Source organism: Saccharothrix isguenensis, from assembly GCF_052936305.1.
In genome coordinates, this window is sequence record NZ_CP193626.1 from 3,716,531 (window position 1) to 3,774,201 (window position 57,671).

A 57,671-nucleotide genomic window follows, 5' to 3' on the forward strand; every position below is an offset into this window, starting at 1 on the left:
CCGCCGCCGCCTGCGCGCACACCACGTCGAGCACGATCCGGCCCTGCTCGCCCGCGTCCGCCGCGCGGAGCCGGTCCAGCAGCGGCGAGGTCGAGGCCGCGGCCCGGCGTTCCGGCGCACGGACCAGACCGCGCAGCACGTGGGGGACCGCCCCCGCTCGGATGGCCGGCAGGTCCAGCCGCACCGGCGCGAGCACGGCCCGCCCGTCCCGCAGGGCGGCGTCGAACAGGACGAGCCCTTCCGCCGACGACATCGCCGCGATGCCGGACCGGCCCAGGCGGCGGAGGTCGACCTCGCCCAGGTCCGCCGTCAGGTTGCTCTCGCCGGCCCACAGGCCCCAGGCCAGCGACTGGGCGGGCAGGCCGGTGGCCCGCCGGTGCTCGGCCAGCGCGTCGAGGAACGCGTTCGCCGCCGCGTAGTTCGCCTGGCCCGCGCCGCCGACCGTGCCCGCCACCGACGAGAACAGCACGAACGCCGCCAGGTCCAGGCCGGTGGTCAGCTCGTGCAGGTGCCAGGCCGCGTCGACCTTGGGCAGCATCACCCGGTCCACCCGCTCCGGGGTGAGCGCTTGGACGACACCGTCGTCGAGGACACCCGCCGTGTGCACGACGGCGGCGAGGGGGTGCTGAGCGGGGATGGCGCCGAGCAGTTCGGCGACCGCCTCCCGGTCGGCCATGTCGCAGGCCGCCAGCGTCACCTCCGCGCCCAGCGCGGTCAGCTCCGCGACCAAGTCCTCCGCTCCCGGCGCGGTGACGCCCCGGCGGCTCGTCAGCAGCAGGCGTCGGACGCCGTGCTCGACCACGAGGTGCCGGGCGACCAGGGAACCGAGGCCGCCGGTCGCGCCGGTGACCAGCACCGTGCCATCGGCGTCGAGGGCGGGCGGGGTCCGCTCCACCGGGGCGCGGCGCGCCAGCCGGGGCACCCGCGAAGCTCCACCGCGCAGCACGACCTGCGGTTCGCCGACTGCCACCGCCTCCGGCAGCGCCGACGCGTCGTCGGCGTCCACCAGCACCAGCCGGTCGGGGTGCTCGGCCTGCGCGGCCCGCACCAGTCCCCACACCGGGGCGGTGGCCACGCCGCGCAGGTCCGCCACGTCGACCGCGCCGCTGGTGAGCACCACCAACCGCGACTCGGCGAAGCGCTCGTCCGCCAGCCACTCCTGCACCACGGCCAAGACCCGGTTGACCACCTCGCGGGTCACCGCGGCCGGGTCGCCTCCGGTCGCGACGACCGGCAGGACCACGACGTCGGCCGGGTCGTCGGACAACCCCGACCAGGTCACGACCGGTTCACCGCGCGCGTCCAGCGCGGCGGCCACGCCGAGGCTGTCCTCACCCAGCACGGCCCAGCGCAGCGGTGACGACGCGGGAGCCCGCACCGGCGTCCAGTCCACCGCGTACAGCGAGTCCTGCCTGGCGGCGCCGATCCGGGTCGACCGCAGCCCCACCGCGTCGACCGCCAGGACCGGCTGCCCGGACGCGTCGAACGCGTGCAGGGAGAACGTGTCGTCCCCGACCGGGCGCATCCGCACCCGCAACCGCTCCGCCCCGGACGCGCCGAGCGCCACGCCCCGCCACGACCACGGCGACAGCCCGGCGCCCGCGCCCTCGACGGCGTGCGCGGCGACCGCGAGCAACGCCGGGTGCAGGGCGAAGTCCGACGCCCCCGGCGCGGACACCTCCGCGAACGTCTCGTCACCGCGCCGCCACACCGCGCCCAAGCCCTGGAAGGCCGGTCCGTAGTCGACACCACCGAGTCGCCGGTAGACCTCGGCGACGTCCACGGACACCGCGTTCGCGGGCGGCCACTCGCCGAGGTCGTGCGTGCAGGGGTTCTCCTCGTCGGTCAGGACGCCGGTGGCGTGCCGCGTCCACGGGCCGTCCCCGGCCCGCGAGTACACCCCGACTTCCCGGCGTCCGCCCTCGCTTCCCGCCACCGCGACGCAGAGGTGCACGGCCCCCTGCTCGGGGATCACCAGCGGGGTGTGGACGGTGAGGTCTTCCACCCGGTCGTGCCCGGTGCCCGCGCGGACGTGCAGCACGAGGTCGAGGAAGGCCGTGCCTGGCAGGAGAACGGTGCCGTCGACCGTGTGGTCCGCCAGCCACGGGTGGGTGGCCTGCGACAGCCTGCCGGTGAACAGGACGCCGTCGCTGTCGACCAGATCGACAACGGCACCCAGCAGCGGGTGTCCGGCGTCACGCAGACCGGCGGAGTCCAAGTCCACCGAGGACGTCTCCGATGGCAGCCAGAAGTCCTGCCGCTGGAAGGGGTAGGTGGGCAGGTCGAGCGTTGTGGTGGATGGGGTGAACAGGTTTGTCCAGTTGACGGGTACGCCTGCGGTGAAGAGGTGTCCGGCTGAGGTGAGGAGTCTGTGGAGTCCGCCTTCGTCGCGTCGGAGGCTGCCGGTGATGGTGAGGTCGGTGTTGCTGGTTTCGGCGGTTTGTTCGATGGCCATGGTGAGGACGGGGTGGGGGCTGATCTCGACGAACGTGGTGTGGCCCTGGGCGATCAGCGCCTCGGTGGCCTCGGCGAAGCGGACGGTCTGGCGCAGGTTCCGGTACCAGTAGTCGGCGTTCATGTCGGTGGTGTCGGCCCAGGTGTTCGACACGGTGGAGTAGAACGGGATCGCCGAGTGCCGCGGCGTGATGCCGTGGGCGGCGGCGAGGACGTGGTCGCGGATGTTTTCGACGGCGGGGGAGTGGGAGGCGTAGTCGACGGCGATGCGGCGGACTCGGATGTCCTGTGTGGACAGTTGTTCGCCCCAGGAGTCGAGCGCCGCGCCGTCGCCGGAGACGATGACGGTGGCGGGTCCGTTAATGGCGGCGATGGAGAGTTCGACGTTGTCCCGTGCGATCCACTCCGAGACGTGGGTGGGTGAGGCGGCGACGGACATCATGCCGCCGGGTCCGGCCAGGTGTTGCGCGATGGCCTGGGATCGTCGGGCGACGACCTGTGCGCCATCGGCGAGGGACAGTGCTCCGGCGACGACGGCGGCGGCGATCTCGCCTTGGGAGTGCCCCACGACGGCGGCGGGTTCCACGCCGAGCGACCGCCAGACGGCGGCCAGCGACACCATCACCGCGAACAACGCGGGCTGCACCACGTCCACCCGGTCCAACGCCTCCGGCGCGGGGGAGGTGACCGCCTCTCGCAGCGACCACGACACCCACGGCTCCAGCGCCCGCTCGCACTCGGCGAACCGCTCGGCGAAGACAGGGGAGCTCTCCAGCAGCTCCCGCGCCATGCCAGCCCACTGCGAACCCTGCCCCGGGAACACCCACACCGCGCTCGGCTGCCCGGCGCTCCCCGGGACCACGCCGCCGGCCACCGAGTCCAGCCCGTCCGACAGTTCGTCGCGGGTCTCACCCAGGACGACAGCGCGGTAGTCGTGCAGCGCGCGGGTCGTCACCAGCGCATGCCCGATCTCCGCGGGCTCCACCTCGGGGTGCCGGCGCACGAACGACCGCAGCCGGATCGCCTGATCCCGCAGTGCGGCCCCGTCCCGCGCCGAGAGGACCCACGGCACCACACCGCCCCGGACGGTCGAGCCCGGCTCGTCGGCGACCGGCTCCGCGTCGGCTTGTTCGAGGATGACGTGCGCGTTCGTCCCGCTGATCCCGAACGACGACACCGCCGCCCGGCGCGGCCTGCCCGCGTCGGGCCAGTCCCGGTTGTCGGTCAGCAGGGACACCGAGCCCGTGGACCAGTCCACGTGTGGTGTCGGTTCGTCGACGTGGAGCGTGCGGGGCAGCACCCCGTGGCGCATCGCCATGACCATCTTGATCACACCGGCGACGCCCGCGGCGGCCTGCGTGTGGCCGATGTTGGACTTGACCGAGCCGAGCCACAACGGCTCGTCGCGGTCCTGGCCGTAGGTGGCCAGCAGGGCCTGAGCCTCGATCGGATCGCCGAGCCGAGTCCCCGTCCCGTGCGCTTCTACGACGTCCACGTCCTGCGGCGTCAATCGCGCGTTGGCCAGGGCGGCTCGGATCACCCGCTGCTGCGACGGCCCGTTCGGCGCGGTCAGGCCGTTGGAGGCGCCGTCCTGGTTCACCGCCGAACCGCGGACCACCCCCAGCACCCGGTGCCCGTTGCGCCGCGCGTCCGACAGCTTCTCCAGCAGCAGCACCCCCGCGCCCTCCGACCAGCCGGTGCCGTCGGCCGCCCCGGCGAAGGACTTGCACCGGCCGTCCGGGGACAGCCCGCGCTGACGGGAGAACTCCACGAAGGTCCCCGGCGTCGACATCACCGTCACACCACCGGCCAGCGCCAGCGAGCACTCACCCGAGCGCAGCGCCTGCGCCGCCAGGTGCAGGGTCACCAGCGACGACGAGCACGCCGTGTCGACGGTGACGGCCGGACCCTCCAGTCCGAACACGTACGACACCCGGCCCGACAGCACGCTGCCGGTGCCACCGGTCAGCAGGTGGCCGTCGACCAGGCCGTTCGGCACGTGCAGGGGCGGGCCGTAGTCGTGGTACATCAGGCCGGTGAACACCCCGGTCCTGCTGCCGCGCAACGAAGTTGGGTCGATGCCCGCGCGCTCGAACACCTCCCACGACACTTCGAGCACCAGCCGCTGCTGCGGGTCCATCGCCAGCGCCTCGCGCGGGGAGATCCCGAAGAACGCCGGGTCGAACGCGGGCGCGTCGTGCAGGAACCCGCCTTCCCGGGTGGTGGAGGTGCCGGTCCGCGCGTCGTCGGCGTCGAACAGGGAGTCCAGGTCCCAGCCCCGGTTCTCCGGGAAGCCGGACACCGCGTCCCTCCCGGACACGGCCAGCTCCCACAGCTGCTCCGGTGAGGTCACCCCGCCCGGGTAGCGGCAGGCCATCCCGACGACGGCGATCGGCTCGCCCGCCGACTCGACCAGGTCCCGGTTCTGCTTGCGCAGTCGGACGACCTCCTTGAGGGTGTCGCGCAGGACGCCGACGACGTCATCGGAGGAATTGTCAGGCATGTGGTCCCGGGTCCTTATCAGCCGAGGCTCTCGCGAGCCAGCCGGACGAGGTCAGCGACATCCAGTTCGTCGATCGAGTCGACGTCATCCATCTCCACCGGGCTCATCCGCACTGGGGGTTCCGGGTCTTCCCGCACCTCGGGCTCCGGCGGGAACAGCTCGGCGACCACGTGGCGCGCCAGCAGCTCCGGGGTGGGGAAGTCGAACACCGCGGTCGGCGACAGCAGCAACCCGGTCGCCTGGTTGAGCCGGTTGCGCAGCTCCACACCGGTCAGCGAGTCGACCCCCAGCTTCCGGAACCCCGCCCGGACGTCGACCCGGCCCGCCTGCCCGTAGTCGAGCACCCCGGCCACCTCGGCCCGCAGCAGGTCGAGCGCGGCGCGGTCGCGCTCCGCCCCGGACATGCCCGCCAGCACCGACCGGAACGACGCCGACGGCCCCCGTTCCACCGTGGGCTTGGGTGCGCGCACCACACCGCGCAGCAGCGGGGGCGGAAGCTCGCCGGGGCCGATCCGCAGTGCGGGCACGTCGATCCGCAGCGGCACGACCAGCGGTTCGGCCACCCCCAGGGCGGCGTCGAACAGGGCCAGGCCGTCCTCATCGGACAGCGCGGCCATGCCGATGCGCGCGAGCCTTGCCCGGCTGACGGCGTCCAGCTCACCCGCCATGCCGGAGGAGGCCCACGGCGCCCACGCCAACGACGTCGCGGGCAGCCCCTTGGCGCTGCGGTGCCACGCCAGCGCGTCGAGGAAGCTGTTGGCCGCCGCGTAGTTCGCCTGTCCCGCCGCGCCGAACACGCCGGACGCCGAGGAGAACAGCACGAACGCGGCCAGGTTCTCGGTGAGGTCGTGCAGGTGCCACGCCCCGTCCACCTTCGGCCGCAGGACGGTGTCGACCCGTTCGGGCGTCAGCGACCCGACCACGCCGTCGTCCAGCACGCCCGCGACGTGCACGACCGCGGTCACCGGGTGCTCGGCGGGGACGGCGGCCAGCATCGCCGCCACGTCGTCCCGCTCGGCCGTGTCGCACGCCGCCCAGGTGACCTCCGCGCCGTGCCCGGCCAGGTCCGCGGCCAGCTCGGCGGCCCCCGGTGCCGTCGCCCCGCGCCTGCCGGCCAGCAGCAGGTGCCGGACGCCGTGCTTCGCGACCAGCCGGCGGGCGACCAACCCGCCGAGCGCGCCGGACGCCCCGGTGACCACCACGGTGCCTTCCAGGTCGATCGCGGTGACGCCGTCCCCGGTCCGCTCGATGCCGGCCAGGCGCGGCGCCAGCACCTCGCCCTCTCGGATGGCCCACTGCGGCTCGTCCAGCAGGGCCGTCCGCACCACTCGCGCCGAGGACCGCTCGTCCTCGTCCACGTCGATCAGCACGATCCGGTCGGGGTGTTCGCGCTGCGCGGAGCGGACCAGGCCCCACACCGCGGCGTGCGCCAGGTCGACCTGGTGACCGGCGACCGCGCGACGGGTCAGGACGACGAGCCGGGACGAGGCGAACCGCTCGTCGCCCACCCACTCCTGCACCAGCGCCAGCACCTGGTGGCAGGCCGCGGCGACCGCCTCGGGCACCGTCCCCCCGCCGCCGGTCACCGGCGCGAGCACCAGGTCCGGCACGGAATCGAGGGCTGCAAGATCGGTCGCGGTCGTGGTCGGGTCGAGTCCGAAGTGGTCGACGCCGAGCAGCGCCCAGGTCGGCTCGGGTCGGCGCGGGGTGTCGGCGACCGGCACCCACGTGAGCCGCCACAGCGAATCGTGCGCACGGCCGCCGCCCAGTCCTCCGGCGGGAAGCGCCCGCACGGTGAGCGAAGCGACCTCCGCCAGCGGCCTGCCCGCCTGGTCGGCGATCCGCACCGAGACGGAGTCCTCGCCCACGGGGGAGAGGCGGACCCGTGCCGCCGCGGCACCGCGCGAGTGCACGCGCACACCGGACCAGGCGAAGGGGAGCCGCACCCGCTGCCCGTCCGCGGTGGCGAAGAACCCGGTCGCGCCGCCGCCGTGCAGCGCGCCGTCGAACAGCGCCGGGTGCACGGCGTAGTCCCCGGCCCCGCCCGCGAGGGAATCGGGGAGCGCGATCTCGGTGAGCACGTCCTGGTCGACCCGCCACGCGCGGTGCACGCCCCGGAACAGCGGTCCGTACGCCAGTCCCGCCGCGGCCAGGTCCGCGTACAGCTCTTCGACGTCGATCTCCCGCGCACCGGCGGGCGGCCAGGCGGCCAGGTCGAACGGCTCGGCCGGCCCGGTGCCCCCGACCTGCCCGGCCGCGTGCTGGACCCACACCGCGTCCTCGCCCTCGGACCGCGAGTGCACGCTGACCTGGCGCCGGTCCAGCTCGTCCGGCGCCTGGACCGTGACCCGCAGCCGCGCGCTGCCACCCGGGTCGAGCACCAACGGACTGGTGATCACCAAGTCCGCGATCACCAGGTCGGCGATCGTCGAGTCCGTGCCGGCCGAGTCCGTGTTCGCCGACTGCGCGACGTGCGCGACCAGCTCGACGAACACGGTGGCGGGCACCACGACCAGTCCACCCACCACGTGGTCCGCCAGCCACGGCTGAGCCGCCGACGACAGCGCGGCCGTGCCGACGACGGACCCGTCCGGGAGGTCGACGGTCGCGCCCAGCACGCCGTGCCCGGACTCGCGCAGGCCCAGCGCGGTGGCGGCGGCGCGGGGGCGTGCCGGCGCGAGCCAGTACCGGCGGTCCTGGAAGGGGTAGGTCGGCAGCTCCACCCGCCGCGCGGGCACGCCGTCGACCACGCGGGCGAGGTCCACCGGCACACCCAGGACGTGCAGGCGGGACACCGCCGAGAGCAGGGTGGTGACCTGCGGACGCCCTTGCCGCTGGCAGGCGGCCACCGCCACCGCGGTCCCGGCTGACTCCTGCGCCAGGGCCGCCAACGCGCTGTCCGGACCCACTTCGAGGAACGCCGTCACGCCGTTGTCGACCAGGCACCGCACGCCGTCGTGGAAGCGGACCGCCTCCCGGACGTGCCGGGTCCAGTAGTCCGGGTCGGCCAGCTCGGCGCGGGTCGCCACCCGGCCGGTGAGCGTCGACACGAGCGGCACCACCGGCTCCCGGACGGCCACCGCGGCGGCCACCGCGCGGAACCCGTCGAGCATCCCGTCCATGTGCGGCGAGTGGAACGCGTGGCTGACCCGCAGCCGCCGCGTCCGGCGCCCTCGGCCCGCCCAGTCCTCGGCCACCGCCTGCACGGCGTCCGCGTCACCCGAGACGACGACGGAGCGCGACCCGTTCACCGCCGCGATCGACACCCCCTCGGGGAGCGAACCCTCCACCTCGGCCTCGGACGCCTCGACCGCCGCCATCGCCCCGAGGGCGGGCAGGGCCTGCATCAACCGGCCACGGGCCGCCACGAGCGCGCAGGCGTCCGCCAACGACAGCACCCCGGCCACGTGGGCCGCCGCGAGTTCACCGACGGAGTGCCCGGCGACGAAGTCGGGCCGCAGCCCCCAGTGCTCCAGGAGCCGGAACAGCGCGACCCCGACGGCGAACAGCGCGGGCTGCGTGTACTCGGTCCGGTCGAGAAGTCCACCCTCCGGGGAGGAGATGACCGTCCGCAGTGGATGGTCGAGGTGCTGGTCCAGCAGGTCGCACACCGCGTCGAAACCCTTGGCGTACACCGGGAACCGCTCGTGCAGCTCGTCGCCCATGCCTTGGAACTGGCTGCCCTGACCGGTGAACAGGAACGCGAGCCCACCCCGTGGCCCGGCGGTGCCCCGCACGGTGCCCGGCGCCGAACCGCCTTCGACGAGCGCGCGCAGCCCGTCGGCGAAGTCCTCGCGGTCCCCGCCGACGACCACCGCGCGGTGGTCGAACACCGGTGTCCGGGTGGCCAGGCTGAACGCCACGTCCGCCGGGTCGTGCTCGGCCACGACGGACAGCAGTTGCTCCGCCGCCGCCCGCAACGCCGCGTCGGTCTTGGCCGACAGCGCCAGCGGGACCGGCTGCGGGTGCCGCTCGACCGGGTCGGGGCTGTCGCCGCCCTCCAGGATCACGTGCGCGTTCGTGCCGCTGATGCCGAACGACGACACCGCCGCGCGGCGCGGACCCCCGGTCTCCGGCCACGGCCGGGCAGCGGTCAGCAGCGCCATGCCGCTGCCGGCCCAGTCGACCTGCGTGGACGGCTCGTCGGCGTGCAGGGTCCGGGGCGCGACGCCGTGCCGCATGGCCAGCACCATCTTGATCACACCGGCGACGCCCGCCGCCGCCTGCGCGTGCCCGATGTTGGACTTCAGCGAGCCGACCAGCAGCGGTGCGCCCTCTGCCCGGTGGCTGCCGTAGGCGCCCGCCAGCGCCTGCGCCTCGATCGCGTCGCCGAGGGTCGTGCCGGTCCCGTGCGCCTCCACCACGTCGATCTCGGCGGGCGTCAGCCCGGCGTCGGCCAGCGCCCGCGCGATGACCCGCTGCTGGGCCAGGCCGCTCGGCGCGGTCAGACCGTTGGACCGCCCGTCGTTGTTGATCGCCGTCGCCCGGAGCACGGCCAGCACCGGGTGCCCGTGGCGCCGGGCGTCCGAGAGCCGCTCCAGGAGCAGCACACCCGCGCCCTCCGCCCAACCGGTGCCGTCGGCGTCGGCGGAGAACGCCTTGCAGCGCCCGTCCCGCGCCAGGCCGCCCTGCTTGGCGAACTCCACGAACATCCCCGGCGAGGCCATCACCGACGCCCCGCCCGCCACGGCCAGCGCGCAGTCGCCCTGCCGCAGCGAGCGGGCCGCGAGGTGCACCGCGACCAGCGACGACGAGCACGCCGTGTCGACCGTGACCGCCGGACCGGAGAACCCGAACGTGTAAGCGATCCGTCCCGACGCGATGCTCGGCGAGGTCCCGGTGAGGAGGTGCCCCTCGACCTCGGCCGCCGACTCGTGCAGCCGGGGGCCGTACTCCTGGGCGGTGGCCCCGACGAACACGCCGACCTCGTCCGTGGCATCGGGGTCGATCCCGGCGCGCTCGAACGACTCCCACGCGGTCTCCAGCAGCAGTCGCTGCTGCGGGTCCATCGCCAGTGCTTCGCGCGGGGAGATCCCGAAGAACTCCGCGTCGAACCGGCCCGCGTCGGCGAGGAACCCGCCTGCCCTGGCGTAAGTCGTGCCCGGCCGGTCGGGGTCGTCGCCGAACAACCGGTCCAGGTCCCAGCCTCGGTCCTCGGGGAACGCGGAGACGGCGTCGCGACCCTCGGCGACCAGGTCCCACAGTTGCGCGGGGGTCCGCACACCGCCGGGGAAGCGGCACGCCATGCCCACGATCGCGATCGGCTCGTCGGCTCGGTCCTGCTCCAGCCCGTCCAGCCCGTCCGGTGTGGCCTCGTGGCCGCCGTCGACCAACGACCGCAGGTGCTCGGCCAGCGCGGACGCCGTGGTGTGGTCGTACAGCGTGGTGGTCCCGACCTCCGTGCCCAGCACCCGGTTGACGCGGTCGCACAACTCCACCGCGTCCAACGAGCCCAGCCCCAGGTCGCGGAAGCCGCGGTGCGGGTCGACGGCGTCTGGGTCCGAGTGGCCGAGCACCACGGCGATCTGCGTCCGGACCACCTGTTCCAGGTCCACCGGGACGCTCGCCCCGTGCTCGCCGTGCTGAGGCTCGCCGCGCTCGGTCCTGCCGTGCTGGTGCTCGCCGTGCTCGTGTCCGCCGCGTGTCGGCTCAGCCGATGCCCCCGGCGAGGGAAGGTCCGCGGTGCCGTCCTGGATCCAGTGCCGCTCGCGCTGGAAGGCGTAGGTGGGCAGCGGAACGCGCCGGACCGGGAGGTCGGCGAAGAAGCCGCCCCAGTCGACGTCGTACCCGTGCACGTGCAGCTCCGCCACGGCCGAGGTGACCGCACGGGCCTCGTCGTGCCCGGCGCGCACCGCGGGCACCAAGAGCACGTCCTCCCCGGCCAGGCACTCCCGCCCCGCCGCCGTCAGCACACCGTCCGGCCCCAGTTCGAGGAACGCCCGCACACCGCCCTCGTCGTGCAGCCAGCGCACGCCGTCGAGGAACCGCACCGTCCCCCGCACCTGCCGGACCCAGTAGTCCGCGTCCGGCTCCACCGGGCCGCCGTCCAGGGTGGACACGATCGGGATGCGCGGCGGGTGGAAGGCGACCGCCTCCGCGACCCGGCGGAAGTCGGCGAGCATCCCGTCCATCCGGGGCGAGTGGAAGGCGTGGCTCACCTCCAGCCGCTTGGTCCGGTGCCCGGCGGAGGAGAAGAGGTCCGCGACCGCCAGGACCGCCTCCTCGTCGCCGGAGACGACAGTGGCCGCGGGTCCGTTCACCGCCGCGATGTCCAGCTGCCCCGGCACCCCGTCGAGCGCCCGCCGCACCTCGGCGACCGCCGCCCCGACCGCGACCATGGCACCGCCCGGGGGCAAGGCCTGCATGAGCCGACCCCGCGCGGCCACCAACCGGCACGCGTCGGCCAGCGACACCACGTCCGCGACGTGCGCGGCGGCGATCTCGCCGACCGAGTGCCCGAGCAGGAAGTCCGGCACCGCGCCCCAGCTCTCCACGAGCCGGAACAGCGCCACCTCCAGCGCGAACACCGCGCACTGCGTGTAGACCGTCTGGTGGATGAGGTCCGCGTCGGCCGATCCGGGCTCCGCCGCGAGGACGTCGCCGATCGGGCGGTCGAGTTCACCGTCGAGGTGCGAGCACACCTCGTCCCACGCCGAGGCGAAGACCGGGAAGGCCGCGCGGAGGCCGCTGCCCATCGCCAACCGCTGGCTGCCCTGCCCGGTGAACAGGAACGCCACGTCGCCCGCCCGTCGCCCGTCACCCAACACGACCGGGGACGGCAACTGCCGCGCCAAGTCCTCCAGGCCGCGGGCCACCACCACCGCCCGGTGCGGGAACGACGCCCGTGCCGTGGCCAGCGTGTGAGCCACGTCGGCCCGGTCCTGCCCGGGGTCGTCCGCGAGGTGCGCGGCCAGTGCCGCGGCCTGGGCGCGCAACGCCTGCTCAGACTTGCCGGACAGCACGTAGGGGAGGGCGTCCGGGACCCGGCCCCCTGGACGGGGCGGCCGGGCGGGGACCCGGTCCGAGAGCACGAGGTGGCAGTTCGTGCCGCCCATGCCGAACGAGCTGACCCCCGCGACCAGGGGGCGGTCGTCGTCGGCCCACGGCCCCGTTTCGGCTTGCACCCGCAGGTTGAGCGCGTCCAGCGGGATGTCCGGGTTCGGTGTGTCGAAGTGCAGGCTGCGCGGCACCCGCCGGTGCCGGATCGCCAACGCCGCCTTGATCAGCCCGGCGATCCCCGCCGCCCCTTCCAGGTGCCCGATGTTGGTCTTCACCGACCCCACCGGCACCGGACGCCCGGCCTCGCGCGCGGTCCCCAGCACTGCCCCGAGGGCGGCGGCCTCCACCGGGTCCCCGACTCTGGTCCCGGTTCCGTGCAACTCGACGTACTGGACCTCGCCCGGGTCCACGCCGGCATCGAGGTAGGCGGCGCGCAGCAGTCGTTCCTGGGCCCGCGCGTCCGGGGTTGTCAGGTGGAGGCCGCCGCCGTCGTTGTTGACCGCGCCGCCGTGGATGACGCAGTACACCTCGTCCCCGTCGGCGAGGGCGTTCTCCAGGGGTTTCAGCACCACCAGGCCGCCGCCCTCGCCCCGGACGTACCCGTTGGCGCGCGCGTCGAAGGTGTGGCACCGCCCGTCCGGCGAGAGCGCCCCGAACTCCGCGGCTGCGAGAGCGCTCTCAATCGCGAGGTTGAGGGAGATCCCGCCGGCCAGTGCGACCCCGACCTCGCCGTGCCGCAGGCTCTCGCAGGCCATCCGCACGGCGACCAGCGACGACGACTGCCCGGTGTCCACGACCAGGCTCGGCCCTTCGAACCCCAGCGCGTACGACAGCCGGTTCGCGACCATGGCCCGGTTCAGGCCGGTGAGGGAGAACCGGTCGACCACCCCGGCCCGCTGCCGCAGCACCGCGTAGTCGCCCGCGCCGACCCCGACGAACACCCCGCCGTCGACGTGGCCGGGCACGATCCCGGCGTCTTCCGCCGCCTCCCACGCCAGTTCCAGCGCCAGGCGCTGCTGCGGATCGGTCGCCGCGGCCTCCCTCGGCGACAGCGAGAAGAAGTCCGCGTCGAACCGGTCCACCCCGTCGAGGAAGCCGCCCCGGCCGATCCCGTCGCGCGCGGCCCAGCGATCCGCCGGCACGTCGCCGACGAGGTCGGACCCGTCGTGCAACAACCGCCAGAATTGCGCGGGATCTACGGCACCGGGAAACCGGCAGGACATTCCGACAACAGCGATCAAGCCATTCACGTCAGGCCACTTCTCCCCGCGAAAATCAACCCAGGAAAGCCGGGAGTTCACACCTCGAATCAGGTGATCGTTCCGACGTGCATGACTGGACCGTAGCATAACTCAGAGCGGCCTCACGGTGAGAGATCTGGCACAACCCTGTCAGTTGGCGCATCCCCTGTGGCGCGCGATGGCCTGATCGGGTAAGGACGCCCAGGTGAAATGCGGTATTTCCTCCGGTGAAACAATGATGCGTGTCAATAGGCCATCCGGACTCCGGCTGTGCGCCGATTCCGGAATCCGCGCTTCACCGTTCGTCCGACTGCCGCGACTTCGGCGGACCGATCCGGCTCGGCCTGTGCTACCCCTGTCCACGGAGTGGGAGGTGGACAGGTCTTCGGTACTGCGCAGTCGTTGTCGGCGACCGGGGGTGTAGTGCGTGCGTGGCCGGACTGGAGCGGCTCGGCCCGGTGTCGGCGATGCGGCGAGGACGGTTGTTGGTCGCGGCCATTCGTCCGCCGCTTCGGTGTCCGATCACGGCGGCACCGGGACGAGGAATCGGCATTGTGCGGGAAAATCGGACGACGAATTCCTGTGGCCGCGTGGCTGCCCGATCGAGAGGAATGCGCAGCGTTCGTTCGCCGGCTCGGCGCGTCATGCGATTCTGACCAGCGCGTACGTGTAGTAGTCGGCTTTGTGAACGCCTCCGGCGAAGGTGTCTTCGTAGTCCCATGCGGGGGTCAAGAAGGCTGGGCCGCCAGGTATGCCATCGGCCCGGATCCGCACGGTCTCGCGGTTCGCGATGCCGTGCTCGACGGCCAATTCCAGTTCCACCGGTAGGAGGCGGCGGACGCCATCGCGGTGAGTCGGCGAACCCTCCCTCAAGCGGAAGTCCGCTGTGGACGGTTCCTGCCCTGCGAAGCAGGTCGTCGTCCCAGGCGAGGTCGGACGTGTGATCCTTGCGCGATGACCGATGTCGTGCACTGGCGGGACGAGCCCGGACTGGCCGCACTGCTCACGGCGTACCACTTGCGGACCGAGGCGGAGAAGGGCTCCGCGGTGGCCGACGCGGACGCGCTGCCGCAGCGCTACCGGGCCGAGATCGCGGATCCGCGCGGCGCGTTCGCCGATGACGTCGTGCTGCTGGCCCGCGCCGACGGTGCGGCGGTGGGCTGCCTGGTCGTGACCGCCCCCGTCGACGGCGTCGCCGAGGTGAAGCGCCTGTGGACCGAGCCGCCCGCCCGAGGTCGCGGCGTCGCCACCGTGCTGATCACCGAGGCCCTCGACCACCTCGCGCGCACGGGCGTGGCCTCCGTCCGCCTGTCCGTGTGGAACTGGCGCACCGGTGCGATCGCCTTGTACGAACGGCTCGGCTTCACCGTCACCAGTTCGTGGGACCCCCGGCCCGACCTGGTCTGCATGCACCGCACCGTATGAGACCGCCCGGCACGTGATCGACGACCCACGGGGCGGTGGCTATCCGTATACGTGCGCATGCGCTGAGTAGCACCGAGCGATATCACGCTCCCGTATGGACGAAGCGGCTGCCCGGTGCCCGTGCGCCACCCGCCCCTGCTGGGAGCAGACATCACCGTTGCCCAGCGCATCGGCGGAGAGCGGAGAAGAACATGACCATGGAAGACCACGGAGAGGCCGTTCCCCGGCACGGGTGGATGACGCAGCCGCGCTCCCGCGCGGACATCGAGTTCAACGGCGGCCGGCCGTCCAGCGGACTGGGAGCGGGCAAGTTCTTCCCGGCAACCCAGGTCGGGTTGAGCGACCCGGACGTGCCGACGGACAGCCCCGGCGGACCCGAGCCGGTACCGCCGGACGGTCAGATCGCCAGCGGCGGAAGCGAACCGGCGGCGGTCAAGCTCGACGAGGTGCGCGACTGGCCGAAGGTCGTCTGCGGTAGGGCGCCGAGATCCCGGTCCAGTGGAACATCACGATGAAGCACCGGACGCGCCGCTACAACTACTTCGTGACCAAGGAAGGCTGGGACCCCGAGGCGCCGCTGAGCCGCGCCCAGTTCGAGCCCGCGCCGTTCGCGACGTACAAGCCGTACGGCGACATCCCGCACTGGGAAATGCCGGAGGCCTCCCACGACCCGAACCACGACAAGCCGCACGCGGTCAGGCTGCCCGAGCGTTCCGGCCACCACGTGGTTCTCGGTGTGTGGGAGGTGGCCGACACCGGCCACGCCTTCTACGAGGTCATCGACGTCAATTTCACCCAGTAGGCACGCCTGGAGCACCTGCCCGTTGCCCGCGGAGGAGAGGGCAGAGGGCAGAGGCAGAACGAGGACGGGGCGGCGGCGTGCGATGCGCGGTGGGTTCGCGTGCCGCCGCCCCGTCCTCGGTCAGTTCAGCGACACCTCGACGTCGTGCACGCCCGGACCGAGCGCGACGACGTCCGACTGCCCGCTGACGTTGCGGTGGAGCACCCGCACGGTCCACTTGCCCGGTGCGGCGAAGAACCGGAAGTCGCCCTCCGGCGAGGACACGACCTCGGCCGTGAACTCACCGGACGCGTCGAGCAGGCGCACGTACGCGCCGCCGACCGGCGTGCCCTCGGTGAGCACCTTGCCGCTCACCACCACCTCGTTGGACCCGACTTCGACGTGGCCGCCCTGTGGAGGGGCGCCGCAACCGTCCAGGCTCATGTCAGGCCTCCTTGCCGCTGCCGAGCTCGACCGGCACGCCGACGAGCGAGCCGTACTCGGTCCAGGAACCGTCGTAGTTCTTCACGTCCTCGTGGCCGAGCAGCTCGTGCAGCGCGAACCACGTGTGCGACGAGCGCTCGCCGATGCGGCAGTAGGCGATCGTCTTGCGCGAGCCGTCGAACCCGGCTTCGCCGTAGATCCGGGCCAGCTCCTCGTCCGACTTGAACGTGCCGTCCTCGTTGGCCGCCTTGCTCCACGGCACGTTGATCGCGCTCGGGATGTGGCCGCCGCGCTGCGCCTGCTCCTGCGGCAGGTGCGCGGGCGCCAGCAGCTTGCCGGAGAACTCGTCGGGCGAGCGCACGTCGACCAGGTTCTTCTTGCCGATCGCGTCGACGACCTCGTCGCGGAACGCGCGGATCGCCAGGTCCTGCTCCTGGGCGGTGTAGGCTGTTTCCGTGCGGACGACGACCTCCTTGTCCATCGGACGGCCGTCCAGCTCCCACTTCTTCCGGCCGCCGTCGAGCAGCTTCACGCTGTCGTGGCCGTACAGCTTGAAGTACCAGTACGCGTACGCGGCGAACCAGTTGTTGTTGCCGCCGTACAGGATCACGTTGTCGCCGTTGGAGATTCCCTTGGCGGACAGCAGCTTCTCGAAACCCGCGCGGTCCACGAAGTCGCGGCGCACCGGGTCCTGCAACTCGGTCTTCCAGTCGATCCTCACCGCGCCCGGGATGTGGCCCCCGTCGTAGGCGGAGGTGTCCTCGTCCACCTCGACGAACACCACGCCGGGCGTGGCGAGGTTCTCCTCGGCCCAAGCGGCCGAGACCAGGACGTCTTCACGGCTCATCGAAGCTGCTCCATTGTTGTTGTTCCAGCACGGCCTTGTCCGGCAGTGCCGCGATCCGGTGCGTGTCGTCGTTCCGCGGGGCGTGTCGTCGTCAGCCGACGGTGGCCAACGCGCAGGTGGGTGCGAAGGTCGCCGGGTCGGCGAGCGGGTCGGACAGGACTTCGACGGCGTGGCGCACCACGGCCGTGAGGGTCGGGGCGTTCGTCATCTCGGCGCGCCAGATCGCGCGGGCGTGCACGTGCGCGCTCGGGAAGTGCGAGACGATGGCCAGCTCACCGCGATCGATCTTCTCCTTGACCGCGACGTGCGGCACGAACGCGACGTTCGTTGTGTCGCGCAGGTTGTCCACGGCGCTCGCGATGGAGCCGACTTCCAGGCTGGGCAGCGGCCGGCCGAAGCGGCGGCGGAACTCGCGCGCCATCACCTGCTGCGCCACGCACTCGGGGTCGTCCACGAGCACGACGTCGTCCACCCGGGCTCCCGCCTTGGTGGTGGACACGGCGACGAAGTCGACCGCGCACAGGGTTCGCCAGTGCAGCGGGCCTTCGCACAACTGGTCGTCGCCGCAGTCCTCGGTCAGCACGAAGCCGAGGTCGACCTCGCCCGTGCGCACCGTCTTCTCGATGTCGGAGGGGCGCAGGGTGCGGGTGCTCAGCCGCAACTGGGGGTAGACCTGGTGGCACTTGCGCAGCAGCGGGCCGAGGTAGTAGCTGGTCAGCACTGCGGGGCCGCCGATGGCGACACGACCGCGGACCGGTTCGGACGAGCCGACGGACCGCACCATGTCTTCGATGACCTCGAACAGCCGCGAAGCGTGGCCGATGACCGATTCGCCCTCGTCCGTGAGCCGGACACCCTGCGAGTGGCGGTGGAACAAGCGAACGCCCAGCCTGCGTTCGAGGGTGCGGATGTGCACCGTGACGCTGGACTGGGCGTAACCGAGGCGGTTGGCCGCCTTGGTGAGATTGCCGGTTCTCGCGACCTCCAGGAAGGTCCGTAATTGGTGGATCGACAAGTCGTACACGGTGGCGCTCACTAGTCTTCCCCCCAGGCACACTAATGCTATTTGCTAGTCGAGAGTATTAGCAGAAGCATGGCTGTTGCATCGGACTGCGACAAGCGCCCAAACCGCCGCACTCCGTACCGGCCGAAAGGGGCTTCGGCTTGCCGCAAGGGCATCCGGTCCGTGTGCTACCCGCCTCGGGACCGGACCGCCGAGCGTGTGCGCACACGCTCGGTCGGGCCACCCCGTGTCCACTCAGCTCAGCGGCTGCGCCTCGGGGAAGTCGATCGGCGTGTCCGACACCTTGTTGACGAAGTTCGTCAACACGTTCAGCGCCGTGTAGGCGACCAGCTCCAGCACCTCGCCGTCGGTGAAGCCGGCTGCGCGGACCTCCGCCAGCTCCTCGTCCGACACGGTGCCGCGGGTCTCCAGGATGCGGAGTGCGAACGCGATCGCGGCGGCCTGCTTCGGGTCGGACGAGGTGCCGCGGCGGGCCGCGATGATCTCGTCCTCGCTCAGGCCGGCCTTGGCGCCCAGCGTGGTGTGCGCGGACAGGCAGAGGGTGCAGCCGTTGGCCTCGCCGACGGCGAGGGCCACCCGCTCCCCGGTCAGCCGCCCGACCGAGCTGGTGGCCAGCGCGCCGTTGAGCCCGAGGTACCCCTTGAGCACGGCGGGGGAGTTGGCCATGACCTGGGTCATGTTGATCACGCGCCCGAGCCGGTCCTTGATCGCGGTGAACATCTCCGCTACTTCGCCCTGGGCCGAGTCCGGCTCGACCAGCGGGATGCGAGACATCCAGGCTCCTCATGGTTAGAAAGTCTTGTAAGTGTTAGTAGCAACATGATTGTCGAGTGGTTGGACACATGCCGTCAAGGCCCTGCTAGCGTTAATCAAGGCGGTCGAGGAACGGGAGTCACGCCGTGGACACTCAACTGGCCCTCACCCTGGTGAACACGGTTCGAGTCATCCGGCGGACGCGCGGTCGGGTGCGGGATGTCCTGCGCAGCCCGGAGGGTCTGCGCGACTGGCTCGATCAGGTCCACGAGCGCTGGCCGATGTTCCCGACCGACGCGGTGCCCGCGGACGCGGCCACCGCGGACCGGCTGGTCGAGGTGCGCCAGGCGTTGCGCGCGCTGTTCGCCCACGCCGTCGCGCCGGACCCGCCCAGCGCCCCGGACGCGCACGAACTGCCCGACCTCGACGTCGCCCTCGCGACGGTGAACCAGGTGCTGCGCGAGGCGGAGGTGACGCCGCACCTGGTCTGGCCCGGTGACGGCGAACCGGACCTGCACTGGTCCGTGCCGGTCGACCTGGACGACCGGTCGCGCGCGATCGCCTCCCTGACGTGGGTCGCGACCCGGTTCCTGGCCGGCCCCACGCGCGAGCAGCTGCGCGCCTGCCCGGCGCCGCTGTGCGTCCTGTACTTCGTCAAGGAGCACCACCGGCAGCAGTGGTGCTCCTCGGCGTGCGGCAACCGCGCGCGCGTGAGCCGCTACTACTACGGGCGGCGCGAGAGCGACACCGTCGAGGAATCCGTCCTGTAGACCACGCCCACGCCGGCGGTGCGCAGCCGCGCCCGCTGGACCTTGCCGGACGCCGTGCGCGGCAGGACGTCCACGAACTCGATCTCCGCCACCGCCTTCTCCGGCGGCAGTTCCAGTGCCATGTGGTCGAACACGCCCATCGCCACGTCCGCGTCGGAGGTCGTCGAGGGCTTGCGCACCAGGAACGCCTTCGGCACCCACATGCCGATCGGGTGCGGCACCGGCACCACGGCCGCGTCCACCACGTCGGTGTGCAGGCACAGCACGCGTTCCAGCTCGTGCGGCGAGATCCGGTGGTCGAACGACTTGAACACGTCGTCCACCCGGCCGAGACAGGTGATCGTCCCGTTCGCGTGCCGCACGCCGAGGTCGCCGGTGCGGTAGTGGCCGACACCGGTGGGAATGCCCGCCGGCCGGTTGGCCAGGTCCACGCTGATCTCGCCCTCGTCGCCGGGCACGCCGTCCGGTCCCAGCAGCACGATGTCGTAGCCGGGCAGGGGCCGGCCGAGCACTCCGGGCCGGGCGCGGTCGCCGGGCGTGGTGCCGATCATGCCGGTGGCTTCCGTCTGCCCGTAGCCGTCGCGCAGCGCGATGCCCCACCGGTCCCGGATCGCGTGGAACAGGTCCGGGTTCAGGGGTTCGCCCGCCGTGGTGGCCTCGCGCAGCGCGGCGGGCCGGTCGCCCAGGCCGTGCCGGATCAGACCGCGCCACACCGTCGGCGGCGCGCAGACCGACGTGGCGCGGTGCGCGTGCAGGGCGTCCAGCACCGCGGCCGGGTTCGGTGTCGGCACGGCGAGGACGGTCGCCTCCGCCGTCCACGGCACGAACAGCGAGCTCCACGGGTGCTTCGCCCAGCCCGGCGCCGCCAGGTTCAGGTGCACGTCGCCGGGCAGCAGGCCGTTCCAGTACAGGCTGCTGAGGTGGCCGACCGGGTAGCTGGCGTGGGTGTGCCGGATCAGCTTGGGCTGGGAGGTGGTGCCCGAGGTGAAGTAGGTGAACAGGGGGTCGTCGCGGTGGGTCGGACCGTCCGGTGTGAACTCCGCCGGCGCGTCCGCCGAGTCCGAGTAGGACGTCCAGCCGCCGACGTCGCCGAGCGATACCCGGATGCCGGGCACCCGGACGTCGGCGAACCGCTCGACCAGCCCCGCCTCGGCCACCACGTGCCGCACGTCCGCGCGGGCGATCCGGTCGGCGATCTCGACGGGCGTCGCGGTGGGGTAGGTGGGCGTCAGGACCGCGCCCAGCTTCATCGCGGCCAGCGTCACCTCCCACAGCTCGGGGCGCGTGCCGCACATCAGCAGCACCACGTCGCCGCGCCGCACGCCGAGGTCGCGCAGCCAGCAGGCCACCTGGCTCGACCGGCGGGACAGCTCCGCGTAGGTGAGCGCGGCGACGCCCACCACGCGCAGCGCCTCGCGGTCGCCGTCCCGCGCCACCACGTCGAACCAGTCCAACGCCCAGTTGAACTCGGGCGCACGGGGCCAGCGGAACTCCGCCCGTGCCCGCTCCAGGTCCTCGCGGTGGGTCAGCAGCACGTCCCGGGCCGCGCGGAACTCCTCGGTCGCGTCGGTCATCTGGGCTCCTGTCGGTGGATACCCGGCGTTCACGCCGGGGAGGAAACCAATGCTTTCGCCCGCATCGGCAAGGCTCACTTGCTGGGGTGTCGATGTGTGAGAAATGTCGTCGGGGTCGGTGGTGAAGCGGGCGTTCCGGTACCGCTTCTACCCGTCTGCGGCGCAGGAAGTGGAGTTGTTGCGCACGTTCGGGTGTGTGCGGGTGGTGTACAACCGGGCGTTGGAGGCCCGCACGGCGGCGTGGTACGGCGAGCACCGTCGGCTGAACTACGTGCAGACCTCGGCGCTGCTCACGGAGTGGAAGCGCACGGAGGGGCTGGGGTTTCTCAACGAGGTGTCGTCGGTGCCGTTGCAGCAGTCGTTGCGGCACTTGCAGTCGGCGTTCACCGCGTTCTGGGAGAAGCGGTCCCGCTACCCGCGGTTCAAGTCGCGCAAGCGGGGCAAGGCGTCGGCGGAGTACACCCGGTCGGCGTTCCGCTGGCGTGACGGCCGGTTGACGTTGGCGAAGATGGCCGAGCCGCTGGACGTCGTGTGGTCCCGGCCGCTGCCCGAGGGTGCCGAGCCGTCCACCGTGACCGTCTCGCGTGACCCGGCCGGCCGGTGGCTGCCCAGCTCGAAGACGTGCTCGGCCTGCGGGCTTCTGCTGGACGCGCTGCCGCTGCGGGTGGGGGAGTGGACGTGCCCCGGCTGCGGGGCTTCGCACGACCGCGACGTTGACGCCGCGCGCAACACCCTGGCCGCCGGGCAGGCGGTCACAGCCTGTCGAGCCGGAGTGGGACCGACCCGACGCTAGTCGGCGAGGCATCCGGCGAAACCTCCCTTCCGGGGAGAAGAAGCAGGAACTGCCGGGCGCGAGCCCGGCGGGGAATCCCACCCTTCAGGGAGGGGAGGTTGCCAACCGGTCCGGAGTCACCTGGGCGCGAGCACGGGGGACGGGACGAGCAGCCGTTCGGCGATGGAGTCGGCGTCGCGCAGGAACAGCGTGCGCATACCGGGCCGGCTGCTGCCGACCTGCGTGAACCAGCGCGTGTGCTCGGTCGGCAGGCCGAGCGCGTACACGCCGGGCACCTCCGCGCCGTGCCGGTCCAGCAGGGCGAACGGCGCGGGCGTGACGTCGACCCCGCCGGTCTCGAACACCTCGCCGGTCACCGGGTCGCGCTCGACGAACTGCGCCACCAGGCCGCGCGCGACCAGGTCCTCGTACAGCTGCGAGGTGTCCCGGCGCAGGTCGGGCTGGGGGATGCGGGCGTCGACCAGCGCCGCCACCTCGGTGCGCGAGTCGGTGACGTCGGCCGAGGACACCACGAACGTGTCGCGTGCCGGGTCGCACTCGTAGCGGACGCGCGGACCGACCACGGTCACGACGCCGATCTCGATCAACGCCAGCAGTTGCTCCACCCGTTCCACCGGCGGCCCCGCGGACAGCAGGGCGTTCATCGGCACGTACCAGCCGAGGAAGTCGTCCCGGTGGGACCGGGCGGTCAGGCCGCCGAAGTCCACCGCGACGCGGATGGTGTTGCGGATGTCGCGCAGGACGTCGAGCGCCGCCTTGACGGGGCCGTCGACGTTGCCGCGCTTGGCCTCGTCGATGTCCTTGGCCATCAGGTCGAGCACCTTCGCCCGGAACACGGCCGGGTGCGCGAACCGCTTGCCCGCGAACGGCCGCGCGACCCGTTCGAGGTCCAGCCCGGCGTCCGGGGCCAGACCGTACTCGGAGAGGAGCGCGGCCTTGGGCTCACCGTGGCGCAGGACGCGGGCGTGCCGTTCGGCGAACCGGGCCGCGACCGCGTCGCCCTGCCGGGAACGCACCAGGGTGGTGAGGTAGACGTGGTCCACCTCCTGCTGGATCAGCGGCATGACCTGGCCGGTGAAGTCCAGCCCGGTCGCGCCGGCCCGCGCCTTCGCCTCCCGCACCGCGTCCGCGGTGAACACGACCGGCTGGTGCACGTGGTCCGGTCGCTTCTGGTTCGCGCCGCGCGCGAGGATCGGCATCCCGCTGCGCGACCCGGCGAAGATCAGCGGTTCACGACCGCTGGGCGCGTACCGCATGGCGCCGGAGACGTCCCGCCGGAACACCCCGCCGCGCCCCACGGTCAGCGACAGCAGGATGTCGTAGAACCCGAGTCCCATGCCGATCACGCCCACGGGTGTGCCGGGCGCGATGGCGTCGAGCGGCAGGTCCGCGGCGGAGTCCCCGCTCAGGTAGGTCAGCCCGGGCCGGGTGGCGGCGAAGTCGGCCAGCGCCTGGTCGGACGTGCCGGGTCGGGACACGGGGTGGCCGGTGGCCAGCACCACCCGGTCGACCACCAGCGGCTCGGGGCGGTCCGTCAGCGTCAGCGCGAACCCGCCGTCGGGCAGCGGCGTCATCGTGGTGACCCGCGCGGTGACCGGTTGGACGACCATCCCATCGGGCAGGTGGTCGACCACGCTGCGGTACACGTGGCGCAGGTAGTGCCCGTAGGTGACGCGCGGCGCGTAGCCGTCCGGGCCGATCGACGCCTGCTCCGGGTCGGGGGAGCGGGCCAGCCACTGCGCCAGGCTGGGACCGGCGCCCGCGCGGTCAGGTCCGCCGTCTGGCTCGCCGGAGTACATGGTCACCTGGCCCGCGACCGTGTTCATGGTGAACCACGGCTGCTGGTCGGTGCGCCAGATACGGCCGCAGCCCACCTGGACCGCGTCGATCGCGAAGACCTCCGGCGCGTGGTGGTCGTCGGCGCGGAGGGCGAGGCGTTCGAGCACGGAGATGCCACGGGGGCCCATCCCGATGATGGCGATCCTGGGCCCGTGCGACACCGGGTCGTCGGCTGAGGACACGATCACTCCCGTCAGTCGGTCAGGTGCGGGCGTGCGGGTGTGCGGTCGAGCACGTCGTCGTAGCGGTGCTCGACGTGCGTGAGCATCGCCAGCAGGGAACGGGCGGTGAGCGTCTCGGGCGGCAGGGTGCGCGCCAGGCCCGCGATCGGCATCGAGCCGGTCGACACCCAGCACAGCCGGCCCCGCTCGTCCAGCGCGGCCCGCGTCCGGCCCGCGTTGTCCGGGTGCAGGCAGTACGGGACGTCGAGCCAACCGCGCTGGAACGCCAGTTCCAGCGCGCGGCCGAGGTCATCGTCCAGGTCGAGCACGGCCTCCACGAGGGCGCGCGCCTCCGCGAGCACCCCGGTGTGCGCGGGCCGCAGCCCGTCGGTCGGTGGCCGCGCGGCGTCGAGGGCGTGGCGCAGCGCGGCGACGTTCTCCGCGGGCGTCGGGATGCGGTGCGCCTCGACCTCCGTCTTGACGATCACCCGCTCCGCACCCGAGCGGACCGCCAGCTCGACGCTGTCGCGCAGCAGCGTGGTCGCGCCGGTCGTGCTGCGCGGGTACACGCCCATGTAGGTGTAGAGCACCACATGCCACCGCACGTCCGGCAGCAGTTCGCCGGCCAGCGTGCGCAACGCCGCGATGGCTTCCAGGTCCTGTGCCGCGTTGGTCTGCTGCGCGTAGCTGAGCGACACGCTCCGCAGGCCGTGCGCGCGGAAGAACAGCGCCTCCAGCACGGACAGCGCCACGAGGAGGCTGGGCGGGCACAGCTGGCCGAGCATGCACCCGCCGAACGTCTCCAGGTGCGCGTCCGGGCCGTGGCCGGCCATCAGCTCGCAGGTGCGCCGCCACTCCCGCACCGAGTCGCCCAGCGGCGTCCGGCTGTAGGGCAGGCAGTAGGACACGGGCCCGCCCTCGGTGGCGTCGAGCCCGGCGTCGAGCAGGGTGCGCACGATGTCGTACGGCGCGGGGCTGCCGTGCCGCACCTGGACCGGGAAGTCCGCCGCCACCACGCCGTCGAGCATCCGGCGGGTGACGTCCGGGCCGTGCACGACAAGGGGGAACCCGTTGAGGGGAGCCCCGTCGCGCAATGCTCGTCGCGCGGCGTCGTGCACGCCCACTCTGGTGTAGCTGTCCAGGGTGATCGTGCCGACGGTGCGCCCCGGCACGGCGCGCACCGCCAGCAGACCTGCCCGCATCTGCGCGGGTTCGGCGAAGCCCATTCGCGGCTGCACCACCAGCTCGCCCCTGGCCGCGGAGTCGGCGACGAACGCGGAGAACGACGTCACGAGGTGGTCCTGCCGCTGGGCAGGGCCGGTCTGAGCAGCCCTTCGACGTAGCCGACCAGCCGCTGCGGATCGCTGTCCTCGACCACCATGTCGAACCCGGCGTCGATCAGCTCGTGCCGCGACTCCGCCCCGCCGCCCACGCCGAGCTTGCCGCCGATGACCAACCGCAGGCGGGCCGTGTCCGGGTCGGCGCGCAGCAGGCGGGCCAGCCGCACTCCGTCCAGGTGGCCGTGGCCGTTCACGGTGCTGATCACGACGAGGTCCGGGCAGGTGTCACGGCAGTGCTCCAGGAGCAGTTCCTCGGGCACGCAGGCGCCGAGGTTCGTCACCTGGCACCCGTGTTCCTCCAGCAGCAGCTGGAGGAACACGAGGTTCCAGGTGTGCGCGTCGGAGAAGACGCTCGACAGCACGACCCGGACCGGTCGGACGGCGAGCGCGGTCGGGGAGGCGCTCACGGGGCTTCGGCGGGGCGGGCCTCGACGGGCCGGGTCCGGATGGCCAGCACGGTGCACCCGGAGGCGCTGGACATCTGGTGCTTGCTGCCGGGGCCCTCGACCACGAGAGCGCCCTTCTTGAACGAGTGGCCGTCGCTGTGGTCCAGCGAGCCGTCCAGGACGAGCATCAGCTCCCAGCCGAGGTGCTCGTGGAAGTCGCCGTGCGCGCCGGGAGGGAAGCGCAGCAGCAGGCCGACGGAGTGGTCACCGGTCTCCGGGTCGGGTGCCCAGAGCACGTGGTGCTCGACGGCCTCGCGGCCCGGCTCGACCCACTTGGTCCACTCGATGTCCGTGAGGTCGAAGCCGTTCCGAATCACGTCTTCGATGATTTTCATGTCAGACACGGTCGCGCTCCCGGTAATAGTCTCCGCTGTTGTCCTATCGGTGCACCGTGGTGGCGAAGTGTTGCGGTGCAAAGGTTCCAGCGGTTTCACGCTATCCACCGGACGGGAAGCCCGCGCTGTAGTCCTGACGATGCGAGACCATCGGAAAATTCGATGTGGTGGGGCTCCAGCGACACGCGGGTACGGGAATTCGAATTCTCACACGTGCGCGGAAAGGTGCAGTTCGTGTACTGCGGCCACCACCGACGGGTGGGCGCCGAGCGGCGCGGCCACCACGACCTCGGGGTGCGCCCGCCGTGCCGCGCTCGCGACCCGGTCGGGCAGCCGTCCGGGGGCGAGGAACCAGGACGCCACGGCGATGCGGCGCGCGCCGAGGTCCTTCAGCTCGGAGATCGCGTCGGGGACGTCCGGGGCGCAGGTCGCGAACGCCGGCCGGACACCGGCCCAACCGTGCTCGCGCGCCCACCGCTCGGCGAGGTCCGCGACCGCCGCGTTGGCCGCCGCGTGCGACGAACCAGCGCCGGCGAGCACCACGCCCAGCCGGTCGTCACCCGGCCGCACACCGACCTCGGCGAGCCGGGCGAGCGCCGCGTCGGCGACCCGGGGGTCCGTCCCGATCACATCGGTGACCCGTACCGACAGCCCCGGCGACCGCGTGGTCGCCGCGCCGACCATCTCCGGGATGTCGACCAGGGCGTGGTAGGCGCTGCCCAGCAGCAACGGCACCACCACTGCCTCGTCGTGACCCACGTCCGCGAGGACGTCGGCGAGCAGCGGTTCGGACAGGTCGAGGAAGGCCGGCCGGGCGCCGGGCAGGGCGGCGACCAGCTGCCGGACAGCCGCCGCGGAACGCGGGTCACGGCTGCCGTGCGCGACGGCGATGAGCACTTACAGCCCTCCGCTGAGGCCGCGTGCCCGCAGCACGGACCGCTCCAGCGGGCGGAACAGCGCCAACTCGATGCCGACACCCACGAAGAAGATCAACACGATGGCGGCCATCACCATCGACATGTCCGACAGCGACATGCCGTTGTGCAGCACCTGGCCGAGGCCGACGCCCAGCTGCGGCGACGTGGCGATCAGCTCGGCGGCCATCAGCGACCGCCACGAGAACGCCCAGCCCTGCTTGAGCCCGGCCAGGAAACCGGGCAGCGCGGCGGGCAGCAGCACGTGCCGGATCGCGGCCAGCCGCGTCGCGCCGAGCACCACCCCGACCCGGTGGAAGATGGGCGGGATCTGGTCCACGCCCGACACCAGGCCGTTCGCGATGGACGGGACCGCTCCCAGAAGCATCACGAAGTAGATCGCGGAGTCCGTCAGGCCGAACCACAGCACGCCCGCCGGCACCCACGCCACCGACGGCAGGCTCTGCAATCCCGAGATCAGCGGCCCGATGGCCCGCCGCACCGGCGTCACGTTGGCGATCAGCAGGCCGAGCGGCACGGCGACCACCACCGCCACCGCGAACCCGATCACCGCGCGGTGCACGGACACCCACAGGAAGCCGACGATCTCACCGCTGCGGACCTGCTGCGCGATCTGGTCCAACACCGTGACGGGCGCGGGAAGCTGGTACTCCGGCCAGATCGCCGACGCCCACAGCGCCTGCCACACGCAGCCGATCACGAACAGCGCGATCACCGGGGGTAGCACGCGACCCACGAACCGCGCCCGCCCGTTCGACGGCGCGGAAGGAGGCGACGTCAGCGCGTCCAGCCCCGCCTCGACCGCCTCGTCGTCCTCCCGCTCGACGGCGCTACGCGAAGACATGGCTGCTGATCACCTCTCTGAGCCTGGCGTTGATCTCGTCGACGACGTCGTCCTCGCCGGAAACGGACCACTCCTGGACGACCCGGCCGGGCCGGGACGACAGCAGCACGACCCGCTGCCCGAGCCGCACGGCCTCGCGCACGTCGTGCGTGACGAACACGACCGCCGTGCCCGTCTCCCGCCACACCCGCAGCAATTCCGCCTGGAGCACGTCCCGCGTGATGGCGTCGAGCGCGGAGAACGGCTCGTCCATGAGCAGCAGTGCGTTGTCGTCACCGGTGCACGCCAGCGCGCGGGCCAGCGCGACCCGCTGCCGCATCCCGCCGGACAGCTCGTGCGGGCGCTTGCCACCCGTCCCGGCCAGCCGGACCAGGCCCAGCAACTGCTCGGTGCGGGCCCGCCGGGACCGCCGGTCCAGCCCCGCCAGCCGCAACGGCAGCTCGACGTTCTGCGCCGCGGTCAGCCACGGCAGCAACGCCGCCTCCTGGAACATCACCGCGGGCCGACCCGTGGTCAGCTGCACCCGTCCCGAGGTGGGGGCCTCCAGGTCGCCGATCAGGTTGAGCAGGGTGCTCTTGCCGCAGCCGGAGGCTCCGAGCAGGCAGACGAACTCACCCGGTCGCACGGTGAGGTCGACGCGGTCGACGGCCGTGACGGCGGACGCGCCGTGGCCGAACGTCTTGCTGACCGACGTCAGCCGGACCGCGTACTCGGTCGCGGTGGACAGCGGTTCGAGGGTGCTGGTCATGGGATCCCCTGTGGGCTGGTGGGCAGGCCGAGTTCGGACAGCACCGCGGCCAACGGGCCTGGCTCGACGAACCCGGCGAGGTCGATCGGTGCCTTGAGCACACCCGCGGCGAGGGCGTCACGAGCCAACTGGTCGAACGCCGCCGCGTTCGGATCGGTGGTGAGTCGGATGGTGGCGAAGGCGCGCTCGGTCGTGGCCTCGGGCAGGGCTCGGCCCGTCACCTCGCGCAGGTGGGCGTTCATGTCCTGCTTGGCCCGCGCCGGGTCCAGGGTGGCGGACTGCTCCGCCCGCACCAGCCCGCGCAGCACCGCCCGAACGGTCTCCGGGTGCGCTTCGAGGAACGGGGTGCGCACCACGACCACCGTGGACGGGAACTCGCCGTCCGGCCACAGGCTCGCCTCATCGACGAGGACGTGTCCGCCCGCTTCCAGCACGAGCCGCGACGACCACGGCTCGGGCAGCCAGGCGCCGTCCAACCGGCCCTGGACGAACCCGTCGAGCGCCCGCGCGCTCTCGACGTTGGTCACGTCCACCGCGTCGGTGAGCCGCGAGGCGGCGAGCCACTTCTTCAACGCGATGTCCTGGGTGTTGCCCAGGGCGGGGCTGGCGATCGTGCGGCCGATCAGCTGCTGCGGCCGGTCGATCCCCGGCTTGACCACGAGCTGCGCGCCGCCCGACGTGGCGCCGGAGACCAGCCGGATCGCCTCGCCGTCGGACTTGGCGTAGGCGTTGATCGCCGGGCCGGGACCGAGGAACGCCATGTCCAGCGACCCGCCGAGCAACGCGTTCACCGCCGCGCCGCCGTCGTTGAAGGTGACCGGGACGAACCCGGTCCTGTCCAGCTCGGCGGTGAAGAGGCCGCGCTCCACGCCCAGCAGCGCCGACGCGTGGGTGATGTTGGGGGAGTAGCCGAGGCGGACCTCGGCGGCCGGACCCTGTTCGGCCACCGGGATCCGTTCCCCACGATCCGCCCGGGTGCAGCCGACCAGGATCAGGAGGAGCGCGAGCAGCACTCGGATCACGGCACGCCAGCCAGCGCGACGGCCCGCGTGATGGTGCTGAGGGGGTCGCCGACCAGTCCGGCGGCGAGCGTGCTGCCGTCAGCCTGGTCGATGACGAGGAAGCTGCCCATGCGGCGGCTGTTCGTGTAGTCGTCGAGCGGGACGGCGGAGGTGGTGCGGACCGTCACCTGGCCGATCTCGTTGAGCGTCAACGTGCCCGGGTCTTCGACCGTGGTCAGGTTCTGCTCGTCGAAGCGGGTGTGGAGCTGGGTGACGATGGCTTGGACGGTGCGTGTGCCGTGTTTGACCAGGACGCGGGCGCCGGGGGTCAGTGCCTTCTCCGAGAGCCAGCAGACGGTGGCGTCGAATTCGTCGGTGACCTTGGGTGGGACGGCGGCGGCGGCGATGAGGTCGCCGCGGGAGATGTCCAGGTCGTGCGCGAGGAGGAGTGTCACGGACTGGCCGGATGCGGCTTGTTCCAGTGGGCCGTCGGCGGTGTCGATGCCGGTGACGGTGGAGCGCAGCCCGTCGGGCAGGACGGTGATCTCGTCGCCGACGCGGACGGTGCCGGCGGCGACCTGGCCCGCGTAGCCGCGGTAGTCGGGGTGTTCGGCGGTGCGGGGGCGGATGACGTACTGGACGGGGAAGCGGAACGGCGCGTCGTGCGGGTCCACGTCGACCGGCACGGTCTCCAGGTGTTGCAGCAGGGTGGGGCCGTCGTACCAGGGTGTCCGGTCGGAGCGCTCCACCACGTTGTCGCCGGCGAGTGCGGAGACGGGGATCGTCACCACGGCGTCCTCGGGGTAGCCCAGGGCGGTGGCGTGGGCGGTGAACTCCTTGGCGATGCGGGAGAACGTGGCCTCGTCGTGGTCGACCAGGTCGATCTTGTTGACCGCCAGCACCAGGCGCGGCACGCCCAGCAGGGCGAGCACGGCCGCGTGGCGGCGGGTCTGCTCGATGACGCCCTTGCGGGCGTCGACCAGCAGCACGCCGAGCTGCGCGGTGGAGGCGCCGGTGACGGTGTTGCGGGTGTACTGGACGTGGCCGGGGGTGTCGGCGAGCACGAACGAGCGTTTCGGGGTGGCGAAGTAGCGGTAGGCCACGTCGATGGTGATGCCCTGCTCGCGTTCCGACCGCAGCCCGTCCACCAGCAGCGACAGGTCGGGGGTGGTCAGGCCGCGGTCGGCGCTGGCGCGGTGCACCGCGTCGAGGGTGTCGGCCAGCACGGACTTGGTGTCGTAGAGCAACCTGCCGACCAGGGTGGACTTCCCGTCGTCCACGCTGCCCGCCGTCGCCAGCCTCAACAGGTCGCTCATCTAGAAGTACCCCTCCCGCTTGCGGTCTTCCATGGCGGCCTCGGACAGCCGGTCGTCCGCGCGGGTCGCGCCGCGCTCGGTGAGCCTGCTCGCGGCGACCTCGGCGATGACGGTGGCGATGTCGGCGGCGTCGGACTCGACCGCGCCGGTGCACGACCCGTCGCCCACGGTCCGGTAGCGGACGGTCTTCTCGACCATCGTCTCGTCCGCGCGCGGACCGCCCCACGGGCCCTGCGCGAGCCACATGCCGTCGCGCAGGTACACCTGCCGACGGTGGGCGTAGTAGATGTCGGGCAGCTCGATGTTCTCGCGGGCGATGTAGTGCCACACGTCCAGCTCGGTCCAGTTGGACAGCGGGAACACCCGCACGTGCTCGCCGGGGCGGTGCCGGCCGTTGTAGAGGTTCCACAGCTCCGGGCGCTGGCGGCGGGGTTCCCACTGGCCGAAGGAGTTGCGCAGGCTGAAGATCCGTTCCTTGGCCCGGGCGCGTTCCTCGTCGCGGCGGCCGCCGCCGAACACGGCGTCGAAGCGGTGGCCGGTGATCGCGTCGAGCAGCGGCACGGTCTGCAACGGGTTGCGGGTGCCGTCGGGGCGCTCGGCCAGCCGCCCGTCGTCGATGTAGTCCTGCACCCTCGCCACCTCCAGGCGCAGCCCGTGCCGCGCGACGACCTTGTCGCGGAAGGCGATGACCTCGTCGAAGTTGTGCCCGGTGTCCACGTGCAGCAGCGGGAACGGCACCGGCGCGGGCCAGAACGCCTTCACCGCCAGGTGCAGCAGCAGCGTGGAGTCCTTGCCGCCGGAGAACAGGATCACCGGCCGGTCGAACTCGCCGGCCACCTCGCGGAAGATGTGGATCGCCTCGGATTCGAGGCGCCCCAACGTGTCCAGAGCTGTCGTGGTCATCCGTGCAACCCGCATTCGGTCTTGGCCCGCCCCGCCCACCGGCCGCTGCGCGGGTCGGCGCCCGGCAGCGGCTTCACGGTGCACGGCGCGCAGCCGATGGAGGGGTAACCGTCCTGCACCAACGGGTTCTCCAGGATCCCGTGCCGGGCGATGTAGTCGTGGAACTCGTCGTCCGACCACGCCGCGATCGGGTTGACCTTCACCAGCCCGTTGCGGTCGTCCCACGCCACGACCGGCGTGCCCGCCCGCGTCGGCGCGTCCACCCGACGCACCCCCGTCACCCACGCGTCGTAGTTGTCCAGGGTGCGCTGCAACGGCACGACCTTGCGCAGCCGACAGCACTCGGTGGGGTTCGTCCTGTTCAGCAGGCCGAACCGGGCCTCCTGGTCCGCGACGGACTGCTCGGCCGCCGCGTTCACGATCCGGACCTCGGGATAGACCAGGTCCACCGCGTCGCGGGTGCCGATCGTCTCGGCGAAGTGGTAACCGGTCTCCAGGAACAGCACGTCCACATCCGGCTTCACCTTGACGGCCAGATCGATGAGGACGGCGTCCTGCATGTTCGACGCGACGATCCAGCTCTCGCCGAACGTCCGGGCGGTCCACGCGAGCGCCTCCTCGGCACCGGCCTGCGCCAGCTCCACCGAAGCGGCCTCGGCGATCACCTTCAGCTCCTCGACCCTGGTCGGGGCGGTCATCGCTGCACCTCCTGAGGAAGGTTGAGACCAACGAACTTCACCGTGAACACGCGGCGACACGAGGCGCACAGCCACGAATAGTCGGGCTCCTCCTGCGGACGAAGGTCCTCGTCACCGCAATAGGGGCAGTAGAAGGGCGTGGCCCGCTCACTCACTTGAGATCACCCTCGTCGGCGCGGGCGACCCACTGCGCGAACCTCTCGCCCGGCTCACGCCCGGCCACGAAGTTGCGCACCACGCGCTCGACGTAGTCCGACAGCTCGACGGCGGTCACCTTGTGGCCCCGCAACTTCCGGCCGAACCCGGCGTCCAGCCCCAGCCCGCCGCCCAGGTGCACCTGGAAACCCTCGGCCTGCCGCCCGTCCCCGTCGGCGACGATCATGCCCTTGAGGCCGATGTCCGCGGTCTGGATCCGGGCACACGAGTTGGGGCAGCCGTTGATGTGCACGGAGACCGGCTCGGTCACCCCGCCCACGATGTCGGCCAACCTGCTCTCCAACGCCGACACCAGGTCGACCGCACGGGCCTTGGTCTCCACGATCGCGAGCTTGCAGAACTCGATACCCGTGCACGCCATCACACCGCGCCGCCACGGCGACGGCTCCGTCTGCAACCCCAACTTCGCCAGGTCCGACCGCAGGTTCCCGACCTCGCCCTCCGGCACGTCCAACACGACCAGCTTCTGCTGCGGCGTCAGCCGGACCCGGCCCGACCCCGCCCGCTCCACCACCTTGGCCACCTCGACCAACGTGGAACCCGACACCCGGCCCGCGATCGGAGCCGCCCCGATGTAGAACAGGCCGTCCTTCTGCCGGTGCACACCGATGTGGTCACGCGGGACCGCGGGCACCTCCGGCGCCGGACCGTCGACCAGCTTCCGCTTCAGGTACTCGGTCTCCAACACGTCACGGAACTTCCCCGGACCCCAGTCCGCGACCAGGAACTTGATCCGCGCCCGGTGCCGCAACCGCCGGTAGCCGTAATCGCGGAAGACGCTGATCACGCCCTCCCACACCTCCGGCACCTCGGCCTCCGGCACCCACGCGCCCAGCCTCTGCCCGATCATCGGGTTCGTCGACAGCCCACCACCGACCCACACGTCGAAACCCGGCCCGTGCTCCGGGTGCTCCACCCCGACGAACGCCACGTCGTGGATCTCGTGCGCCACGTCCGGCAACCCCGAGATCGCCGTCTTGAACTTGCGCGGCAGGTTCGCGAACCGCGGATCACCGACGTAACGGCGCAGGATCTCGTCGATCGCGCCCGAACCGTCGACCACCTCGTCCTCGGCGATCCCCGCCACCGGCGAGCCGAGGATCACGCGCGGACTGTCACCACACGCCTCCATCGTGGTCAGACCCGCGTCCTCCAGCTTGCGCCAGATCGTCGGCACGTCCTCGATGCGGATCCAGTGGTACTGGATGTTCTGCCGGTCGGTGATGTCGGCCGTGTCACGCGCATAGGTCTGCGACAACTCGCCCAACAACGCCAACTGCCGCGTGGTCAACCGGCCGCCGTCGATCCGGACCCGGAGCATGAAGAACTCGTCGTCCAGCTCCTCCGGCTCCAACGTCGCCGTACGACCGCCGTCGATCCCCGGCTTGCGCTGCGTGTACAGCCCGTACCAGCGGAAACGCCCACGCAGATCAGCCGGGTCGATCGAGTCGAAACCACCGTGGGCGTAGATGTTCTCGATCCGCGAACGCACGTTGAGCGGATTGTCGTCCTTCTTGCTCCGCTCGTTCGGGTTCAGCGGCTCGCGGTAGCCCAGCGCCCACTGCCCCTCACCTCGGCGCTGCTTGCCCTGGACTGCCATGCTCGAATCCTCCAGTGGTGCGGTTGCTTCTGTGGTGAGTCCTGTGAGGACTAAGTGGTCCAGGTGTCCTTGCCGTGCAGCAACGCGCCGAGGTCGGGCGTCTTCGCGGCCTTGGCCTGTTCGACCTGTTCGCGTGCTGCGTCGTCGTAGGTGGTGCGTGCGGTGTTGCGGAACACGCCGGTGACGGTGTGCTGGAGGTCCTGGGTGGACAGTCGTGACAGGGCGAAGGCGAGGTTGAGGTCGGTGGCGTCGTGCACGACGATGTCGTCGGGTCGGACGTCGGCGGTCTTGGCGACGCCCAGTCCGTAGCCGTCGCGGACGACGGCGTAGTCGCCGCGGCCGAAGGTGATGGGTTGGCCGTGGACGACGTTGATGATCCGCTGGGCGGCTTCTTCCTCGTCCTTGAGCACGTCGAACGCGCCGTCGTTGAAGATGGGGCAGTTCTGGTAGATCTCGACCAGTGCGGTGCCGCGGTGTTCGGCGGCCTGCCGCAGCACCTCGGTCAGCCCGGCCCGGTCGGAGTCCACGGCGCGGCCGACGAAGGTGGCCTCCGCGCCCAGCGCGAGGGACACGGGGTTGAAGGGGTGGTCCAGCGATCCGAGGGGGGTGGACTTGGTGACCTTGCCCTCCTCGGAGGTGGGCGAGTACTGGCCCTTGGTCAGCCCGTAGATCCGGTTGTTGAACAGCAGGATCTTGAGGTTGACGTTGCGGCGCAGGGTGTGGATGAGGTGGTTGCCGCCGATGGACAGCGCGTCGCCGTCGCCGGTGACGACCCACACCGACAGGTCGGGCCTGGCCACGGCGAGGCCGGTGGCGATGGCCGGGGCGCGTCCGTGGATGGAGTGCATGCCGTAGGTGTTCATGTAGTACGGGAACCGCGAGGAGCAGCCGATCCCGGACACGAACACGATGTTCTCGCGCTTGAGCCCGAGGGTGGGCAGGAACGACTGCACGGCGTTGAGCACCACGTAGTCGCCGCAGCCGGGGCACCAGCGCACTTCCTGGTCGGACTTGTAGTCCTTGGCCTTCTGCGGCTCGTCCGCGGTGGGCACGCCGACCAGGCCTCCCAGGGCCGGCAGTCCCAGATCCGTCGCCGTCATTCCGACACTCCCTTGATCACGTCGGCGAGCACGTCCTGAAGCTCCTCGGCCTTGAACGGCAGGCCCTGGACCTTCGTGTAGCTGATCGCGTCGACCAGGTACCTCGCCCGCAGCAGCAGGGCGAGCTGGCCGAGGTTCATCTCCGGCACGACGACCCGGTCGTAGCGGCGCAGCACCTCGCCCAGGTTCTCCGGGAACGGGTTGAGGTGGCGCAGGTGGGCGTGCGCGACCGGCATCCCGAGCTTGCGCACGCGGCGCGCGGCGGCGCCGATCGGCCCGTAGGAGGAGCCCCAGCCGACGACCAGGACGCGGGCGTCGCCGGTCGGGTCGTCCACCACGACGTCGGGGACCTCGATGCCGTCGATCTTGCGTTGGCGCAGCCGGACCATGTGGTCGTGGTTGGCCGGGTCGTAGGAGATGTTGCCGGTGCCGTCGGCCTTCTCCAGCCCGCCGATGCGGTGCTGCAGCCCGGCGGTGCCGGGCACGGCCCACGGGCGGGCCAGCGTCCGCGGGTCGCGCAGGTAGGGCCAGAACGTGCCGTCGGGGGCGTTGGGCTCGGTGGCGAAGGTCACGGTCAGGTCGGGCAGGTCCGCCACGTCGGGGATCAGCCACGGCTCCGAGCCGTTCGCGATCGCCCCGTCCGACAGCAGCAGCACCGGGGTGCGGTAGACCAGCGCGATCCGCGCGGCCTCCATCGCGGCGTCGAAGCAGTCCGAGGGCGACCGCGGCGCGACGACCGGGACCGGGGACTCGCCGTTGCGGCCGAACATCGCCTGCAGCAGGTCGGCCTGCTCGGTCTTGGTCGGCAGTCCGGTGGACGGGCCGCCGCGCTGCACGTCGATGATGATCAGCGGCAGCTCGGTCATGACGGCCAGGCCGATGGTCTCGGACTTCAGCGCCAGCCCCGGCCCGGAGGTCGAGGTGATGCCCAGCGCGCCGCCGTAGGAGGCGCCCAGGGCGGCGCCGATGCCGGCGATCTCGTCCTCGGCCTGCAGGGTGGTGATGCCGAAGTGCTTGTGCCGGGACAGCTCGTGCAGGATGTCCGAGGCCGGGGTGATGGGGTAGGTGCCCAGCACCACCGGCAGCCCGGACCGCTGCCCGGCCGCGACGATGCCGTAGGCCAGCGCGGTGTTGCCGGTGATCTGCCGGTAGGTGCCCCGGTCGAGCTTGGCGGGCGCGACCTCGTAGGTGACCGCGAAGGACTCGGTGGTCTCGCCGTAGTTCCAGCCCGCCCGGAACGCCAGCACGTTGGCCTCGGCGATGTCGGGCTTCTTGGCGAACTTCTCCCGCAGGAACCGCTCGGTGCCCTCGGTGGGCCGGTGGTACATCCACGACAGCAGGCCCAGGGCGAACATGTTCTTCGCCCGTTCCGCGTCCTTCTTGCCCAGCCCGGTGTCCTCCAGCGCGCCTATGGTCAGCGTGGCCATCGCGACCTTGTGCACCTGGTAGGTCCCGGTGAGGGTGTCGTCCTCCAGGGGGTTGGCCGCGTACCCGACCTTGGTCAGGTTCCGCTTGCTGAACTCGTCGGTGTTCACGATCAGGATCCCGCCCTTGGGCAGGTCCTCGATGTTCGCCTTCAACGCCGCCGGGTTCATCGCCACCAGCACGTCGGGGCGGTCGCCGGGGGTGAGGATGTCGTAGTCCGCGAAGTGCAGCTGGAAGCTGGACACGCCCGGCAGCGTGCCCTGGGGCGCCCGGATCTCGGCCGGGAAGTTCGGCTGGGTGGCGAGGTCGTTGCCGAACGCGGCGGCCTCGGAGGTGAACCGGTCACCCGTGAGCTGCATGCCGTCGCCGGAGTCCCCGGCGAACCGGATCACCACTCGATCCAGCTTGACCACGTCGTGCACGTGTTCCTCCGCTCAGGGGTGCGGAGCGGTTCCCGGGCGGGAACCGCTCCGCGTCGGTCACGCGCGACCGCTGAAGTACAGCTCGGCGGTCTTCCAGGTGAGCTGGCCGATCGCGCTGCCCAGCGCGCGGCCGTGGAGGTCACCGTCCTCGAAGTGGATGCCGCCGTAGCGGCGCGAGATGCCGACCTGGGCGGCGGCCTCGGTGAACGTCGGCCACGAGAGGGTGATCGGCGAGCTGGGCAGGTTCTGCTCGAATGCCATCGCGCCGGGCTGGATGGTCACCGAGTGGCCGAACTGGTTGCTGCCGGTGAACTGCCGGAAGACCTCGGCCGCCGCGTAGCTGAACGCGCTGTGGCCGGACACGTACTCGGCGAACGGCGGGGTCGGGAACGCATCCTCCTGGTAGGGCCGCCACGCCGCGCCGTCCTGCTGGACGGTGCCGCTGTTCGGGCCACCCCATGCGGCGACCTGCTGGTTCTGGAACAGGTGGCGCACCGAGGTGATCGGACGCACGTAGTCGTAGTACCGCTTGACGTACCACGCCGCGACCGCGGCGTCAGCCTGGGCGTTGCCCATCGCGAAGAACAGCTTCGCATCCTTGTCCAGGCTGTTGTTGTCGCGCCTGGACACGACCTGGGCCAGTTCCATCCAGTGCCCGGAGGGCCACGAGGTGCCCACACCGTCGGCCCAGTACTCCGCGATGACCTTCTGCTTCTCGGTCAGGTTCGCGCTGATGTCCAGGAGTTCCTGCGACTGCCGGACGTACTTCTCACTGCCGTACGGCGCCGGGCCGGGGGTCTTCGTCCGGCGGAGGCCCTCCAGGATGGCCTTCTGCGCGGTGTCCTGCCACGACGCGGGCAGACCCTGCACCGACAGCAGCTTGACCTTGCCCCAGTGCGCGCCGAGGAAGCCGTCCGTCGAGGTCGAACCGTCCCTGTTCGGGTGGGTCAGCGGCTGGTAGCTGTTGGGGTCGCGCACCGTCGCCGGGTCGAAGGCGAAGATGTCCATCGGGTCGTTGCGCGGGACCCAGCCGGTGTAGTCGCTGTACGGCGCGCCGCCGTTGAGGTCGCCGAGCTGGTTGGAACCGTCGTGGTGGCGGTAGTCCAGCACGGCCTTGCACGCCTTGGTGCCGATCGCGGCGGGCGATGTCGGCCCGCCCGGCACGGTGCTCGGGTCGTAGCCGAGCTTCACCATGAGCTGGTCGAACGCCGGCTTGCTCGCGGGGTAGATGTCCTTGACCGCGAGGTAGGCCGCGTAGCTGATCGCCTTGCTCTTGTTGGCGAGCGTCCGCTCGGCGAGGGGGCGGCGCAGCTGCGAGCCGTAGCGCGTACCGGTGGCCGTGCCGTCGTACGCGGCCCACGCGTCGTAGGTGCAGGTGTGCACGATGCCGGAGGCGCGAGCGATGTGGGGCGGGCCGAGCTTGCCGACCCTGATGGCGTCCATCAGGGCCTGGTCCCACTGGATGATCACGTTGTCGCCGGCGGGGACGGTTCCGCCCTCGGCTCCGGCGACCGGCGTGAACACGCTCGCAGTGAGGGCGGCGGCCAGGGCCACCGGCGTCAGCGTCGAGCGCAGACGGCGCCGACGGGTGTCAGTGCTCACAGATGCTCCAGGTGGAAAAACGAACCGGGCAAGACCTGCGCGATTACGGCAGACGGACTGTCACACGAACGTCACGCGCCCATCAATCGCCGAGTTCAGCGGGTTCGCACATCGGAAATCTTCATGACGGGACGGCGAGTTGATCTTGATCCAGGGCTGCGGCGCACCCAAGCTTCAGGGTGGAACGACGCGATCCGCCAACCATGTCGTGCGGGTCGTCATTTCACGAGAGGCATACTCGATGACCAAGCCAGCCGCCGATACCACGCCCGTCGAGACGGCGGCCAGCCGGTGGCGGAGCAAGGCGCCCGCTCGGCCGAAGCCCGCGGTGATCATGAGGGCCACGGCGATCACCGTGGTCATGCTCCTGCTGCTGGTCGCGATCGGCTCGGTGACGAACTCGGTGCTGTTCACCGCGCCCCTGGCGGCGACCGCGATGCTGCTCGTGGCGATGCACGCGACGCCGCCCGCGCAGCCCCGCAACGTCGTGCTCGGTCACCTGGTGTCCGTGGTGATCGGTCTGCTCATGGTCACCGCGTTCGGCCACCACCTGTGGGTCGCGGCAGTGGCCGCGGGACTCGCGGTCGGCGGCATGCTCGCGCTGCGAGCCGCGCACGCGCCCGCCGCGGCTACCGCCGCGGTGGTCGTGCTCCAGACGATCGCGCCGCTGACCGCGGTGCTCGTCTTCCTGATCGGCAGCGTGCTGCTGGTCGTCGTCGGGTGGGCCGTAGGCAAGTTGGTCCCCGCGCTGCGCTACCCCACCTACTGGTGGTGACGGCGTGCCGCCATCGCAACGAACACCATAGAGAGCTGAGGACATGTCGAAGCACCAACCGCTCGTCGACTCCGCGTGGTTACTCGCCCACCTCCAGGATCCCTCGGTCGTGGTGGTGGAAATCGACAACGGCACCGCCAACTACGAGTCGGGTCACGTGCCCGGTGCCGTGAAGATCGACTGGGAGCGCGACCTGCTCGACCCGGTCGTGCGCGACGTGGTGCCGCGTGACCGGTTCGAACAGCTGGTGTCCTCGTTGGGTATCGGCAACGACGACACGGTCGTGTTCTACAGCGCCCAGAGCAACTGGTGGGCGGCCGTCGCCTACTGGTACTTCCGCATGTACGGGCACGCCGACGTGCGGCTGCTCGACGGCGGACGTCGGGCGTGGATCGTCGGCGGGCACCCCCTGAGCAAGGAGTCGGTCACCCGCGCGCGCACCGCGTACCGGGCGAAGGACCTCGACCTGGCCACCCGGGCGTACCGCGACGACGTGCTCGACGGTTCGACCGCGCTGGTCGACGTCCGCTCGCCCGAGGAGTACACCGGGGAGCTGCTGGCCGCGCGCGGCATGTCGCAGGAGCACCCGCAGCGCCGGGGCCACATCCCGAACGCGGTGAACATCCCGTGGACCGAGACGGTCAACGAGGACGAGACGTTCAAGTCGCCCGAACAGATCGCCGAGGTGTACCGCGCGCACGGTGTGCCGCTGGACGACGGCGTCACCCTGTACTGCCGCATGGGTTGGCGTTCCTCGCACTCGTGGTTCGCGCTCAGCGAGCTGCTGGCCGTCGACGGCGTGCGCAACTACGACGGCAGCTGGAACGAGTACGGGATGCTCACCGGCGTGCCCATCGAGCGCACGTCCGCCTGATTCCCCGCACCGACCCCCTGCTCTGATCCCCTGCCCGTCGGCAGGCGTTCGGGGACTCCTCCGCGAGTCCTCGGGCGCCTGCCGTCCGCCGTCCGTACTTCTCGCGTTGCGGGTCTGAGGAGCGCTTGACCATGTCCGAAACGATCACCGAACCCGTGTGGTCGCGCTACCGGGTGGCCGCCGGGTCGCCGCAGGACCGCGGTCGCACCAGGGTGCGGCTCCTCGGCGGCTTCGAGTTCCACCACGACGGCCGGCGCGTGCAGCTCGGCGCGAGCGCGGAACGGCTGGTCGCGCTGCTGGCGTTGCGCGGCGCGCCGGTCGTTCGCGCCAGGGTGGCCGCCGTGCTGTGGCCCGACGCGTCGGTTACCCGTGCGGCGGCCAACCTGCGGTCCGTGCTGTGGCGGATGCCGTCGGGCACCGACACCAGCGTGGTGTCCACCCGGGACCAGCTCAGGCTGGCCGACGACGTCACGGTGGACCTGCACGCGGCCGACGACCTCGCGTTGCGCGTCCTCGACGGTGACGTGGCGCCGGTGGACGAGGACCACCTCGGCGTCGCCGTGCGGCAGTTGCTGTTCCACGACCTGCTGCCGGAGCACACCGAGGACGCGTGGCTGCTGGAGGAGCGCGAGCGGTTCCGGCAACTGCGGCTGCACGCCTTGGAGGCGTTCTGCCGGATGCTGTCGGCGAAAGGGCTGGGCGGCCTCGCGATAGAGGTCGGCCTGGCGGCGCTGCACGCCGACCCGTACCGGGAGAGCGCGCACCGCGCGCTCATCGACGTGCACCTCGCCGAAGGCAACCGCCGCGAGGCCGCCCGCCAGTTCGAGGAGTGCAGGCGGCTGCTGCACGACGAACTGGGGATCTCACCGTCGGACGTGCTGACCCAGCTGATCCACCAGGCCTGCCTCTCCATGGACGACCGCCTTTTCCGGAGCCTTGCGGAATGCTCGCAAGGCAACGTTCACTAAGGCGCACACCAGTACCGCGTTCTTCAGCACGTACTGGCCGTTCAGCGTCGGGACGCCCCAGGCGGCCCAGATCTCGCCGGGCAGGACGAACACGGTCAGGAAAATACCGGCCATGTGGCCCAGGGCCACGACCACGGTGGTCCGAGGCAGTTTCCCGGTGATCAGGCCGATTCCGATCAGGATTTCCGCCACGGCCAGCAGCGGCATCGACACCGAGGGCTTGACCAGCCCCATCGTCATCGCCGACATCGCCCGGCCGGCCAGGTCGTCCACCGGGCTCAGACCGGGGATGACCTTCATCCCGCCGAACCACACGTACAGCACGCCGATCACCGAACGCTGCACCGGGACCTGATTGCGCTGGTAGCGATCAATGATTACGATGGCGATACTCCGCAAACTCGTCCGCATTTCGCCCCCATTCCTCGGGTGAGAGCGCCGACGCTAGCGAATGGGCTGTCGCCAACTCGTTGCCCATTCGTCACGGAAGATTTCCGGACGGAGTCGACGGTCGCAGAAGAATCTTTTCGCGAGGTCGGCGCGCACGCGCTGGCGCGTGTATTCGCCGCCCGTGCGGCTCGCTCCCCGTCACGGCCCGCCCAGGGGATGAATGGATGATCGGCCGAGCGTTGCGGTGTCGTGGCGGCCGACCACACCGCCGACCACGTCGAACGGGCCGAGCGCCGAGGTCTCGTGGCGCGGGCAAGTCACCGGACGACCGCCGGGTGGTCGCCGTGTTCATCACCCCGGCGGGGCGCGACCTCGCCGAACGGTTGCTCTTCGTGGCTCCCGGTCGGAGCAGGGAAGCGCGGGTCGAGGTGTCCGCACGACGAAACCCCACCGCCCAGCGGCGCTGCCGTTGCCGGCGACCACCAGGGTCGGGTCGGCGGCCTGCGCCGGCGCGGGCGCCAGGGCGGCGGCCGTCGTGAGAGCGATCAGTGATCTCATGCGTCCTCCGTCCTACTTGTGGCCGAATTGGCCGAAGGTGTCCGGGAGCGCTCCTGGAGAAGATAACGCAACAATTTCGAATGAGGCAAGATAATTCACGTACGTGGATTCGCTTTGTTCCGTCACGAAACCCAGTCGAGCCCGTTCGCATACTTGAACGAATGGCTCGATGAAATCCGGCGGACCTCGAAAGGAACGCACGCAACACGCATTCCGGGTCCGGCAGGCCAGTGGCGGGCCACCGCGATCGTCACCCGACGGGCGGATGCGCGGTGAGTGGACCACCGGAGTTCACGTCACGGAAACCACCGGGCGGCCCACCTGGATCTACAGTCTCGCCATCTTGGACGACATCGACCCCTTCATCGGAACGGCCGCGACCTCCCTGCCCCCGGCGCAGGGTCTCGCGGCCACTTGGTGGTGGCCGAAAGCGCAGATCGGGAACACCCACCCGGGTGCCACGTCCCCGCTCGGCATGGTCTCCGCGTGCGCCTACTCGGGCGCCTACCCGACCGGTTACGGCTTGTACACCAAGAACACCGAAGGCCTGCCGGAGGAGATGTTCGACCGGCCGCAGGCCTCCGGGTTCACCCATTTCCAGCAGTCCGGCACGGGCGCGATCCGCAAGTACTACAACTACGTGCGCGTGACGCCGATGGTGCAGCCGCTGGACACCCTCGGCCAGGCCTGGCCGCTGCACGACGAGGTGGCCGAAGCCGGGTACTACGCGGCCACGCTGGACACCGGCGTGCGCTGCGAGATCACGGTCGGCGCCAAGGTCGCGGTGCACCGGTACACGTTCCCGGAGCACCGCGGCGCGAGGATCGTGGTCGACCTGTCGTGCGGCGGGCTCGCCATCGACCACGGCAACACGGTGCCGCTGCGGGCGCACGTGGAGAGCACCGGCCACGGCCGCGCGCAGGGCACGGTCGTCGTCGAAGGCGTGCCGCTGTCGGTGTACGTCGAGGTGGACGTGCCGGGCTGGCGGCAGATGCTGTGGCACGACCGCCGGCTGATCGAGGGCGGCACCCGGCTGGACTTCGACCGCATCAGGCAGACCACCCTGCGCCCGTTCGGGCTGCTCTTCCTCGGACCGGCCGCCGCCGGGCAGAGCGTCGAGGTGCGGATCGGCTTCTCGCTGCGCGGCTGCGAGCAGGCCAGGGTGAACCTGCACCGCGAGTGCGGCGAGGGCACGCCGGCGTTCGACACCACGCTGGCGCGCACGAAGGACCGCTGGCGCGACCACATCGGCCGGATCGAGGTCGAGGGTGGTTCGCCCGCCCGCCGGAAGGTGTTCTCCACCGCCCTGTACCACTCCCTGATCAAGCCGTGCTTCGCGGACGACGAGAGCCCGTTCTGGCCGACGTCCGGTCCGTTCGCCTTCGACGTCTGCACGATGTGGGACATCTACAAGACCCAACTGCCGCTGCTCGCCGCGATCTGCCCGGACCGGGCGGTCGACCTGCTGGAATCACTGATCCGGGTGTGCGAGGAGGAGGGCAACTTCCCGATCGGCTACCGGATGGCGCGCGGCGCGGACCGGTTCTTCCGGCAGGCCAGCGCACTGGTGCACACCGCGCTGGCGGACGCGCACGCCCTCGGACTCGGTGACCTGGACTGGAACTGGGCGCTGGCGCACATGGACGCCGACCTGCGCCGGATGTACGGCGAGGACTTCTACGAGCACGGCGTGGTGCACCCGATCTCGCACACCCTCGACCTCGCCTACGCCTACCACTGCACCGCCGGCGTCGCCCGAGCCCTGAACGACGGCCCGCTCGCCGACGACCTCGCCGCCCGCGGCAACCTGTGGTCCAACGCGTTCGACCCGGCGACCGGCCTGCTGCTGGACTCGTCGTTCTACGAGGGCGGCAAGTGGAACTACTCGTTCCGGCTGCTGCACGACATGGCCGGGCGGATCGCGCTGGCCGGCGGTGACGACGCGTTCGTCGCCATGCTGGACGCCTTCTTCGGCTACGGCGCGCCGCCCGTGACGCAGCCGGGCGTGCGGCCGGACCCGACCGAGATGGCGATCGGCTACGCGCTGAACCGGTTCGAAGGGCTCAACAACGAGCCGGACATGGAAGCGCCGTGGTCCTACCACTACGCGGGCAGGCCGGACCGCACAGCGGAGATCGTGCACGCGGCGCTGACGTGGCAGTTCGGCACGGGCGCGGGCGGGCTGCCGGGCAACGACGACTCCGGCGGGCTCAGCTCCTGGTACGTGTGGGCGTCGCTCGGCCTGTTCCCGATCGCCGGCCAGAACCTGTTCCTGGTCAACGCACCCGCGTTCGCGCGCGCCACCATCCACACCGGCGGCCGGGATTTCGTCATCGAGACCAGCGGCCACCGGGAGACGCCCATCAGCTCCGACGGGCTGGAGCGGGTGCCGCCGCCGCAGTACGTGCAGTCCGCCCGGCTCAACGGGAAGCCGCTGGACGTGGCGCACCTGCGCGCGTCCGACGTCCACGCGGGCGGGCGGCTGCACCTGGAACTCGGACCGGAGCCCTCGGCCTGGGGCCGCGACTCCCGGCCGCCGTCACTGTCCGACCCCACCGCGACGGGAACCAGCACATGAGCAGGCCGAGTCGTCGTCTCGTCATCGTGGTCCGGGCCGACCCGGTCATCTGCGGCCATTCCGGTGAGGCCCGCAACCTCGCCGAGGTCGCGCTCACCCGCGGCTTCGACGACGTGCGGCTGCTGACGTGGCCGCTCCCGGCGCTCCAGGCGGCGGGCCTGCCGTTGAAGCCGCTCGACCGGATCACGCCGTACAGCGCGGGGATCACGGTGGAACGGCCGGAACCGGTGGGCGACTACCGGGTGCCAGACGGCCGGTACATGGCCGGGCTCACGGGCCGCCTGGTCGAGTTGCTGGCCGAACAAGTCCCGACGACGTGCCTGTCGATGTACCTCGCGCCGCACACGGCGGTGGTGGGGGAGGCCGTCGCCGCGGCGCGTGCGGCCGGCTACCGGCCCGACGTGCACACCATGGCGAAGGCGGTGGGCTCGGACGTCACCAACGTGATCCGCTCCTGCCTGCGCGAGGGCCGGTTCGGGGCCGCTGTCGCGCTGCTGACCACGTTCCTGGCGAACGACCGGGTGCTCGCGGTGTCGGAGTACACCCGGCAGGAGATCGTCGCCTCCGCCGAGGACGTCGACCGGCACTGCGGCACCCGGCTCGCCGACGAGTGCCGCCGCCGGGTGTCGGTCAGCTACCCGCCGATCGACACCTCCGCGTACCTCGGTCTCGACCTGGCGCTGGTGGACGCCGCGCTCGACCGCCGAGGCCTGGAACGCGACGGCTACGTGCTGTTCCTGTCCCGGGTGGCGCGGGCGAAGGGCGTCTACGACCTGGTGGCGGCATTCGGGCAGTCCAGGGCGCGGTCGCGGGTGAAGCTCGTGGTCGCCGGGAACGGCCCGGCGCTGGACGACGTCCGGCGGCTCGCCCGGGACGACGACCGGATCGTGTTCCTGACCGATGTGGACGACGAGGAGAAGCCGCTGCTCATGCGCGGCTGTGCGGCCTACACCCTGCCGACCAGGCCGGAACCGGACTTCGTGGAGACGTTCGGCATCGCGTTGACCGAGAAGATGCTCGCCGGCGGCGGACCGGTCATCACGACCATCACCGGAGGCACGGGTGAGGCGGTCGGCGGCACGGCGATCATCGTGGAGGCCGGGGACGTCACGGGCCTCGCCGCCGCCATTGACCGGGCGGTGCTGGAGATGTCACCCGAGGAGCGGCGGTCGAGGGAGGTCCGGGCCCGCGGGCACGCCATGTCGTTCGACCGGGCACGGGTGTTCGACGACCTCTTCGCCGCGCCCGTCCTGCCCACCCGGGACCGCGCTCCGGCCGCACAGCACCAGGGCTCTTCCGGGTGACTGCCGGGGGCGAGCTGCCGGTCCCGGTGCTGCCGCGAACAGCCGAAACCCGTTCATGTTCCTTCACGGGCATCCTCCGAGATCGCTGTTCCCTCTGCCCCGAGGGTTGGCACTTGTCCGGAGAGGGCAACCCTCGACCGCGCGGTCGCTTTGCACCTGTTCTCGACGAACACGGGAGGTGGACCATGTCCAGCCCGGACAGCGAGCTGGGGCGCGGCGCGGTGGTGGTCGGGTTCGACGGCTCGGAGCGGTCGCGGCAGGCCGCGCACTGGGCCGCCCGCGAGGCGGCGAGCCGGGGGTTGCGACTGGCCGTCGTGAACGCCATCCGCGGTCCGTTCCCCGAAGTGCTGGTGACGCCCGTGTCCATGCCGTTGCCGCAACTGGTGGACGAGGCGGCGGTGCGCGCCTACACGAACGAGCACCTGGCGGAACTCGCCGACGAGTGCGGCCGGATCGCACCCGGTCTGGAGGTGTCCACCCGCGCGCTCGACGGGCACCCGGCCGCGGTGCTGGGCGAGGTCGCCCGGGACGCGGCGCTGCTGGTCGTCGGCTCCTCCGGCGCGACCGGCATGGCCAGGCTGTTCGCCGGCTCCATCACGGCGGACCTGGCGCACCACTTCACCGGACCGCTCGTGGTGGTGCCGGACGCCGGAGCCGAGGACGGTCACGTCGTGGTCGGCGTGGACGGGTCGGACCCGAGCGACCGTGCGGTCGACTTCGCGGTCGACTTCGCCGCCCGCCACGACCGCCCCGTGGTCGCCGTGCACGCCACCACCGGCCTCCCGGTCGACGTGCTCACCCCCGGAGGGGCGTGGGGCCAGGGCCTCGGCCTGGGTCTCGACGCCGAACAGCTCCGCACCTCGGCGGACGCCCTGATCGCCGAGTCCCTCGCCGGACCTCTCGCCCGTCACCCCGAGGTGCGGACAGAGCGGACGGTGTCGTTCGCACGGCCCGCCCAAGCCCTGCTGGAAGCAGCGGAAGGCGCGGCGCTGCTGGTCGTGGGCAGCCACGGGCACGGAGCGGTGCACCGCGCGCTGCTCGGCTCGGTCAGCCACGCCATGCTCCACCAGGCCCACTGCCCGCTCGCCCTCGTGCGCGGTGACCGCGAGCCCCGCTGACGCCTCCGCACCGGATGGTCCGCACCACCCGGAGCGGGCGAGGACTCCGGCGGACCTACCCCGTTCGCACGACCTCTGCCGCGCGTGCGATGACGCGCCGACGGCTCTCCAGCGCCTTGGGCAGGCGATCCCCGAGCCGTGCGATCGCCCGTAGTTGGTAGGCGGAGTCGACGGCGTGCCAGATGCCCACGTAGTTGACGCGCCGAGCACAGGTGGCGTCGAGCTGCGCCATCGCACGTTGTTCCTCGGGTGTCGCGGTTCCGACCGACTCCGCCGCGTCCCAGCGGTGGTCGAAGTCGTGGCCCGCCGCCTTCATGCACTCGACCCAGGACGTCTCGGCGGCGCGAGCGCGGCTGTCGGCCCGGCTGTGCGTCCAAGCCTCCCTGAGCACCCCGTCGACCAGTGACACGAGTTCGTCGTCATCGCCGCGCAGCCGCCGCCAGGCGTCTTCCGCGCAACCACCCGCCGGGACCGGTGCGCCGTCGGCCGCCCGCACGGCGGTGGGCCCGCCGGCGAAGGTCCGCCCCGTGACCACCTCGTACTCGCGTTCGGAAGGACGCCACTGCTCGACACCGTCGACGTCCCCCCGGGGACGCGCATAGCCCGATCGGGCTGCTTCGTCCACGTCGACCACGCCGTAGCGGCGGTCCGCGCCGTCGAGGATGCCCGGCTGCTCCACCGCGCGGACGGTGTAGCGCACCCCGAAGCGCCGGGCGCAGGCATCGGTGAGGACGAGTGCGGCCCGTCCGACCACCTCGTCCTTTTCGGCGGACGGCACGTACCGCGCGATGGGCAGGCTCAGCTGTGCACCGTTCTCGATCGCGGTTACGGCGTGGGGGAGGTCGGGCTCACCCGTCCCCTGCGCCGCGCAGCCGGCGGAGAGGGAGATTGCGGCCGCAACGGCTGCGACCGCAATCAACCCCGTGCTCAACCGCGTGCTCAACTGAGTGCGAAGGACGACGCCCTGTCGTTCCAGTTCGAACCGACGTACACGCCGCCCGACCCGCCGTTGATCCACCCGGTCTGCGTGTCGCCGGTGTTCGCGCCGCCGTTCAAGTACAGCTTCGTGTCGCACGAGTTGTAGTCGTAGACCCGCGAGATGGCGTCGTTCCAGCCGGGCGGCACGGTGCCGAACGCGTTGTCGCGGTCCGTTGTCGTCGACGAACACGGCGAACTGCCGTAGGTCCGGATCCAGTTGCCCGAGCCATCGGCGTTCTCGGTGAGGGTCGCCCGGTGCACGTTCCCGTACTGCCGTCCGAGCTCGTAGTTCGCGGTCGGCGTGTCAGCATGTGCCGCAGGGGCCACCAAGGCCAGCAGGCCGGCCGTGGCCACGCCGACAGAAACAATGCGCTTCAACAGAAATCACTCCTCAAGTGGTTCACCGAACACCGCACGCGCATTCGCGCCGCGGATCGAGACCTCGCACACCTTCGACGCCTGCCCGACCAGGCGACCCCGCCCCCGGAGAGTTCAGGCCGGCGCGATTCGCGCCCGCCAGCACCCGAGTGCCCGGGCTCGGGTTCCACCTGGCCGGGAGCCGGAGCAAACCACCCCCCGTCACACCGTGATCTCCCCCCGTTCCTCCGGCAGGGAGAGCGTGCCGCGCCGTCCGCCCGGATTCCGCCCGGATCGCGCCCAGATCCGGCCTTCGGTCCCCGCGCGGACCGGGAATCCGGATACTTCAGGTGTGGAGTTCCGTGTGTTGGGGCCGTTGGACGTCCGCGCGGCAGGGGTTTCGGTCGACGTTGGAGGGCCTCGGCAGCGCGCGGTGCTGGCCGCGCTGCTGCTGCGGGCGAACGAGCCCGCGACGGTGGAGTACCTGACGGCCGCCGTCTGGGAGACGCCGCCCGCGACACCGGGGTCGAACCTGCGCACCTTCGTGTCCGGGCTGCGCAGGCAGCTCAGCGAGGCCGGCGACGACCCCGGCAGGCTGTCCACCCGGCCAGGCCGGTACCTGCTGCGGGTCGGGCCAGGCGAGTCGGACCTGGGCGCCTTCACCGCGCTGACCGCGGCGGGCGACACCGCGGACGGGAGCCGCGAGGCAGCCGAGCACTACGGACGCGCGCTGGAGCTGTGGCGCGGGCGGCCCCTGGAAGGGCTCCACGCGGGGCAGGCGCTCGCGGTCGAGGTGACCAGGCTGGAGGAGCAGCGGCTCGCGGTGGTCGAGAAGCACCTGCGTGCCCGGCTCGACCTGGGGGAGCACTCCGGACTGGTGGCCGAGCTGCGGCGGCTGGTCGCCGACCACCCGCTGCACGAGGAGCTGTGGGGACACCTGATGACCGCGCTGCACCGCTCCGGCCGTCGTGCGGACGCGCTCTCGACGTACCAGGAGGTGCACCGGCTGCTCGACGCCGAGCTCGCCGTCGCCCCCGGGCGGGAGTTGCGGCGGTTGCAGGCGAGGATCCTCGACGACGGGGGCGGCGCGCCGAAGCCGTCGACCGGGCAGGTTCGGCACTCCGACGACGCCGAGCCGGACGTCCACCGCCGGGGCGAGGACGAGCCGGACGCGCGCGATGGGTCTCCGCGGGCGCACGCCCCGGTCGCCCAGCTGCCCGCCGCGCCGCGCACGCTCGTCGGCCGCGACGACGTGCTCCGCGCGTTGGACACCCCCTCCGACGACGCGGGCTGCCCGGCCGTGAACGTGCTGACCGGCATGGCGGGCGTAGGGAAGACGGCCGTCTCACTGCATTGGGCGCATCGCAACCGGTACCGCTTCCCCGACGGACAGCTGTACGTGAACCTGCGCGGCCACGGCGCCCGACCCCCGCTGACCCCGCAGCAGGCGCTGGAGGAGATGCTCGAGGCGCTGTGCGTCGACCCCACGTGCAGGCCGGCCGAGGTGGACCCCGCGGCGGCCGTCTACCGCTCGACCCTGGTCGGCCGCCGGGTGCTGATCATGCTCGACGACGCCGCCGACGCCGACCAGGTCCGCCCGCTGCTGCCCGGTGGCCGCGACTGCACCGTGCTGATCACGAGCCGCGGCAGGCTCGACGGGCTGGTCGCCAGGGAGGGCGCGCGGCAGCTGCGGCTGGAATCGCTCGGCATCGACCACGGGCGGGCCGTGCTCGACAGCGTCGCGGCAGGGCTGGTCGACGCCGAACCGGCCGCCACCGACGAGCTGGTTGCCCTCTGCGGCGGGCTGCCGCTCGCCCTGCGCATCGCCGCCGCGCACCTGGCCGGGCAGCCGGTGCTGTCGGTCGCCGACTACGTCGCCGAGCTGCGCGCCGGGGACCGCCTCGCCGCCCTTGAGCCGCTGAACGACCCGCGCTCCGCGGTCGCCGCGGCCATCGACCTGTCCTACGCCAAACTGCCCCCGTCGACCCGACGCGCGTTCCGGCTGCTCGGGCTGCTCCCGGGGCCCGACACCACTGCGCCGGCCGTCGCCGCGCTGGCGGACACCGGCCTCGCCGACGCGCCGCGCGAACTGCGCGCCCTGGTGGCGGCCAACCTGGTCGAGCAGCCGGCCCCGGGCCGTTACGCCCTGCACGAGCTGCTCCGCGTCTACGCCGCCGCGGCCGCCACCGAGGACGGTCCCAGCCCCGTCGACCGCCTGCTCACCTGGTACTCGGCGGCGGCCGACCGCGCGTCGGACGCCCTCGACCCGGCCCGGCAGCGGCTGGCCGGCGGCGTCGACCGGGCGTGCCTGCCGGAGATCTCCTTCGCCCGTCCGCAGGACGCGCTCGACTGGTTCACCGCCGAGGCGCGCAACCTGGCCGCCGTCGTCGACGTCGCCGCGGCCACCGGCCGCCACCAGCTCGCCTGGCAGACGGCCGACGCGATGAAGGGCTACTTCCACCGGGGCAACATCGCCCAGTGGTCGGTCGTCGCGAAGGCCGGACGCCGCGCCGCGCACGCCGACGGCCACCCGACGGCGAAGGCCGCCATGGCCAACACGGAAGGGGTGCTCGCCTTCATGCAGGGCGACTACGCGGCCGCCGCCGACCACCTCGAAACCACTCTCGCAGAGTCCACCACGTGCGGGTGGCGGCTCGGCCAGGGCATCGCGCTGGCCAACCTCGGCTTGCTCCACCTGTACACCGGCACCCTCGACACCGCGCTCGGCCACCTGCGCCGCGGCGTCGAAGTGGCCGACGACCCGGCGTGCGCGACCGTCATGAGCCCGCTGCGCACCAACCTCGGGCGCACCGAGTTCCGGCTCGGCCGTCCTGCCGCCGCCGTCCGCCACCACACCCAGGTGGCGTCCCGCGACGACCGGTACCACGTCGCAGCCCTGCTCGGCCTCGCCGAGGTCCACCTCCACCTCGGCGATCTCGAACGGGTGGCGGACCTGCTCGACACCGCGGCCGAGCACAGCAGGCGAGCCCCGATCGACCACGAGATCTCCTGGCTGAAGACGATCCGCGGCGACCTGCTCGGCCTCCTCGGCCGGTCCGACGAAGCCATCGATGTCCACAACGAGGCCGTGCGCGTCAGCAACGGACACCACTTCGTGGTCGTGGACGCGCAGAACCACCTCGCCGCGGCTTACCTCCGCCGGCACCGCATCGATGAAGCCGAGTCCTGGCTGGGGCAGGCGCTGACCGGTGCCGACTCCTCGCGCTACCACCGCGGCCGAGGCACCGCCCTCCTCGGCCTGGCCGCCACCCGCACCCACCTCGGCGACCTGACCGGCGCCACCACCGCGGCCACCGACGCCCTCGCCATCGCCCGCCGCACAGGCCACCGCCACATCGAGGCCCAGTCCCACCTGGCGTTGGCCGATGTCCATCTCCGAAAAGGCATCCCCGATCGCGGGACCACCCACGCCGAGCGCGCCCTCGCCATCCACCGGGAAACCCGACACCGCCAGGGCCAGGCGAACGCCCTCCTGCTGCTGGGGCGAGTCGGGTGAGCGACCCGCGACCCGCATGGGGCGGACCTGCCGGCGCACCGCGGTCGGCACCGCGTCGGGTGGGTGATGGTAGGAAGGCCGGGTGAGCAACTTGGATGACGGGGCCGGGCTGCGGCTCGCGCAGGACGAGGTCGTGTCGCTGGCCAGCGAGCTGATCCGGATCGACACGACCAACACGGGGGACCCGGCCACGGTCGTCGGTGAGCGCGCCGCCGCGGAGTGGGTGGCCGAGAAGCTGGGCGAGGTCGGCTACGAGACGACCTACGTCGAGTCCGGCGCGAAGGGCCGCGGGAACGTGGTCGCCCGGCTGGCCGGCGCCGACCCGTCACGGGGCGCGCTGCTCGTCCACGGGCACCTCGACGTGGTGCCCGCCGACGCCTCCGAGTGGTCCGTGCACCCGTTCTCCGGCGCGGTGCAGGACGGGTACGTGTGGGGGCGCGGCGCGGTCGACATGAAGGACATGGTCGCGATGTCCCTGGCCGTCGCACGGAGGTTCAAGCGGGACGGCGTGGTGCCGCCCCGGGACATCGTCTTCGCGTTCCTGGCGGACGAGGAGGCCGGCGGCCTGTTCGGGGCCAAGTGGCTGGTGGACAACCGGCCCGAGCTGTTCGAGGGCGTCACCGAGGCCATCAGCGAGGTCGGCGGCTTCTCCATCACGCTGAAGGACGACGTCCGCGCCTACCTGGTGGAGACCGCCGAGAAGGGCATCCGCTGGCTCAAGCTCCGGGTCCGCGGCACGGCCGGCCACGGCTCGATGATCCACAACGACAACGCGGTGGCCAAGCTGGCGGCGGCGGTCACCAAGCTGGGGCAGCACCGGTTCCCGATCGTCATGCGGCCGTCCGTGCGCGAGTTCCTGGACGGCGTCTCGGAGATCACCGGGATGGAGTTCCCCGACGACGACATCGAGGGCGCCGTCGGCAAGCTCGGCGCGCTGTCCCGGATGATCGGGGCGACCCTGCGCGACACGGCCAACCCGACCATGCTGTCCGCCGGGTACAAGGCGAACGTCATCCCGTCGCTCGCCGAGGCCACCGTGGACTGCCGGATCCTGCCGGGCCGCGAGGAGGCGTTCGACCGCGAGCTGGCCGAGTTGCTGGGCCCGGACGTGGAGCGCGAGTGGCTGGGGCTGCCGCCGGTGGAGACCACGTTCGACGGCGCCCTGGTCGACGCGATGACGGCGTCGATCACGGCCGAGGACCCCGGCGCGCGGGTGCTGCCGTACATGCTGTCCGGCGGCACGGACGCCAAGTCGTTCCAGCAGCTCGGCATCCGCAACTTCGGCTTCGCCCCGTTGAAGCTGCCCGCCGACCTGGACTTCTCCGCCTTGTTCCACGGCGTGGACGAGCGGGTGCCGGTGGACGCGCTGCGGTTCGGCGTCCGGGTGCTCGACCGGTTCCTGCGCAGCTCGTGACCCGTCCGGGTGCCGTCCGCGCGGCGGGCGGCACCCGGTGCGACCGGCCGCATTAATCGTAGGAATTGCCGCCGCGCATTCGTCCGATCGAATGCACAATCGGCGTTGTGCGGGGGTACCGGGAACCCTCCGCCTCGATACTGCTCGGATCGATTCCGGCAGGAAGAGGCGAAGGTGAACGATCCTCTCTTTCGCGGTGTCCACGTACTGCTGTCCGTGATCCGGGACCTGGTGAGCCGGCCCAAGTGGCGACCCCGCCCTGGCCGGGACGGGCTGCGCGGCGACCGCCCGCTCCCGCTGCTCTGCCTGATCCGCGACTCCGGGCGCAACGACGTGCTGGACGCGTTGTCGGCCCGCCTCGAACAGGCCGAGACACCGCGAAAGCGAAAGGTGCTGTCCGTCCTCGTGCGGGCCGACCAAGCCGAGGCGAACGCCAGGGAGTGGTGGTCGACGGTCGACCGCGAGGTGCCCCTCCTGCCACTGCTCGACGTGCTGCACCGCCGCCTGCTCATCGACCGGTTCGGCCAGGACAGGCTCAGGTCCTTCCGGCACTACCGACTGGTCGACTGGCTCACCGGCCAGCACCTGCGACCCGGCAGCAGGCGTGACGACCGCGCCGTCACCGACCTTCTCCGCCGCTGGCACGCGGCGGCGGACAGCCCTGCCGAAGCGGAACAGCGCACGGCGGTGGAGCAGGCCGCCCAGTCCCTGTGGACGCGGGTCCTGGTGCTGGCCTTCACCGTGTGGAACCGCCCGCTGCGCTTCTGGCTGTGGGTGCACGGCGTGCCGTTGATCGGCCGCGAACCCCGGTGGCTGATGCGCCAGCCGTTCATGGTCCCCAGGCACTCCACCGCCTTCACCGGGTTCGCCGAACGCCTCACCGCGGGGAGGCGCGGCGCGGAGAACCCGGAGCACCTGAAGAAGCTGCTGGTGCACGCGTTCCTGCAAGACCTCCGGTTGGCGTACCGGCCGCGCGGCCTGCGCCTGCGCCGGTGGCAGCGCACGGCGTACACGGTCGTGCTCCTGGACGGCGTCACCGAGGAGAACGGCGGCTGGGAACTCCTGCGGCTCGTCAACGACGTCCGCAACGAGTCGACCGAGCACGACCCGCTGCTGGTGATCGCCACCGCGCCGGAGAAGCCGGAGGACCTCCAGTCCGGCCGGCCCCTGGTGCCGGTCAGCCGGATCAAGGGGGAGTTGGACGCGTGGTGGGACGGGCTGCCCGGACACCGGCAGTCGCTGCGGCCGGACGCGAGGTTCGTCTTCGCCCGGCTGCCCGCGCAGGTCGGCGCCGATGCCGCGCTCAGCCAGGACGACGACTCGGCCTGGCCCGACCTGGGTGACATCCAGCCGCGCAAACCGCCGCTGCCCGCCCGGAAACCGGTCGTCGCCGCGATCCTGGGCGCGGTGCTCGTCGCCGGGCTGCTGACCGGCGGTCGCTGGGGGTACGTCCGGGTGGACAACGACTGCCTGCCCGACCCGAGGGCGGGTGTCGCCGTCCGGTGGGTCGACGACATCAGCACCTGCATCGGCTACAGCGACCACTCGACGCACGTGTTCGGCCAGGACGAACGGCTGCGCGCGGTCCAACTCGCGATCTTCGAGCTCAACGCCGAAGCCGAGCGGCTGCACGAGGACAACCTCGACCGCACCATGGTGAGCCTGGTCTACTTCGCCGACTTGACCCACCCGGTGTCCGATCCCGGAGCCGACGACTCGGTCTCCGAGGAGTTGGAAGGACTGCTGATCCGCCAAGAGGCCCAGAACAAGACCAGCACGTCCGAGCCGCTGCTCCGGGTGGTCATCGCCAACGGCGGCGACCGGATGGGGGCTGCCCGCACCGTCGTGGACGACTTCCTCGAACCGCTGCTCGCCGCCGACCCCACGGTCCTGGGCGTCGTCGGCATGGGACTGACGGTGCCGGCCACGGAAAGCGCCATCGGGGCGCTGGGCGACCTCGGCACGCCGGTGCTGGCCACCTCGCTGACCGGTGAGTCGCTGGGCTCCCTGTCCCCGCTGTACTTCCAACTCGTGCCGGGGAACAAGGTGCAGGCCGAGCTGATCGCCGAGTACTCCCGCGTCGAAGGCAAACCCGTCACCGCCTACCACCCGCCGTTGGACGACAACTACCTCAAGAGCCTGGTCGGTGAACTGGTCAGGGCGCTGGGCGGCGAACCCGAGACGCGGAAGTGGAACCGCCAGGTCGGCGAGCTCTCCATCGTCTGCGGCAAGGGGAACATCGCGTTCTACGCGGGCCGTGAAGGGGAGTTCGCCGGGTTCCTGGGCGAGGTCGTCCGCCAGTGCGACGACGACCGCCCGATGGTCATCGGTGACGACACCGTGTCGCGGTTCGTCGCGCAGAGCAGCCTGCGGCTCCAGAACGAGTTCAAGGGCATCGCTGTCTCGTACGTGTCGATGGGCTCCCGCGTCGTCCTCGCGGGTCCGGACTGCCTGAACAAGGGTGTGCCGGCCGCACCGGACGCCTCTCGTGACGGCACACGTCCCCTCGTCGCGTTCTGCACCGGGCACCGCAGGGTGCGTGAGCGAACCACCGGACCCGGTCGGGTGGAGGACCTCGCCCGCCTGCTCGACAAGTCCGACGACCACATGCCGTGGCCGGGGGAGCGGATCGGGCTCGCCTACGACGCGGCCGGCCTGTTCGTGGAAGTGGTGCGGGAGAACCAGAACCGGGCCAGGGTGCCCAATTCCGACCCGTCCGCGCCGTCGACCCGACCGGAACAGCCCGTCCACCGCGCCGCCGTGGCCCAGGAACTGCGCGAGCCGCACGACTTCGACGGCGCCACCGGCCCGATCGACTTCGGCGAGTCCCGCACCGGCCTGACCCGACCGCTGGCGATCCTGACCATCGCCGACATCCACGACCTCCTCCAGGTGCCGACGTGCCGGTACGAGATCAGCGTGCCGGTCGACGAGTCGGCAGCGCCGCCGTGGGGCAGTTCGGACTGCTGACCGGGGGTTGACGCCGGGCGGTGGGGTTGGCATGGTCTGTACCAGTGTGAGAGCGCTCTCAACGACTTGCCAGGGCGCGTGGCCACTCCTGCGCGGCCTCGCGCCTCCCTGTGGACAAGGAGGACTGCGTGCGCATGACAACGTGGACGAAACTGGGTGTGGCCGCCGTGCTGGCGATGAGCGGGCTGGTGGTCGCACCGGCCGCCCAGGCCGCACCGCCGTCGGCACAGCTGTCGCCGGGGCTCGTGTCCTCGATGCGGGCCGCGTTCGGGCTCACCGAACAGCAGGCCCTGGTCAGAATCGACCAGGAGGCCAAGGCCACCGAGAAGGCGCCGTCCGCGCGTTCCGCGGCCGGGTCGTCGTTCGGCGGGAGCTGGTTCGACCAGGACAAGGGCGTGCTGGTGGTCGGCGTGACCGACGCGGCAGCCGCCGCACGGGTCCGCGCCGCGGGCGCCGAAGCCCGCCTGGTCGACCGGACCGCCGCCGAACTGGACCGGCTCAAGGACCGCGTGGACGCGCTGTCCGCGGCCGGCAAGGTCCCGTCGGCGGTCACCAGCTGGCACCCGGACCCGCGCAGCGGCGCGGTCGTGGTCGACGTCCAGGCCGGCGTGCAGACCGCCGAGGTCGCCGAGTTCCTCGCCGCCGCACGGGAGTTCGGCCCGATCGAGGTGAACACGGAGGGCGTCACCGCGCCCGTGCCGTTCGCGGCCGGAACGGTCGGCGGCGACCCGTACTACACCGGCAACGTCCGCTGCTCCATCGGCTTCTCGGTGCACGGCGGGTACGTCACGGCCGGGCACTGCGGCCGGACCGGCGCGCAGGTCTACGGCTGGGACCGGTCCTGGCAGGGCCAGTTCGCCGGCTCTTCCTTCCCCGGCAACGACTACGCGTGGGTCCGCACCGGCGGCGGCTGGTGGAACGTGCCGGTCGTGCTCGGCTGGGGCACGGTGCCCGACAGGCTCGTGCGCGGCTCGTGGGAAGCCCCGATCGGCACGTCGGTCTGCCGCTCCGGCTCGACCACGCGCTGGCACTGCGGCGTGATCCAGTCCCGCAACGAGACGATCCACTACGCGCAGGGCGACGTGCACCAGATGGCGGGCACCAGCGTGTGCGCCGAGGGCGGCGACTCGGGTGGCTCGTTCATCACCGGCGACCAGGCCCAGGGCGTCACGTCAGGTGGGTACGGCAACTGCTCGTCCGGCGGCCGGACCTGGTTCCAGCCGATCAACGAGATCCTGTCCACCTACGGCCTGACGCTGCTCACCGCCTGACCTCGTGACCGCCTGACCGTCCAACCGCTCGACCGTCCGACTGCCTGAAGGCCCGTCCGC

The 57,671-nt window shown here is 71.9% G+C and carries 42 protein-coding genes (1 of these 42 cut by a window edge); 15 read left to right on the plus strand and 27 right to left on the minus strand.

Translation table 11 applies throughout. The features are described from left to right. The 3 genes from ACRAKI_RS16965 to ACRAKI_RS16975 all read right to left on the minus strand — a co-directional run. Positions 1-4,957: the 5' end (the start) of an SDR family NAD(P)-dependent oxidoreductase gene (locus tag ACRAKI_RS16965; RefSeq protein ID WP_447008063.1), read on the minus strand. Its footprint begins 5,513 nt before the window's first position; the window shows 4,957 of its 10,470 coding nt (coding positions 1-4,957); it begins with the start codon at positions 4,955-4,957; its stop codon lies off the left edge, out of view. 17 nt (positions 4,958-4,974) lie between these two features. Next, positions 4,975-13,206 (minus strand): type I polyketide synthase, encoded by an 8,232-nt coding sequence (locus ACRAKI_RS16970; RefSeq protein WP_447008064.1) that lies wholly within the window; start codon positions 13,204-13,206, stop codon positions 4,975-4,977. Positions 13,207-13,839: 633 nt separating this feature from the next. Further along, positions 13,840-14,019 carry a hypothetical protein gene (locus tag ACRAKI_RS16975; RefSeq protein WP_447008065.1) on the minus strand — a complete coding sequence of 60 codons (180 nt, stop codon included), beginning with the start codon at positions 14,017-14,019 and terminating at the stop codon, positions 13,840-13,842. Between the two features lie 132 nt (positions 14,020-14,151). On the opposite strand from ACRAKI_RS16975, the gene ACRAKI_RS16980 reads away from it, so the two are divergent. From ACRAKI_RS16980 to ACRAKI_RS16990, 3 genes are all read left to right on the plus strand, one after another. Continuing rightward, a complete protein-coding gene (locus tag ACRAKI_RS16980) occupies positions 14,152-14,622 on the plus strand; it encodes a GNAT family N-acetyltransferase (RefSeq protein ID WP_447008066.1) in 471 nt (156 codons plus the stop codon). 191 nt (positions 14,623-14,813) lie between these two features. Then, complete coding sequence (locus ACRAKI_RS16985; protein WP_447008067.1) at positions 14,814-15,137, plus strand: hypothetical protein; 324 nt, start codon at positions 14,814-14,816, stop codon at positions 15,135-15,137. Continuing rightward, the gene (locus tag ACRAKI_RS16990) at positions 15,134-15,424 is read left to right on the plus strand and encodes a lytic polysaccharide monooxygenase (RefSeq protein WP_447008068.1); all 291 of its coding nucleotides are present in this window, start codon (positions 15,134-15,136) and stop codon (positions 15,422-15,424) included. The genes ACRAKI_RS16985 and ACRAKI_RS16990 overlap by 4 nt, the downstream gene beginning before the upstream one ends. Positions 15,425-15,544: 120 nt before the next feature. Here ACRAKI_RS16990 and ACRAKI_RS16995 read toward each other — a convergent pair whose 3' ends face one another. From ACRAKI_RS16995 to ACRAKI_RS17010, 4 genes are all read right to left on the minus strand, one after another. Beyond that, positions 15,545-15,847 carry a DUF1416 domain-containing protein gene (locus tag ACRAKI_RS16995; protein ID WP_447008069.1) on the minus strand — a complete coding sequence of 101 codons (303 nt, stop codon included), beginning with the start codon at positions 15,845-15,847 and terminating at the stop codon, positions 15,545-15,547. 1 nt (position 15,848) lies between these two features. Continuing rightward, positions 15,849-16,694 (minus strand): sulfurtransferase, encoded by an 846-nt coding sequence (locus ACRAKI_RS17000; RefSeq protein ID WP_447008070.1) that lies wholly within the window; start codon positions 16,692-16,694, stop codon positions 15,849-15,851. A gap of 91 nt (positions 16,695-16,785) precedes the next feature. Continuing rightward, on the minus strand, positions 16,786-17,730 hold the full coding sequence (locus ACRAKI_RS17005) for a LysR family transcriptional regulator (RefSeq protein WP_447008071.1): 945 nt from the start codon (positions 17,728-17,730) through the stop codon (positions 16,786-16,788). A gap of 222 nt (positions 17,731-17,952) precedes the next feature. After that, on the minus strand, positions 17,953-18,492 hold the full coding sequence (locus ACRAKI_RS17010) for a carboxymuconolactone decarboxylase family protein (protein ID WP_447008072.1): 540 nt from the start codon (positions 18,490-18,492) through the stop codon (positions 17,953-17,955). A gap of 125 nt (positions 18,493-18,617) precedes the next feature. Between ACRAKI_RS17010 and ACRAKI_RS17015 the strand changes: the two genes are divergently transcribed. Then, positions 18,618-19,241 (plus strand): CGNR zinc finger domain-containing protein, encoded by a 624-nt coding sequence (locus ACRAKI_RS17015; protein ID WP_447008073.1) that lies wholly within the window; start codon positions 18,618-18,620, stop codon positions 19,239-19,241. On the opposite strand, the gene ACRAKI_RS17020 is transcribed toward ACRAKI_RS17015, so the two are convergent. After that, complete coding sequence (locus ACRAKI_RS17020; protein WP_447008074.1) at positions 19,196-20,815, minus strand: AMP-binding protein; 1,620 nt, start codon at positions 20,813-20,815, stop codon at positions 19,196-19,198. The two genes, ACRAKI_RS17015 and ACRAKI_RS17020, sit on opposite strands and share 46 nt — an antisense overlap. A 103-nt stretch (positions 20,816-20,918) precedes the next feature. Between ACRAKI_RS17020 and ACRAKI_RS17025 the strand changes: the two genes are divergently transcribed. Next, positions 20,919-21,608: an RNA-guided endonuclease InsQ/TnpB family protein gene (locus tag ACRAKI_RS17025; RefSeq protein WP_447008075.1), complete on the plus strand. Its 690-nt coding sequence runs from the start codon at positions 20,919-20,921 to the stop codon at positions 21,606-21,608. A 116-nt stretch (positions 21,609-21,724) separates the two neighbouring features. On the opposite strand, the gene ACRAKI_RS17030 is transcribed toward ACRAKI_RS17025, so the two are convergent. From ACRAKI_RS17030 to ACRAKI_RS17105, 16 genes are all read right to left on the minus strand, one after another. After that, positions 21,725-23,629 carry an FAD/NAD(P)-binding protein gene (locus ACRAKI_RS17030; RefSeq protein ID WP_447008076.1) on the minus strand — a complete coding sequence of 635 codons (1,905 nt, stop codon included), beginning with the start codon at positions 23,627-23,629 and terminating at the stop codon, positions 21,725-21,727. 11 nt (positions 23,630-23,640) lie between these two features. Then, positions 23,641-24,900, minus strand: a complete 1,260-nt coding sequence (locus ACRAKI_RS17035; protein WP_447008077.1) for a methylaspartate mutase — start codon at positions 24,898-24,900, stop codon at positions 23,641-23,643. Beyond that, positions 24,897-25,355 carry a cobalamin B12-binding domain-containing protein gene (locus ACRAKI_RS17040; RefSeq protein ID WP_447008078.1) on the minus strand — a complete coding sequence of 153 codons (459 nt, stop codon included), beginning with the start codon at positions 25,353-25,355 and terminating at the stop codon, positions 24,897-24,899. Before ACRAKI_RS17040 ends, ACRAKI_RS17035 begins: the two co-directional genes overlap by 4 nt. Further along, positions 25,352-25,729 (minus strand): cupin domain-containing protein, encoded by a 378-nt coding sequence (locus tag ACRAKI_RS17045; RefSeq protein ID WP_447008079.1) that lies wholly within the window; start codon positions 25,727-25,729, stop codon positions 25,352-25,354. Before ACRAKI_RS17045 ends, ACRAKI_RS17040 begins: the two co-directional genes overlap by 4 nt. A 207-nt stretch (positions 25,730-25,936) precedes the next feature. Beyond that, positions 25,937-26,626 carry a sirohydrochlorin chelatase gene (locus ACRAKI_RS17050; RefSeq protein WP_447008080.1) on the minus strand — a complete coding sequence of 230 codons (690 nt, stop codon included), beginning with the start codon at positions 26,624-26,626 and terminating at the stop codon, positions 25,937-25,939. Then, positions 26,627-27,508 (minus strand): ABC transporter permease, encoded by an 882-nt coding sequence (locus ACRAKI_RS17055; RefSeq protein ID WP_447008081.1) that lies wholly within the window; start codon positions 27,506-27,508, stop codon positions 26,627-26,629. It lies immediately after the preceding gene. Continuing rightward, complete coding sequence (locus tag ACRAKI_RS17060; RefSeq protein ID WP_447008082.1) at positions 27,495-28,256, minus strand: ABC transporter ATP-binding protein; 762 nt, start codon at positions 28,254-28,256, stop codon at positions 27,495-27,497. The genes ACRAKI_RS17055 and ACRAKI_RS17060 overlap by 14 nt, the downstream gene beginning before the upstream one ends. Then, positions 28,253-29,269: an ABC transporter substrate-binding protein gene (locus ACRAKI_RS17065; RefSeq protein WP_447008083.1), complete on the minus strand. Its 1,017-nt coding sequence runs from the start codon at positions 29,267-29,269 to the stop codon at positions 28,253-28,255. The genes ACRAKI_RS17060 and ACRAKI_RS17065 overlap by 4 nt, the downstream gene beginning before the upstream one ends. A gap of 5 nt (positions 29,270-29,274) precedes the next feature. Beyond that, complete coding sequence (locus ACRAKI_RS17070) at positions 29,275-30,573, minus strand: sulfate adenylyltransferase subunit 1 (protein ID WP_447008084.1); 1,299 nt, start codon at positions 30,571-30,573, stop codon at positions 29,275-29,277. Continuing rightward, positions 30,574-31,476: a sulfate adenylyltransferase subunit CysD gene (cysD, locus tag ACRAKI_RS17075; RefSeq protein ID WP_447006218.1), complete on the minus strand. Its 903-nt coding sequence runs from the start codon at positions 31,474-31,476 to the stop codon at positions 30,574-30,576. After that, positions 31,473-32,174, minus strand: a complete 702-nt coding sequence (locus ACRAKI_RS17080; protein ID WP_447008085.1) for a phosphoadenylyl-sulfate reductase — start codon at positions 32,172-32,174, stop codon at positions 31,473-31,475. Before ACRAKI_RS17080 ends, cysD begins: the two co-directional genes overlap by 4 nt. Beyond that, complete coding sequence (locus tag ACRAKI_RS17085) at positions 32,171-32,329, minus strand: Insertion element protein (RefSeq protein WP_447008086.1); 159 nt, start codon at positions 32,327-32,329, stop codon at positions 32,171-32,173. Before ACRAKI_RS17085 ends, ACRAKI_RS17080 begins: the two co-directional genes overlap by 4 nt. Beyond that, positions 32,326-33,990 carry a nitrite/sulfite reductase gene (locus ACRAKI_RS17090; protein ID WP_447008087.1) on the minus strand — a complete coding sequence of 555 codons (1,665 nt, stop codon included), beginning with the start codon at positions 33,988-33,990 and terminating at the stop codon, positions 32,326-32,328. Before ACRAKI_RS17090 ends, ACRAKI_RS17085 begins: the two co-directional genes overlap by 4 nt. Positions 33,991-34,040: 50 nt before the next feature. Further along, positions 34,041-35,090 carry a 2-oxoacid:ferredoxin oxidoreductase subunit beta gene (locus ACRAKI_RS17095; RefSeq protein ID WP_447008088.1) on the minus strand — a complete coding sequence of 350 codons (1,050 nt, stop codon included), beginning with the start codon at positions 35,088-35,090 and terminating at the stop codon, positions 34,041-34,043. Continuing rightward, positions 35,087-36,937, minus strand: coding sequence for a 2-oxoacid:acceptor oxidoreductase subunit alpha (locus ACRAKI_RS17100; protein WP_447008089.1), 1,851 nt, complete (start codon positions 36,935-36,937; stop codon positions 35,087-35,089). The genes ACRAKI_RS17095 and ACRAKI_RS17100 overlap by 4 nt, the downstream gene beginning before the upstream one ends. Before the next feature lie 57 nt (positions 36,938-36,994). Further along, entirely contained in the window at positions 36,995-38,539 is a 1,545-nt protein-coding gene (locus tag ACRAKI_RS17105; protein ID WP_447008090.1) for a vanadium-dependent haloperoxidase, read from the minus strand. 241 nt (positions 38,540-38,780) lie between these two features. On the opposite strand from ACRAKI_RS17105, the gene ACRAKI_RS17110 reads away from it, so the two are divergent. The 3 genes from ACRAKI_RS17110 (at position 38,781) to ACRAKI_RS17120 (ending at position 41,156) form a co-directional block, all read left to right on the plus strand. Continuing rightward, positions 38,781-39,314, plus strand: coding sequence for an HPP family protein (locus tag ACRAKI_RS17110; protein WP_447008091.1), 534 nt, complete (start codon positions 38,781-38,783; stop codon positions 39,312-39,314). 43 nt (positions 39,315-39,357) lie between these two features. Further along, positions 39,358-40,188 (plus strand): sulfurtransferase, encoded by an 831-nt coding sequence (locus ACRAKI_RS17115; protein ID WP_447008092.1) that lies wholly within the window; start codon positions 39,358-39,360, stop codon positions 40,186-40,188. Between the two features lie 131 nt (positions 40,189-40,319). Further along, on the plus strand, positions 40,320-41,156 hold the full coding sequence (locus tag ACRAKI_RS17120; RefSeq protein WP_447008093.1) for an AfsR/SARP family transcriptional regulator: 837 nt from the start codon (positions 40,320-40,322) through the stop codon (positions 41,154-41,156). Here ACRAKI_RS17120 and ACRAKI_RS17125 read toward each other — a convergent pair. Next, positions 41,052-41,567 carry a DoxX family membrane protein gene (locus ACRAKI_RS17125; protein ID WP_447008094.1) on the minus strand — a complete coding sequence of 172 codons (516 nt, stop codon included), beginning with the start codon at positions 41,565-41,567 and terminating at the stop codon, positions 41,052-41,054. The genes ACRAKI_RS17120 and ACRAKI_RS17125 overlap by 105 nt on opposite strands. 880 nt (positions 41,568-42,447) lie before the next feature. On the opposite strand from ACRAKI_RS17125, the gene ACRAKI_RS17130 reads away from it, so the two are divergent. The 3 genes from ACRAKI_RS17130 (at position 42,448) to ACRAKI_RS17140 (ending at position 47,104) form a co-directional block, all read left to right on the plus strand. Continuing rightward, complete coding sequence (locus tag ACRAKI_RS17130; protein WP_447008095.1) at positions 42,448-44,682, plus strand: glycoside hydrolase domain-containing protein; 2,235 nt, start codon at positions 42,448-42,450, stop codon at positions 44,680-44,682. Continuing rightward, positions 44,679-45,986, plus strand: coding sequence for a glycosyltransferase (locus ACRAKI_RS17135; protein WP_447008096.1), 1,308 nt, complete (start codon positions 44,679-44,681; stop codon positions 45,984-45,986). The genes ACRAKI_RS17130 and ACRAKI_RS17135 overlap by 4 nt, the downstream gene beginning before the upstream one ends. A 185-nt stretch (positions 45,987-46,171) precedes the next feature. Beyond that, positions 46,172-47,104: a universal stress protein gene (locus tag ACRAKI_RS17140; protein WP_447008097.1), complete on the plus strand. Its 933-nt coding sequence runs from the start codon at positions 46,172-46,174 to the stop codon at positions 47,102-47,104. A gap of 55 nt (positions 47,105-47,159) precedes the next feature. On the opposite strand, the gene ACRAKI_RS17145 is transcribed toward ACRAKI_RS17140, so the two are convergent. Both ACRAKI_RS17145 and ACRAKI_RS17150 read right to left on the minus strand, forming a co-directional pair. After that, positions 47,160-47,882: a hypothetical protein gene (locus ACRAKI_RS17145; protein WP_447008098.1), complete on the minus strand. Its 723-nt coding sequence runs from the start codon at positions 47,880-47,882 to the stop codon at positions 47,160-47,162. Between the two features lie 161 nt (positions 47,883-48,043). Then, positions 48,044-48,460 carry a hypothetical protein gene (locus ACRAKI_RS17150; protein ID WP_447008099.1) on the minus strand — a complete coding sequence of 139 codons (417 nt, stop codon included), beginning with the start codon at positions 48,458-48,460 and terminating at the stop codon, positions 48,044-48,046. A 331-nt stretch (positions 48,461-48,791) separates the two neighbouring features. Between ACRAKI_RS17150 and ACRAKI_RS17155 the strand changes: the two genes are divergently transcribed. The 4 genes from ACRAKI_RS17155 (at position 48,792) to ACRAKI_RS17170 (ending at position 57,611) form a co-directional block, all read left to right on the plus strand. After that, a complete protein-coding gene (locus ACRAKI_RS17155) occupies positions 48,792-51,956 on the plus strand; it encodes an AfsR/SARP family transcriptional regulator (RefSeq protein ID WP_447008100.1) in 3,165 nt (1,054 codons plus the stop codon). Positions 51,957-52,047: 91 nt separating this feature from the next. Continuing rightward, positions 52,048-53,370, plus strand: a complete 1,323-nt coding sequence (locus ACRAKI_RS17160) for a M20/M25/M40 family metallo-hydrolase (RefSeq protein ID WP_447008438.1) — start codon at positions 52,048-52,050, stop codon at positions 53,368-53,370. A 174-nt stretch (positions 53,371-53,544) separates the two neighbouring features. After that, positions 53,545-56,340 (plus strand): hypothetical protein, encoded by a 2,796-nt coding sequence (locus tag ACRAKI_RS17165; protein ID WP_447008101.1) that lies wholly within the window; start codon positions 53,545-53,547, stop codon positions 56,338-56,340. 128 nt (positions 56,341-56,468) lie between these two features. Then, positions 56,469-57,611 carry a S1 family peptidase gene (locus ACRAKI_RS17170; protein ID WP_447008102.1) on the plus strand — a complete coding sequence of 381 codons (1,143 nt, stop codon included), beginning with the start codon at positions 56,469-56,471 and terminating at the stop codon, positions 57,609-57,611. Positions 57,612-57,671 lie beyond the last annotated feature (60 nt).

Excerpts from the sequence above, each read along its gene's own strand:
- ACRAKI_RS16980 (WP_447008066.1), top strand. The coding sequence starts at position 14,152 with ATGACCGATGTCGTGCACTGGCGGGACGAGCCCGGACTGGCCGCACTG.
- ACRAKI_RS16985 (WP_447008067.1), top strand. The coding sequence starts at position 14,814 with ATGACCATGGAAGACCACGGAGAGGCCGTTCCCCGGCACGGGTGGATG.
- ACRAKI_RS16990 (WP_447008068.1), top strand. The coding sequence starts at position 15,134 with ATGAAGCACCGGACGCGCCGCTACAACTACTTCGTGACCAAGGAAGGC.
- ACRAKI_RS16995 (WP_447008069.1), bottom strand. The coding sequence starts at position 15,847 with ATGAGCCTGGACGGTTGCGGCGCCCCTCCACAGGGCGGCCACGTCGAA.
- ACRAKI_RS17000 (WP_447008070.1), bottom strand. The coding sequence starts at position 16,694 with ATGAGCCGTGAAGACGTCCTGGTCTCGGCCGCTTGGGCCGAGGAGAAC.
- ACRAKI_RS17010 (WP_447008072.1), bottom strand. The coding sequence starts at position 18,492 with ATGTCTCGCATCCCGCTGGTCGAGCCGGACTCGGCCCAGGGCGAAGTA.
- ACRAKI_RS17020 (WP_447008074.1), bottom strand. The coding sequence starts at position 20,815 with ATGACCGACGCGACCGAGGAGTTCCGCGCGGCCCGGGACGTGCTGCTG.
- ACRAKI_RS17025 (WP_447008075.1), top strand. The coding sequence starts at position 20,919 with ATGTCGTCGGGGTCGGTGGTGAAGCGGGCGTTCCGGTACCGCTTCTAC.
- ACRAKI_RS17045 (WP_447008079.1), bottom strand. The coding sequence starts at position 25,729 with ATGAAAATCATCGAAGACGTGATTCGGAACGGCTTCGACCTCACGGAC.
- ACRAKI_RS17055 (WP_447008081.1), bottom strand. The coding sequence starts at position 27,508 with ATGTCTTCGCGTAGCGCCGTCGAGCGGGAGGACGACGAGGCGGTCGAG.
- ACRAKI_RS17060 (WP_447008082.1), bottom strand. The coding sequence starts at position 28,256 with ATGACCAGCACCCTCGAACCGCTGTCCACCGCGACCGAGTACGCGGTC.
- ACRAKI_RS17070 (WP_447008084.1), bottom strand. The coding sequence starts at position 30,573 with ATGAGCGACCTGTTGAGGCTGGCGACGGCGGGCAGCGTGGACGACGGG.
- cysD (WP_447006218.1), bottom strand. The coding sequence starts at position 31,476 with ATGACCACGACAGCTCTGGACACGTTGGGGCGCCTCGAATCCGAGGCG.
- ACRAKI_RS17080 (WP_447008085.1), bottom strand. The coding sequence starts at position 32,174 with ATGACCGCCCCGACCAGGGTCGAGGAGCTGAAGGTGATCGCCGAGGCC.
- ACRAKI_RS17090 (WP_447008087.1), bottom strand. The coding sequence starts at position 33,990 with ATGGCAGTCCAGGGCAAGCAGCGCCGAGGTGAGGGGCAGTGGGCGCTG.
- ACRAKI_RS17095 (WP_447008088.1), bottom strand. The coding sequence starts at position 35,090 with ATGACGGCGACGGATCTGGGACTGCCGGCCCTGGGAGGCCTGGTCGGC.
- ACRAKI_RS17110 (WP_447008091.1), top strand. The coding sequence starts at position 38,781 with ATGACCAAGCCAGCCGCCGATACCACGCCCGTCGAGACGGCGGCCAGC.
- ACRAKI_RS17115 (WP_447008092.1), top strand. The coding sequence starts at position 39,358 with ATGTCGAAGCACCAACCGCTCGTCGACTCCGCGTGGTTACTCGCCCAC.
- ACRAKI_RS17120 (WP_447008093.1), top strand. The coding sequence starts at position 40,320 with ATGTCCGAAACGATCACCGAACCCGTGTGGTCGCGCTACCGGGTGGCC.
- ACRAKI_RS17125 (WP_447008094.1), bottom strand. The coding sequence starts at position 41,567 with ATGCGGACGAGTTTGCGGAGTATCGCCATCGTAATCATTGATCGCTAC.
- ACRAKI_RS17135 (WP_447008096.1), top strand. The coding sequence starts at position 44,679 with ATGAGCAGGCCGAGTCGTCGTCTCGTCATCGTGGTCCGGGCCGACCCG.
- ACRAKI_RS17140 (WP_447008097.1), top strand. The coding sequence starts at position 46,172 with ATGTCCAGCCCGGACAGCGAGCTGGGGCGCGGCGCGGTGGTGGTCGGG.